Annotated in this window: 52 protein-coding genes, 1 rRNA gene, 2 pseudogenes and 1 riboswitch (1 of these 56 running past the window's edge); of the genes and pseudogenes, 4 read left to right on the top strand and 51 right to left on the bottom strand. The window is 49.0% G+C overall.

Translation table 11 applies throughout. The features are described 5' to 3' along the window. From AC58QT_RS30890 to AC58QT_RS30850, 9 genes and pseudogenes are all read right to left on the bottom strand, one after another. Window positions 1-209: the 5' portion of an ABC transporter substrate-binding protein gene (locus tag AC58QT_RS30890; RefSeq protein ID WP_497412339.1), read on the bottom strand. 1,186 nt of this gene lie to the left of the window's left edge; 209 of the gene's 1,395 nt are visible here — the first part of the coding sequence; it begins with the start codon at window positions 207-209; the stop codon falls past the left edge of the window. Window positions 210-291: 82 nt separating this feature from the next. Next, window positions 292-1,374: a DUF3048 domain-containing protein gene (locus AC58QT_RS30885; RefSeq protein WP_497412338.1), complete on the bottom strand. Its 1,083-nt coding sequence runs from the start codon at window positions 1,372-1,374 to the stop codon at window positions 292-294. Between the two features lie 162 nt (window positions 1,375-1,536). Beyond that, the gene (locus tag AC58QT_RS30880; protein ID WP_497412337.1) at window positions 1,537-6,936 is read right to left on the bottom strand and encodes a fibronectin type III domain-containing protein; all 5,400 of its coding nucleotides are present in this window, start codon (window positions 6,934-6,936) and stop codon (window positions 1,537-1,539) included. A 213-nt stretch (window positions 6,937-7,149) separates the two neighbouring features. After that, window positions 7,150-7,557 (bottom strand): rhodanese-like domain-containing protein, encoded by a 408-nt coding sequence (locus AC58QT_RS30875; RefSeq protein WP_497412336.1) that lies wholly within the window; start codon window positions 7,555-7,557, stop codon window positions 7,150-7,152. A gap of 27 nt (window positions 7,558-7,584) precedes the next feature. Beyond that, entirely contained in the window at window positions 7,585-7,845 is a 261-nt protein-coding gene (locus AC58QT_RS30870; RefSeq protein WP_310502062.1) for a metal-sensing transcriptional repressor, read from the bottom strand. Between the two features lie 82 nt (window positions 7,846-7,927). Then, window positions 7,928-8,407: a DsrE/DsrF/DrsH-like family protein gene (locus AC58QT_RS30865; protein WP_497412383.1), complete on the bottom strand. Its 480-nt coding sequence runs from the start codon at window positions 8,405-8,407 to the stop codon at window positions 7,928-7,930. A 13-nt stretch (window positions 8,408-8,420) separates the two neighbouring features. Then, entirely contained in the window at window positions 8,421-8,645 is a 225-nt protein-coding gene (locus AC58QT_RS30860) for a sulfurtransferase TusA family protein (protein ID WP_310502061.1), read from the bottom strand. A gap of 15 nt (window positions 8,646-8,660) precedes the next feature. Further along, window positions 8,661-8,939, bottom strand: a pseudogene (locus AC58QT_RS30855) (rhodanese-like domain-containing protein); the annotation flags it as partial. Between the two features lie 63 nt (window positions 8,940-9,002). Continuing rightward, window positions 9,003-10,115 (bottom strand): annotated as a pseudogene (locus tag AC58QT_RS30850) (MBL fold metallo-hydrolase); the annotation flags it as partial. Between the two features lie 517 nt (window positions 10,116-10,632). Here AC58QT_RS30850 and AC58QT_RS30845 point away from each other — a divergent pair. Then, a complete protein-coding gene (locus tag AC58QT_RS30845) occupies window positions 10,633-11,046 on the top strand; it encodes a thiol-disulfide oxidoreductase DCC family protein (protein ID WP_497412335.1) in 414 nt (137 codons plus the stop codon). A 334-nt stretch (window positions 11,047-11,380) separates the two neighbouring features. Here AC58QT_RS30845 and AC58QT_RS30840 read toward each other — a convergent pair whose 3' ends face one another. Next, a complete protein-coding gene (locus tag AC58QT_RS30840; protein ID WP_497412334.1) occupies window positions 11,381-12,178 on the bottom strand; it encodes a DODA-type extradiol aromatic ring-opening family dioxygenase in 798 nt (265 codons plus the stop codon). Window positions 12,179-12,269: 91 nt separating this feature from the next. Beyond that, complete coding sequence (locus AC58QT_RS30835) at window positions 12,270-13,202, bottom strand: N-acetylmuramoyl-L-alanine amidase family protein (RefSeq protein WP_497412333.1); 933 nt, start codon at window positions 13,200-13,202, stop codon at window positions 12,270-12,272. A 94-nt stretch (window positions 13,203-13,296) separates the two neighbouring features. Between AC58QT_RS30835 and AC58QT_RS30830 the strand changes: the two genes are divergently transcribed. Beyond that, window positions 13,297-13,425: a hypothetical protein gene (locus AC58QT_RS30830; protein ID WP_497412332.1), complete on the top strand. Its 129-nt coding sequence runs from the start codon at window positions 13,297-13,299 to the stop codon at window positions 13,423-13,425. Between the two features lie 93 nt (window positions 13,426-13,518). On the opposite strand, the gene AC58QT_RS30825 is transcribed toward AC58QT_RS30830, so the two are convergent. From AC58QT_RS30825 to purE, 15 genes are all read right to left on the bottom strand, one after another. Further along, window positions 13,519-14,106 carry a hypothetical protein gene (locus AC58QT_RS30825; RefSeq protein ID WP_497412331.1) on the bottom strand — a complete coding sequence of 196 codons (588 nt, stop codon included), beginning with the start codon at window positions 14,104-14,106 and terminating at the stop codon, window positions 13,519-13,521. Beyond that, the gene (locus AC58QT_RS30820) at window positions 14,096-14,917 is read right to left on the bottom strand and encodes an ImmA/IrrE family metallo-endopeptidase (protein WP_497412330.1); all 822 of its coding nucleotides are present in this window, start codon (window positions 14,915-14,917) and stop codon (window positions 14,096-14,098) included. Before AC58QT_RS30820 ends, AC58QT_RS30825 begins: the two co-directional genes overlap by 11 nt. Then, window positions 14,910-15,281 carry a helix-turn-helix domain-containing protein gene (locus tag AC58QT_RS30815; protein WP_497412329.1) on the bottom strand — a complete coding sequence of 124 codons (372 nt, stop codon included), beginning with the start codon at window positions 15,279-15,281 and terminating at the stop codon, window positions 14,910-14,912. Before AC58QT_RS30815 ends, AC58QT_RS30820 begins: the two co-directional genes overlap by 8 nt. Before the next feature lie 141 nt (window positions 15,282-15,422). Further along, window positions 15,423-16,688 carry a phosphoribosylamine--glycine ligase gene (gene purD / locus AC58QT_RS30810; protein ID WP_310502056.1) on the bottom strand — a complete coding sequence of 422 codons (1,266 nt, stop codon included), beginning with the start codon at window positions 16,686-16,688 and terminating at the stop codon, window positions 15,423-15,425. Between the two features lie 67 nt (window positions 16,689-16,755). After that, a complete protein-coding gene (gene purH, locus AC58QT_RS30805; RefSeq protein ID WP_497288809.1) occupies window positions 16,756-18,303 on the bottom strand; it encodes a bifunctional phosphoribosylaminoimidazolecarboxamide formyltransferase/IMP cyclohydrolase in 1,548 nt (515 codons plus the stop codon). A gap of 211 nt (window positions 18,304-18,514) precedes the next feature. Next, window positions 18,515-19,126: a phosphoribosylglycinamide formyltransferase gene (gene purN / locus AC58QT_RS30800; RefSeq protein ID WP_497412328.1), complete on the bottom strand. Its 612-nt coding sequence runs from the start codon at window positions 19,124-19,126 to the stop codon at window positions 18,515-18,517. Further along, window positions 19,126-20,166 carry a phosphoribosylformylglycinamidine cyclo-ligase gene (purM, locus tag AC58QT_RS30795; RefSeq protein WP_497412327.1) on the bottom strand — a complete coding sequence of 347 codons (1,041 nt, stop codon included), beginning with the start codon at window positions 20,164-20,166 and terminating at the stop codon, window positions 19,126-19,128. Before purM ends, purN begins: the two co-directional genes overlap by 1 nt. Window positions 20,167-20,235: 69 nt before the next feature. Beyond that, on the bottom strand, window positions 20,236-21,768 hold the full coding sequence (gene purF, locus AC58QT_RS30790; RefSeq protein ID WP_497412326.1) for an amidophosphoribosyltransferase: 1,533 nt from the start codon (window positions 21,766-21,768) through the stop codon (window positions 20,236-20,238). Further along, on the bottom strand, window positions 21,753-23,996 hold the full coding sequence (gene purL / locus AC58QT_RS30785) for a phosphoribosylformylglycinamidine synthase subunit PurL (RefSeq protein ID WP_310502051.1): 2,244 nt from the start codon (window positions 23,994-23,996) through the stop codon (window positions 21,753-21,755). Before purL ends, purF begins: the two co-directional genes overlap by 16 nt. After that, entirely contained in the window at window positions 23,974-24,669 is a 696-nt protein-coding gene (gene purQ / locus AC58QT_RS30780; RefSeq protein ID WP_028556673.1) for a phosphoribosylformylglycinamidine synthase subunit PurQ, read from the bottom strand. The genes purL and purQ overlap by 23 nt, the downstream gene beginning before the upstream one ends. 71 nt (window positions 24,670-24,740) lie before the next feature. Continuing rightward, complete coding sequence (gene purS / locus AC58QT_RS30775) at window positions 24,741-24,980, bottom strand: phosphoribosylformylglycinamidine synthase subunit PurS (RefSeq protein WP_028556672.1); 240 nt, start codon at window positions 24,978-24,980, stop codon at window positions 24,741-24,743. 26 nt (window positions 24,981-25,006) lie between these two features. Continuing rightward, entirely contained in the window at window positions 25,007-25,888 is an 882-nt protein-coding gene (locus AC58QT_RS30770) for a phosphoribosylaminoimidazolesuccinocarboxamide synthase (protein WP_497412382.1), read from the bottom strand. Window positions 25,889-25,937: 49 nt separating this feature from the next. Next, entirely contained in the window at window positions 25,938-27,233 is a 1,296-nt protein-coding gene (gene purB / locus AC58QT_RS30765) for an adenylosuccinate lyase (protein WP_497288807.1), read from the bottom strand. A gap of 24 nt (window positions 27,234-27,257) precedes the next feature. Further along, the gene (gene purK / locus AC58QT_RS30760) at window positions 27,258-28,430 is read right to left on the bottom strand and encodes a 5-(carboxyamino)imidazole ribonucleotide synthase (protein ID WP_497412325.1); all 1,173 of its coding nucleotides are present in this window, start codon (window positions 28,428-28,430) and stop codon (window positions 27,258-27,260) included. Then, window positions 28,427-28,915, bottom strand: a complete 489-nt coding sequence (gene purE / locus AC58QT_RS30755; protein ID WP_310502048.1) for a 5-(carboxyamino)imidazole ribonucleotide mutase — start codon at window positions 28,913-28,915, stop codon at window positions 28,427-28,429. The genes purK and purE overlap by 4 nt, the downstream gene beginning before the upstream one ends. Window positions 28,916-29,030: 115 nt before the next feature. Further along, a riboswitch (purine riboswitch) is annotated at window positions 29,031-29,132 on the bottom strand. Between the two features lie 464 nt (window positions 29,133-29,596). Here purE and AC58QT_RS30750 point away from each other — a divergent pair. Further along, window positions 29,597-30,157, top strand: coding sequence for a YdeI/OmpD-associated family protein (locus AC58QT_RS30750; RefSeq protein WP_497412324.1), 561 nt, complete (start codon window positions 29,597-29,599; stop codon window positions 30,155-30,157). A 23-nt stretch (window positions 30,158-30,180) separates the two neighbouring features. On the opposite strand, the gene AC58QT_RS30745 is transcribed toward AC58QT_RS30750, so the two are convergent. The 5 genes from AC58QT_RS30745 to AC58QT_RS30725 all read right to left on the bottom strand — a co-directional run bounded on the left by AC58QT_RS30745 (window position 30,181) and on the right by AC58QT_RS30725 (window position 35,921). Further along, a complete protein-coding gene (locus AC58QT_RS30745; protein WP_497412323.1) occupies window positions 30,181-30,453 on the bottom strand; it encodes a Fur family transcriptional regulator in 273 nt (90 codons plus the stop codon). Window positions 30,454-30,971: 518 nt separating this feature from the next. Further along, the gene (locus tag AC58QT_RS30740; protein ID WP_497412322.1) at window positions 30,972-31,994 is read right to left on the bottom strand and encodes a pectinesterase family protein; all 1,023 of its coding nucleotides are present in this window, start codon (window positions 31,992-31,994) and stop codon (window positions 30,972-30,974) included. A 37-nt stretch (window positions 31,995-32,031) separates the two neighbouring features. After that, window positions 32,032-32,970, bottom strand: a complete 939-nt coding sequence (locus AC58QT_RS30735) for a polyprenyl synthetase family protein (RefSeq protein ID WP_497412321.1) — start codon at window positions 32,968-32,970, stop codon at window positions 32,032-32,034. Window positions 32,971-32,985: 15 nt separating this feature from the next. Beyond that, entirely contained in the window at window positions 32,986-33,618 is a 633-nt protein-coding gene (locus tag AC58QT_RS30730) for a response regulator (RefSeq protein ID WP_310502043.1), read from the bottom strand. Then, window positions 33,615-35,921 carry an ATP-binding protein gene (locus tag AC58QT_RS30725; RefSeq protein WP_497412320.1) on the bottom strand — a complete coding sequence of 769 codons (2,307 nt, stop codon included), beginning with the start codon at window positions 35,919-35,921 and terminating at the stop codon, window positions 33,615-33,617. The genes AC58QT_RS30730 and AC58QT_RS30725 overlap by 4 nt, the downstream gene beginning before the upstream one ends. A 77-nt stretch (window positions 35,922-35,998) precedes the next feature. On the opposite strand from AC58QT_RS30725, the gene AC58QT_RS30720 reads away from it, so the two are divergent. Continuing rightward, window positions 35,999-36,199 (top strand): hypothetical protein, encoded by a 201-nt coding sequence (locus AC58QT_RS30720; RefSeq protein ID WP_310502041.1) that lies wholly within the window; start codon window positions 35,999-36,001, stop codon window positions 36,197-36,199. Between the two features lie 125 nt (window positions 36,200-36,324). Here the strand turns inward: AC58QT_RS30720 and AC58QT_RS30715 are convergent, their stop codons facing one another. From AC58QT_RS30715 to rrf, 20 genes are all read right to left on the bottom strand, one after another. Further along, window positions 36,325-37,302, bottom strand: coding sequence for an aromatic ring-hydroxylating dioxygenase subunit alpha (locus tag AC58QT_RS30715; protein WP_497412319.1), 978 nt, complete (start codon window positions 37,300-37,302; stop codon window positions 36,325-36,327). A gap of 22 nt (window positions 37,303-37,324) precedes the next feature. Next, a complete protein-coding gene (locus tag AC58QT_RS30710; RefSeq protein ID WP_497412318.1) occupies window positions 37,325-38,449 on the bottom strand; it encodes a BMP family ABC transporter substrate-binding protein in 1,125 nt (374 codons plus the stop codon). A 5-nt stretch (window positions 38,450-38,454) separates the two neighbouring features. Beyond that, on the bottom strand, window positions 38,455-38,940 hold the full coding sequence (locus tag AC58QT_RS30705) for a (2Fe-2S)-binding protein (protein ID WP_497412317.1): 486 nt from the start codon (window positions 38,938-38,940) through the stop codon (window positions 38,455-38,457). Further along, entirely contained in the window at window positions 38,933-41,221 is a 2,289-nt protein-coding gene (gene pucD / locus AC58QT_RS30700; RefSeq protein ID WP_497412316.1) for a xanthine dehydrogenase subunit D, read from the bottom strand. The genes AC58QT_RS30705 and pucD overlap by 8 nt, the downstream gene beginning before the upstream one ends. Next, window positions 41,205-42,119 carry an FAD binding domain-containing protein gene (locus AC58QT_RS30695; protein WP_497412315.1) on the bottom strand — a complete coding sequence of 305 codons (915 nt, stop codon included), beginning with the start codon at window positions 42,117-42,119 and terminating at the stop codon, window positions 41,205-41,207. The genes pucD and AC58QT_RS30695 overlap by 17 nt, the downstream gene beginning before the upstream one ends. A gap of 239 nt (window positions 42,120-42,358) precedes the next feature. Next, complete coding sequence (locus AC58QT_RS30690) at window positions 42,359-43,006, bottom strand: nucleotidyltransferase family protein (protein ID WP_497412381.1); 648 nt, start codon at window positions 43,004-43,006, stop codon at window positions 42,359-42,361. After that, complete coding sequence (locus AC58QT_RS30685) at window positions 43,000-44,001, bottom strand: XdhC family protein (RefSeq protein ID WP_497412314.1); 1,002 nt, start codon at window positions 43,999-44,001, stop codon at window positions 43,000-43,002. Before AC58QT_RS30685 ends, AC58QT_RS30690 begins: the two co-directional genes overlap by 7 nt. Before the next feature lie 40 nt (window positions 44,002-44,041). Next, the gene (gene ggt / locus AC58QT_RS30680) at window positions 44,042-45,637 is read right to left on the bottom strand and encodes a gamma-glutamyltransferase (RefSeq protein WP_497412313.1); all 1,596 of its coding nucleotides are present in this window, start codon (window positions 45,635-45,637) and stop codon (window positions 44,042-44,044) included. Window positions 45,638-45,639: 2 nt separating this feature from the next. Beyond that, window positions 45,640-46,875 carry a pyridoxal-phosphate-dependent aminotransferase family protein gene (locus AC58QT_RS30675; RefSeq protein WP_497412312.1) on the bottom strand — a complete coding sequence of 412 codons (1,236 nt, stop codon included), beginning with the start codon at window positions 46,873-46,875 and terminating at the stop codon, window positions 45,640-45,642. Continuing rightward, window positions 46,862-48,154 (bottom strand): Zn-dependent hydrolase, encoded by a 1,293-nt coding sequence (locus AC58QT_RS30670; RefSeq protein ID WP_497412311.1) that lies wholly within the window; start codon window positions 48,152-48,154, stop codon window positions 46,862-46,864. The genes AC58QT_RS30675 and AC58QT_RS30670 overlap by 14 nt, the downstream gene beginning before the upstream one ends. Further along, a complete protein-coding gene (locus AC58QT_RS30665) occupies window positions 48,147-49,538 on the bottom strand; it encodes an allantoinase (protein ID WP_497412310.1) in 1,392 nt (463 codons plus the stop codon). The genes AC58QT_RS30670 and AC58QT_RS30665 overlap by 8 nt, the downstream gene beginning before the upstream one ends. Window positions 49,539-49,596: 58 nt before the next feature. Next, window positions 49,597-49,953 carry a hydroxyisourate hydrolase gene (gene uraH, locus AC58QT_RS30660; RefSeq protein ID WP_497412309.1) on the bottom strand — a complete coding sequence of 119 codons (357 nt, stop codon included), beginning with the start codon at window positions 49,951-49,953 and terminating at the stop codon, window positions 49,597-49,599. Then, window positions 49,950-51,419 (bottom strand): factor-independent urate hydroxylase, encoded by a 1,470-nt coding sequence (gene pucL / locus AC58QT_RS30655; protein ID WP_497412308.1) that lies wholly within the window; start codon window positions 51,417-51,419, stop codon window positions 49,950-49,952. The genes uraH and pucL overlap by 4 nt, the downstream gene beginning before the upstream one ends. Window positions 51,420-51,666: 247 nt before the next feature. Further along, entirely contained in the window at window positions 51,667-52,152 is a 486-nt protein-coding gene (locus AC58QT_RS30650; RefSeq protein ID WP_497412307.1) for a nucleoside deaminase, read from the bottom strand. Between the two features lie 62 nt (window positions 52,153-52,214). Further along, complete coding sequence (locus AC58QT_RS30645; RefSeq protein ID WP_497412306.1) at window positions 52,215-53,144, bottom strand: ABC transporter permease; 930 nt, start codon at window positions 53,142-53,144, stop codon at window positions 52,215-52,217. 103 nt (window positions 53,145-53,247) lie between these two features. Beyond that, complete coding sequence (locus AC58QT_RS30640) at window positions 53,248-54,369, bottom strand: ABC transporter permease (protein ID WP_497412305.1); 1,122 nt, start codon at window positions 54,367-54,369, stop codon at window positions 53,248-53,250. Next, window positions 54,366-55,910, bottom strand: a complete 1,545-nt coding sequence (locus AC58QT_RS30635) for an ABC transporter ATP-binding protein (RefSeq protein ID WP_497412304.1) — start codon at window positions 55,908-55,910, stop codon at window positions 54,366-54,368. The genes AC58QT_RS30640 and AC58QT_RS30635 overlap by 4 nt, the downstream gene beginning before the upstream one ends. Before the next feature lie 222 nt (window positions 55,911-56,132). Beyond that, window positions 56,133-56,669 (bottom strand): chromate efflux transporter ChrA, encoded by a 537-nt coding sequence (gene chrA / locus AC58QT_RS30630; protein ID WP_497412303.1) that lies wholly within the window; start codon window positions 56,667-56,669, stop codon window positions 56,133-56,135. Next, window positions 56,666-57,256 carry a chromate efflux transporter ChrB gene (chrB, locus tag AC58QT_RS30625; RefSeq protein WP_497412302.1) on the bottom strand — a complete coding sequence of 197 codons (591 nt, stop codon included), beginning with the start codon at window positions 57,254-57,256 and terminating at the stop codon, window positions 56,666-56,668. The genes chrA and chrB overlap by 4 nt, the downstream gene beginning before the upstream one ends. 172 nt (window positions 57,257-57,428) lie before the next feature. Then, window positions 57,429-57,545 (bottom strand): 5S ribosomal RNA (gene rrf, locus AC58QT_RS30620). Between the last annotated feature and the right edge of the window lie 126 nt (window positions 57,546-57,671).

Genomic DNA, 57,671 nt, shown 5'->3' with positions numbered 1-57,671 from the left:
TTCTCGCCGCTCATGGAGTGCCACCAAACGACTTTCTTAACCTCATTAACCAATGATTCGGCTTCAGCGGCTGATACTGCATCCCCTACCTCAGTGCCTTTTGCTACTTCTCCCTGCCCCCACACCGAATACACGCCAAGAAGGCCGAATAGCAGCATTATGAAGATGAAATAAGCGGGTATTGAAATCTTACGTTGAAAAATCTTCATCATATCCCTCCTATGACTAGTAATCATAGGATCTCAATGTTTCCCTGCGATTAAGGGAATGTAAAGGGATTGTAAAACCTGACTATTCCACCTTCAACTTTGTCCCCTCGGGTACAATCTGCACCCATGTGTTGCCAGGCAGCAGCGGCACTTCCTTGCCATCGCTGGCATAGGCGCGAAGCATGCCGTTTTTACGTTCCCACGTGATCGCTTGGGACATGCCTTCTTGGAAGATCATGCCCTTGTTCGGTCCGAACACATCAACAATGCGGCGCCCCTCTTTGTCAATGATCTGATGCTTGCTCTCGAGGACAAGCAGATTCTTGGTCTGCAGTTGCTTGCCGGTTTCCTTGTCATTATGCGGCTTGCCTTCCATGGAACGCATGTAGACACCAGCCGCAGCATCATAATCATACGAAGCGAAATACCCCATGAGGTATGGAATCTGTATGTAATGAGCGGCTGCCCCCGCGAGTTTGACAGCTCCTTCCTTGGCAAAAGTGAGCAAAGGCCCGTTCCACTCCGTGCGGAACTTGCGCGCGTCGGCACCTTTTTTCATTTTATCCACAGAGGTATAGAGATTGTGCGGTGCCTTCCGATCCGTGGAACGCCAATAGTAGGCGCCGTCGCCATACACTTCATCGAGATGGGCCAGATTACGGCCTGCCATCATATCCATCGCATCCTGGCTCCAGCCAGCATGTACAATAATGGCATCCAGCGCGTCGCCGATCTCCACAAAATAAGGCCGAATGCTGCGCACAGGACCGATCGCGCCAGCCGCATGACTCTGAAACACCGAGACGAATCTAGTAATCTCGCCCTCGGCTAGGATCTCATAGACGATGTCGGCCTGATCGAGGCCGGTTTGCGGCCGCGCTTGCGGGGCATTTTCGACCATGACCATATAAGGACGTGTCTTCACCTCATGATCGGCGGGCAGACCGGTTAACGGAAACTTGAAAGGAAGCTGCGCTTCCACCGTGGTTGTCGTAGGCTGCGTCACAGGCGTCGGATTAACCGTAGCCGTAACAGGGACGGCTTCCGGCGTAGCCGTAGATATCACAGAAGTTGCATCACTGCAACCTGCAAGGGTCAGGACAGAACATCCAAGTACGAGCCATGTGCTAAGGGTTCTTTTATGAATTAACGGCAAAACTTTCAAAGGGGCTGCACCTCTTCTCTCGTGGACTATCGATCTTTGAGAAGTATATGCTAGATAGTTAGGGAATAGAAGTTAACAGAGTCACTCGAGTCCATCTATATGTAACATTACCCTTCCAAATAAAAACTGAACCTACGCCTCAGCGTGGTCCAGTTTCCCTTGTCACATTTGAAAATTTACCGCCAAGTTAGATGAGGTGTTCGCTACTGTTTCCTTGTACACGCCACCATAGGACATACCAAACGTATAGACGCCAGGCAGTAGTTCCTTGTGAATCTCACCGCCAACCGTACTGCCGAAGGTCCGCCAACTCCCTGCATAATAACTAGCGAAACCGCCATCCAGCGGATTGCCCAGACTATCTTTTAACTGTACGTTCACATTAACCGTCTGGAAGGCGACCACAGGGTCTGTTCCAATATGTTGTACTCTCTCCGTATACGTTCCTTCGTAAGTCATCGCAAACGTATACGAACCCGGCAGCAATTCCTTGCGAACTTCCCCGCCAGCGATATTCCCGAAGGTCCGCCAACTCCCTGCATAATAACTCGCCGCCCCACTCGTAAGCGGATTGCCGAGACTATCTTTCAACTGCAGCTTCACATCAACGGTCTGGAAGGGGACAACGGGATCTGTTCCTGTGTTTTGAACTTTCTCTGTATACGTGCCTTCATAGGTCATAGCAAACGTATACGCTTTATCCGGCAACGACTTGCTTACGATTCCAGCAGCATTCGTGACGCCGAACTCTTTCCATCCCCCATCATAGTAGGATACGACACCGCCACTGATAGCATTCCCGCTGCTGTCTTTAAATTGGACGCTTACCTCATCTGCCACTGGGGCTGGATCCTGCAACACGATTTTACCGTATTGACTTACGTTTTTCGTACCGCCAATCCCACTAGCCCACTCCAAATATCCGAGTCGACCGTTGCCATTGTTATTATTGACAAGCAGCGAGACAAAGATTGGTTTCGTCGTATCCAGATTGTAAGGATATAATTCTGACCACGCAATATGAACCTTGTAGGTTTTCTTGCCGCTCTGGGAACTGTCGACGAGCATGCTGCCGTTCTGAACGAACTGACCGGCAGGCGTCCAGTTAGATGGCAAATCCCCTCCAATATATGGCACAGTCCCCTTGTAGATGACAGGACCGTTAGCCGTCAATGCAGCTTGGAATTCCACTTGGGCCCCGACCATGCCAACTCCTGAGGTATCAAGACCAAATTGAATACTGTCACCGATATAATAATTACCTTTGGAATCGTTGGGTACGAAGCTGGCATCCGTTACCTCTATCACGAGATCGAGTCCATCATTGGCAGCCCCCACTGCAGCTCGAGCTGCAAACCCTGCGGGTTGTTCAGGAGTCAAACTTTTAAACTCCCAGTTTTCGGTAATCCAATGAATATCCGAGCTCAAAGCTCCTGTGGTTCGGTCGAACAAATTGCTCTTACTCCCAGCGGCGATGGGAATATTGGTGTTTTGTTCGGCTCTTTCATAGTCGGATAACAGGACGTCTTGCGTTGAAGTCAATCCAGCAAGATAAGCGGCATTCACGTTGCTGATGTAATACATTTTGTTCGGTTTCACTTGCAGTGTAGGAGCTGCTGCCTCTGTACCGCCGATCCAATCGCGAACTACGGTGTTGCTTGTAAAAGCACTTGCAAGTGCTGGAGCGACTGTACCCGTATCCCGATCCTCGGACCATACGACGAGAATTGGCGATCCTTCACTTTCGAAATAGACAGCTTTCTGGTTTCCACTTAGCGCATACTCGCCTTTGTAGACAATATCATTCCCCAGTGTCTCGATGAATCGATGCATGACCACAGAACCGAGCCTTGGTTCAAGCTTCGGTTTCTTACGGAACAATCCAGAAGATTCCATAGTCCAACCTTCGGCATTGGCGAATGGGATGTTTTCGATTTCAATATTATTCACCATGTCAAAATAGGCAATTTGTTCGACCCCATTCTTCATCTGGTACATATAGTCGTAAAGCATCTTTCTTGCAAGTACAGGCTCAGATTGGATAGTTGTTGTTTCCGAAGCATTAACGAGCCCTGCATGGCTCTCGGAAGACACCCAAGGCTTCGAAGGTACATTGTATCTTTGATCATAGGCCTGGTACTCTTTAGGATCGGGCAGCTTCCCATGAAGCGCCAACTTATCATAATAGTTCGCTCCGCCAAGACGCAGCAGCTCATTATAAAAAGGCAAGTATCGATGGCCGCCCAGACCTCCGATCCAAATTTCAGAATTCGGCTGAACACTTTTAATCGTCTCATATCCGGTACGCAGCAATTCCACGAACTTCTCCGGTGTATCCTGCCAGAAAATGCTTCTGTCCTTCAAATGAGGTTCATTCCATACTTCCCATTTGGTAATTCGATCGCCATATCGCGCGACAAGCGCCCTTAGAAAATTAGCAAAATCATTCATGTCGGTTGGGGCATAAGCAGCATACCCAGGAACGCCGATATAAATGTTTGTATCATTCGAGGAAGACGCCCACAACGGTGTAAACACAATGTTGCCGATGATGTCCATGCCAGTACTTTGCAATTTATTGACATGTGCATCAAGCATTTCCCATTTAAACACACCACGACTCGGTTCAATGGCCATTTCCGTATCGCCGAATTGTCCTCCCCATGGGATGGTATGAATTCTCGCAAAGTCAAAGCCAATTAAATCTGCGAGTTCTATCGCTCTTAGATCACTAAAACCATTGCTGAATCCAAACAGCGGATTACGATCCGCTTTGCTTATGGACTGACTCTCTACGACAGCCACGGACGTTCGATTACGTACAAATTCTGCTGCCGTTCGTTTCGGACTAGACAAAATACGGTACGATTGTTGTAGAGGAAGCGTTCCTGTAATCCCTTGTTTCGTATAGTCAAAAGCGATTTCGTAGTATCCTTCGTGACTAGGTGTCCAACTCCAACCCGTTGTTAGCAATGTTGCTCGATCTACCGTTGCTTGCCCAACAACTTGATTATCCGTATCATAAACCGTCCCCGTCAACGTTTGCACGGCAAGGGGCAACTGATCTGGGGTCGCTTTGAACACCACATTCTGGCCAATCTTCCACCAGTTTGCAAAGACGTCTGCCATCAGCGGGAAATATTCCACGGACTGCATGCTGGCGTCGTCGTAATACAGTGTTCCTGCATTCGTACCACTTGTTGATTTGGTTGTCGCTATATTTAACTGAATTTGATTCGTTCCTGCTGGAAATTGACTATTATCTAACGTAAAGGAAATATCTGTCCACTGCGTGCTGCTCAGAGTTGGCGTGTTCGCCTCTGCTGTATCGAGGAACGTACCATCCTTAAAATAGCTGATGAATACCCATGCGCCATTCCCTGCGTAATCAGCTGATTTCTTGGCTTTTACTGAAATTTTAATGGTTTGCATACCGCTGTCAATCGGGATGATTTTGGATGAAAATCCTGCGGCTCCGGTACTTGTCGCGTTGATATATACCGCGCTCGTGCCGCTATTGACCGTTGCTGACGTACTACCCATATCGACTCCGCTTGCCCCGCTCCAGAAGGAAGAGTTCCAACTCACAGGAACAAGTTTCGTTCCACTTGTTTTCGTTTCTTCAAAACCAGGATTCGCTACATCATAATAGCTCGAGGTAATGACAGTGGCCACATTGCTCGCAGGAGAAAGATTGCCCGAACCATCTTTCGCTTTAACCGTAAACGCATATCCACTATAGGCTTCGAGACCTGTAACCGTATAGGTCACCCCGGTGACGGTTGCTACTAGCTTCGTACCATCGTTAATCTCGTAGCCCGTTACACCCCCATTGTCGGTTGACGGGTCCCAGGTGAGCGTGACACTCTTCATCTTAATGTCGGATGCCGTTACGTTAGTTGGCGCTGACGGCGGCTGAGTATCGTTGGTCACATAAGCCTGGCTTGCTGGGGATATATTCCCCGCCGCATCGACGGCTTTCACCGTAAACGTATAACTATTAGCTGCGATCAGGCCACTTGCCGTAAAGGTTAAACCTGTCACAGTCCCCACCAATACCGTGTCTTTATAAATATGGTAACCCGTCACCCCGATATTATCGGTCGAGGCGTTCCAAGCCAAATCAACACTTCCTGCCGTCTGACCTACGGCGTGGAGATTCGTTGGTGCGCTTGGTGCTGCCGTATCTGGAATTAATTCGATTGCAGCGTCATCATAATACAGCGTGCCTTGCTGGCTAGCACTGCCGCCACGCAGCGTCGCTAGATTTAACTGCAAGTTATTCGTGCCTGCTGGCAGGGTAGCCGTATTCAGAGTGACCGTAATCTCCCTCCACTCACTGCTGCTCAGCGCCACACTTGGCGCAACCACGGTACCAAGAAAGGAACCATTTTTCGCATAACTGAAGAAAACCCACGCATCATTGCCGACATAATCGGCCGACTTCTTGACCTTCACCGTCGCTTTGATTTGCATGTTATTGTCAATTGTCATCGTCTTGGATACCCAACCAGCGGCTCCTGTATCCACTGCGCTAATATACATGGCGTTCGTTCCGCTATTGGCCTCCATCGTCGTTACCCCTGTATCCACCGGCGTCGTTCGCGACCATAAGTTCGAATTCCAATTGACAGGAACAAGCTTATTTCCACTTGGCATCGTGATCTCAAACCCAGGATTGGCGATGCTTAATTCAGTCGGCGTGGTCAAACTTACAGCATTACTGGCCACAGACAGATTGCCCGCCGTATCCTTCGCTTTTACAGTAAATGTATAACTAGTACCCGAATTGAGAGCGCTTACGGAATAGGATAACCCTGTCGTAGACCCAAGCAACGTTGTACCATTGTAGACATCGTACCCTTGGACGCCAACATTATCCGTTGAGGCATGCCATGCCAGATTAACACTCGTCGCTGTTTGGCTCGTAATAGCAAGATTCGTCGGAGCTGTTGGCGCCACCGTATCCAGCAGTTCCATCGTGACATCATCATAATAGAGTGTCCCGGCGTTGCTTACAGTGCCTGCTCTTGACGTTGCCAAGTTCAACCAGAGCATATTCGTTCCCGCTGGAAACTGACTGCTGTTAACCGTTAACGTGATCTCTGTCCATTCTGTGCTGCTTACAGTGGTCATATTGGATGAGGTTATTCCCAGGAAACTACCACTATTTCCATAGCTGATGAAAACCCAAGGATTATTGCCGGCGTAATCCCCCGATTTCTTCACTTTCACGGTGGTTTTGATGGTTTGCGGACTGCTGTCGACCGGAATCGCTTTGGATACCCAACCAGCCGCTCCCGCATCCGTTGCAGAGATAGAGAGTGACTTTGCCCCGTTGTTATAAACCGCTGTCGTTACACTCGTATCCACCGGCGTCGTTCTATTCCATAGCCCTGTCGTCCAATTCGTCGGTATCAGTTTCGATTGATTCATTGTTGTTTCTTCGAACCCTGGATTAACCACATGAATAAAGCTTGCTGCCTGAACACGCGCTGACATCGTTGGAAACAATGCAACCAACATGGTGCAAAGTAACAGCCATACGACGGTCTTCCTCATCAATAAATCTCCTCCTCAATTTCATTTGGACTCTCAAAAGCACTTACCAAGATTTCACTTCCCTTTATTGATGGATTACATGGATAATTATAAGTTGACGGAAGTGGTCAAAGATATGAGACGATTTATACTTGGTTATCCGATTTTATCTTTTTTGATAAAAAAAAGCCGCCAACGAGTTGATCGCTGACAGCTTTGCCCTACGCTATTCTTTTACGCTCCACCGCTGCTTTGCTGTGTCACACTACCCTTCCACGCCATCATACCGCCCTTCAAGTGGGACAGCTCACTAAACCCATTTCTCCGCAGTATTCTTGCCGCTTGCTTGCTCCGCATACCGCTTCGGCAGTAGAGATAGATAGGACGATCCTTCGGAATCTCGGCCAGTCTTCGGCTGAGTGAGGACATCGGCATATTCACCGCGCCTGGAATGTAACCCTGTTTCAATTCACCCGGCTCACGCACATCAATAAGAACATGCTTGTCCTTGTCCGCTGCCATAGCCTCCTGAAATTGCTCGGAAGACAGATTGCGCAGCCCTTTGACACCAGCAAACCTAGAATAGAAGAAAAACACGATAAACCCAAGTGCCACAATATTGAAAATCATCGTACTATCCATGTGAGGCCTCTTTTCCGGAACATGTCCTTATCTGCTTTTAACTAACAATTCCACAGCCTGCTTCACGATCTTGCTCGAGTCTCTGCCCGCTTCCTGCTCCTCTTTGATACAGTTCTCCAAGTTGACAGCGACAATCGTCGCGATCGCTTTATCGGCAGCGCTGCGAACCGCAGAGATTTGGCTCACAACATCTTTACAATCCTGCTCTTCCTCCATCATCCGCAAAATACCACGAATTTGGCCCTCCATGCGCTTTAGCCTTTTTTTCATATCATCATCGTATTGCATAGACAGCCACCCTTCCCTATACCTGTATAGGTATATTATTGCCCATGTTCTGGATGAAAACAACTTGCAATCCTGTCCTCCGTTAAATAAACAAGTTCACCTTCGCGTCCGTCGCATCTCCCAGATACGCCGCTACACCTGCATGCTCAACGCCATCCAGCAGCTCTTCCGCCTGCAACCCGAGCAAATCCATTGTCATCGTACACGCGACTAAGCGGATGCCTTGCTCCTGAGCCAGCTCAATCAATTGAGGGAGCGACAGTGCGTTATGCTTTTTCATTACATGCTTGATCATTTGGGGACCCATCCCACCGAAGTTCATTTTGGACAAGCCTAGCTTACTTGCGCCGCGCGGCATCATTTTACCGAACATTCGCTCAACGAAGCCTTTCTTTACGGCTATTTTCTGATCTTTACGAAGCGCATTCAGCCCCCAGAAGGTGAAAAATATCGTCACATCATGATCGTAAGCCGCCGCCCCATTGGCAATAATAAAAGCCGCAATCGCCTTATCGAGGTCCCCGCTAAACAGCACAATCGTCGTTTTTTCCTTCGTGTCCATCTCCGTCATGCCCTCACCCTTTCTTCACAAGAAATGTAAATACGCCCTGATCTTCTTTGGCTTCCAGCAGCTCATTTTTCGTTTTGCCGACCCATGCCTGAAAATCCTTCATCGACCCCTTATCCGTCGTAAGCAGCTCCATGATTTGCCCGGATTCTAGCGTATCCATGCCTTTTTTCGCTTTGACGAGTGGCATCGGACATGCCAAACCTTTCGCGTCTACAGTTAAATGAATCATAGGAATAACCTCCAATTAGTTTTTTTCGATATCAAAAGTCCATTGCGACATACCAGGTGTTACGTTATAAATGTTGGCAAACCCATGCTCCGCTAACGTATGGCAAGCTATATCGCTGCGACTTCCTGTTCGGCAGACCAGATAATAGGTGTGATTCGGGGGGAGTTGGGACAGGTTGTTAACCAACTCACCAAGCGGGATTGAAGTCGCTCCCGGGATATGCCCATTAGCAAATTCATCTGGCTCGCGGACATCCAGGATGTGCAGACTCTCCCCTGCTGCAAGCTTGGCACGCAACTCAGTATTAGTGATCGTATGAGGGAATCTTTGCGCTGGCTTCTTATCGGATGCCCCATCATGAACCGCACAACGGTTAGGACCGATCTCCATCTCCCGCTGCTCCTCGTGTGTCGGATGGATTTTGCCCATATTGGTCTGTCTGATCTCCTCGTATGCGTTCGGCTGAAGCGGCAAATTCTCGGTCACCAACCGTCGAAATGCCCATTCATCTTCGATCTGGAGCCCTGGATTTTGCCTGAACAAATCACCTAGCCGCGCGGCTACTCGCCCGCCTTCACTTAACTCTGTCATCTTGCCAAAATGGGCAGGAAGCACGATCAGCTCCTCGGGCAGCGCCTGATAACGCTCGTATAGCGTTGATCGCAAGTCTGAAACCCAGTCCGCTGCTTTACCAGCTAGGTCAGGACGGCCAATGGATTGGACGAACAAAATATCGCCCGACAACAAATACTTCTCATCGATTAGCAGTGATGTGCTTCCGATGGTGTGACCTGGCGAGTAGATCGGCTGGATGCTGATTTCCGTAGAGCCAACGATTAAATTGCGGCCTTCCTCGAGCTTTTCGTAAGGGAATTGGACCTCTGTCGCATCCTTCGCCGGGAGCCAGTAAGAGCCGTTGGTTGCCGCCGCCAGCTGTCGTCCACCAGAAATATGATCCGCATGGAGATGCGTGTCGATCGTATGGGTAATGACGACATTCTTGGCTTTGGCGAACTGTTCAAAAACCTCCGTCATCCGCACCGCATCAATCACCGCAGCTTCCCCTTGCGAAATGACCATGTAAGAAAGACAGCCTTTTCCTACACGAACGAACTGATAGATCTCGCCGCCATCGTTTAGATCTCCGATTTTGACTGGTGAAAGTTGCTCGCTCCAGGACTTCATGCCGCCGATTAGGTACGTGGGATTCGATACGCCGGCTTGTAGTAGCTGCTCTGCTACAAAAATGGACGAGCCCTCTTTGGCACAGACGACCAGCACCTCTTGATCGGTTGGGATCGCATCGATAATGGCCTCCACGCCATCGAGCAGTTCAAAATAAGGCACATTCAGCGACTTGATCTGACTGCCATCAATATGCCAGTCCGCGAAGTCGGATTCGTTTCGTACATCTAGAACAAAGATAGGCTGCTGATTGAGCACTATAAGGGCTAATTGAGCGGCTTGCATGCCGCGCACTTGGGTCTGTTCCAATGTAATCCCTCCGTTATTTAGGTTAAGATGGTCAACCATTTAAGCTAAAATAGACAACCAGATTTTGATGTAAAATCCCTTGCAACAGCTTGATGTTCAAGCGCTTGCTCAGCTTTGCTCCAAGGGGTGAGGCTACCGTACTTGGAGGATCCATGTTAAATCCATAAGGAGTCTGCCTTTCTTGATGGATGAGGGATTTTATATACCCCATAGGGTATATTTTAGGGTAAAAAAATGCCGATGGTTCAACAAGTACTCTCGCCTAGCATTGGCGTCAGTTTACCTCTTGATGCCTTCTATCTCCACCGACCCTACATACCCATACCCCTATAAGTATATTAAAACTATATAGCCTCACCCGTTTTTCGTCAACCCCGCTTGTCTCGCTTCTGTCATGCCAATTGTTCCCTCGAACACAATGCGAGTTGCTCAACCATCTGACTGGCGTATAATGAAAAGTAGCTTCATTACCGTGCGATTAAGGAGGGTGCTCATGTCGCATCAAAACAAACAACCATCCATTATCTTGTTCGACGGAGTATGCCTGCTTTGCAGCAGCAGCGTGCAGTTCATCCTGCGAAACGATCCGAAGGGCGTGTTTCACTTCGCTACGCTGCAGTCCGAGTCGGGGCAGCGGCTGCTCGCCCAATATAGGCTGCCGATCGATCAACTCAGCACCATCGTGCTGATCGAAGATGGCCGCGCCTATACGCGCAGTTCAGCTGCGCTGCGTATTGCCCGGCGGTTGCGCGGCGCCTGGCCGCTTGCCTACGCGGCCATCGTCATCCCCGCTCCGATCCGCAACCTCGGATACAGCTTCGTCGCACGCAATCGCTACCGCTGGTTCGGCAAGAGCGAGCAGTGCATGCTGCCAAAACCGGAGCATCGGGCACGGTTTTTGGAGTGAGCGGGGAACCCGCTGGAACCCTTTTCGATTACCTAACTCGATTTTTTCGACTTAGGGAACTCACTGGAGCTCTTTTCGATTACCTAACTCGATTTTTTCGACTTAGGGAACTCGCTGGAGCTCTTTTCGATCACCTAACTCGATTTTTTCGACTTAGGGAGCCCGCTGGAGCTCTTTTCGATCACCTAACTCGATTTTTTCGACTTAGGGAGCCCGCTGGAGCTCTTTTCGATTACCTAACTCGATTTTTTCGACTTAGGGAACTCGCAAGACCATTCCACCATAACGACAAAAAAACCTGCAGCACCTCGCAGGCCTTCGAACAACAACGAACCTAAGTCTCCTGTTTACGTATGCGTAGACTGCCAAACATCCAACAGCATAGGCTTAGGCTCCCCATTTGAAAGCTATGATGGAGCAACTTCGCATTCCGTGAAGCATCGCCTGCGCCCATTGCGATGAGTAATGGGGCAAAATGCTCCGGCGTCGGAACCGCCTCCCGCGCATGCGGCGCGCGTTCGTCGTAGCGAATCAACGCCTCGAAGTTCCACGTTTCTAGCTGCTCTGCTAGCCACTCATCAAACTCCACGGCCCATATCTGCGGCACCGGATTGTTATAATCCAGCTTGCGTAGATTGTGAACCGTTCCACCACTGCCAATAATCAGCACCTGCTCATCCCGCAAGGAGCCTAAAGCGGCACCGATTCTGTAATGCTCCTCAGGTGTTAATCGAGGGTTAACCGAAAGTGTCACGACCGGGATCTTCGCATGGGGGTACATAATCGAGAGTGGCGCCCACACGCCATGATCCAAGCCTCGTCTGTCATTTAGCTCACAGCGTATGCCTTCTTGCTGGAGCAACTGCTGGATATGGAGGCTTAGGGGAAGATCCCCTTTGGCTGGATAGTTAATGTCATAAAGTTCTTCGGCGAAGCCTGAGAAATCGTACATCATCTCCGGCTCGACCGCTGTGCTGATCTTCTGTACGGGGCTCTCCCAATGTGCACTGAACACAACAATGGCTTTCGGTTTTGGCAGCGACATCGCAAGTCTTTGCAAAAACTCCGTATACGCATGTTGCTCAACAGCCAAGTTCGGTGAGCCATGTGCAATAAAAAATGCCGGCAGCACAGCAACACCCCCTCCCACAACCAAATCAGTGCCAATTATCTACATTATTCACGAATCTGTAAAATTAAAACCATGCTACGGCTCGTCCGCCTCACTTACCGTTCACAAACTGCTCAATCCCATCCGCGATGCCAGCAGCTAGCTTCTGTTGATACGCAGCTTCCGACATCAGCTCGTCCTCTTCGGGATTCGTCATGAACCCGATCTCCACGAGAGCAACGGGTACCTTTGACCAGTTAAAGCCGCTCAAATCATCTCGCGCCGATAAGCCACGTCCCTTCGAGCCTGTCGCTTGCTGCATACCAGCTAGAAGAAAACCAGCAGCCTGCTTACTTTCCGCTGCGATCTGCTTAACAGCTGGTTGTGCAGCTGACGGGTACAAGACCGAGAATCCTTTCGTACTGGCCGAAGCATCGCCATCTGCATGAATCCTTACCACCAGCGCCGCTCCTGCCTCATTCGCCATATCCGCACGCTGCTTGTTGCTAATATCCACGTCATGCGTCTCGCGCGTCATCGTCACGTGAATGCCCCGTTTCGTTAACTCAGCTTTAAGCAGCAAGGATACCTCCAGATTGAGTACATATTCTGGCTTCTTTGTACGTACCCCAACCGTGCCGGAGCTGACCTTGGCCTTCGTTTCCCGCGTATCTGGCCCGACCTGCTCAGGTGCGTTATTGCCAACACGTTGATGCCCGGGATCGATCATTACAAGCTTATTGCTCATTGGGACGCTCGGGAGCGTGGTTGGAGCAGGCGTCTTCGTTGGTGTTGGTTTTGTTTCTGGCGTTGCGACAGGTGTCTGAACCACTGTCTGGGCCGGGGCTGGTGCAACCGTAGTTGCCGCCTGCACCTGTGAGAGCGCAGCCGTTGCCTGCGCTGCTGCTGTCGGCTGCGGCAAAGCGCTTTGCAGAGCCTCTGCCGTTGGCACCACCACGGGCAACCGCTGGTTATTTCCACAACCAGCCAACACACCAACCAGCGTTATGACTGCAGCGAGTATCAGCTTTCTTTTATCAAACATCGGCAATCCCCCCATTTCTATGCTCTGTATAAAAACAGCCTCTACTCGCGAAAACTAACACTACCACGCTTCTCCACATTTGGGAGGTTCCGCTATGCAAGCATTTTGGCAGTATATCACTGATCACTGGCTGTCCATTTCCTTAGTCGTTCTTGCCTTATTGGCGTGTTTCTTCGTCTATAAGAACAGAAGCAAGTATATTCGGGGTTGGGATAAGAAGTAACTGGATGATCTGCTCAACTTCATTATTTGGAAATCAAATAAGCATAGTGACGCTCCTATGCCTATTTCCATATCCTCATATGTATTATTCAAATTACTCACCCAAAATTTTCTGAACCCATGGATGTTTTAATGTAGAACGATCAAATATTTCAATTTGCTTCGAAAATGAGGTGAAACGCGTTAATTTATTTTTTTCGATTACTTGATCAAAATATAACCTTGCTTGCTCGAGATCAAACTTGTCCAATTTAACAGCAAGAATAAGCAGTTGCGCAAAATTTAAAACTATCTTTTCTTGATCAGAATCTAACACTATCTTTTCCCTCGCATCACCATCGTCACTTATTATTGCATCTATACCCATCCCTACGGAATAAGCATAGCAATCAAGTTCACCAGGATCTAGGACAGCGCGCATACGACTTTTTACTTTTTGAATTTCTTGTCTTGATTGCACGGAAAGAGAGGACCATACTTCCTTAGTTAGCTTAATCCTTTTTTCAGCATTTAATTGATTGTACAGAAGGTAATACAAACTATTGTTTTTCAGCTCTTTTTCAATTTGAGGTGTTATATAAATCTCTTCGATTACATCGGGTACGAGTACACTGAAAATTTGTCCATGAATCATGTGTTTCAATATATCCGTGTCAGAAATAACTACAGACTTACTCAACATCCTCACTACCCCTTTCTGGTAAGTAATCCATCAAGGGAATCTTAATTAGATTTTCTAGATATTTCACCTTCCTACTAGTCAACCTGCGATTAACAATATTGTCGATCAGACCATCCATAAAACTTAGGGGAATTCGGGAATGTTCTAGTTCGGTCACTAAAGCAATATCGTATCCTGATTCCGCAGTTGACCTGATAAGCAGTTGGGGATCTTCCTTTGTACTTATCTTTCGAAACTCTGTGTGTTGGACATCCGAAATCACAAGAGATTTGTTCAACATTCTAATCATCTGTGTGAAGCTCACTCTGAAATAATGCTGAATTTTAAAAATATCTTGGATGGAAATATTTCCGTAGTCATGAATATCTAACAATTTCAAAGCCTGATAAATGGCTGGTTCTGGCATTAGAAAGTAATCAGCAAATCTGAATGCGAAGTATTCCATACTATTCATTGAAAGTACTTGCTCTTCTTCAGACAACTCCTTAAGTTTCACGAAGTTCTGAAGATCTCGAAGGATGTGGCAATACTCATGAGCAATCGTGTAGTGTTGACGTCCTAATGACTCACTCGCATTAACAAAAATAGCTTTATGCTCATCAAATACACGCACAAAACCTGAACATCCAAGATCCTTTATTTGAAATACCAGTATCCCCTCTCTTTCTACGATATGATTAATATCAATTGGATCGTAAATTGAGACACCCAGTCGTTCTCTCATTTCTTGAGCAAAAGCAATGGCAGTTAGACGTAAAATGGACTTTTCTGGGTCAGTTAACGGAATCTTACCTTCAGGACGTTTAAACATTTTTATGGTGTCCCTCTTTTCTGATATTCTTCAGATACAGCTCCTTTTGACCCATCAACTCTCGAAAAATACTATCGGAAAAATCCAAAAGCTTCTCATCTTCACCATCTATTCCCTCACGAAACAAAATAAGACCTTCTAATGAACTATTGTCACTTTTCAGCAATTCCTGTATATCTAGTCCTAGATAATCGCATAGTGCTTTGGCATCGTTTAATGAACAAGCTGTGCGTCCTGATTCAATGTTTGCATACTTATCCCTAGATATCCCAACACCAACAGCTACCTCTTCTTGAGTAAAAGATAAATCCTGACGTGCTTGACGAATCCGCTTCCCAATGACGACATCATTTAACTTTGTCATTGGATTCACCTCCCTTAATCTTATCTTTATTATACACTACATTACACAACAATAGTCTACTTTGTGTATTTCAAACACAAAGTAGAAAATAAAAAAACACAGTCCTTTGTTCACACAAAAGACCGTGCCTCAATCTTTTCTCTATCTCAATGCCTTCATCGCAATATCCGTCCGGTAATGCTTACCTTCAAAATGAATCCGATCCGCATCCGCATAAGCCTTCTGACGAGCTTCTACGATATCCTTGCCAAGGCCAGTGATCCCGAGCACACGTCCACCGTTGGTGACGATTTGCCCGTTCTCATCAACGGCTGTACCAGCGTGGAACACCAACGCTTCTTGCACTTGATCAAGTCCCGTAATCGGCAATCCCTTCGGATACGGCCCAGGGTATCCTGGCGAAGCGACGATGACGCAGACTGCGGCTTGCTCGCTCCACTCGATTGGCTGCTCAGCCAACGTGCCGTTGTTGATCGCTAGGAAAATATCCAGCAGATCTGTTTTCAATCTTGGCAAAATCACCTGCGTCTCCGGGTCACCGAAGCGCGCGTTGAACTCAATCGTTTTCACACCGTTCGGAGTCAAAATCAGACCCGCATACAGCACGCCTTTGAACGGACGGCCTTCTGCTACCATCGCATCTGCCGTAGGCTGAACGATGTTCACAAGTGCTTCTTGCACGATGGACTCTGGAATATGTGGAAGAGGGGAGTATGTCCCCATTCCGCCAGTATTCGGTCCTTTATCGTTATCAAAAACCGGCTTATGATCCTGCGAAGGCACCATCAAACGCACAGTTGAACCATCCACGAAAGCAAGTAGTGACATTTCTTGCCCTGTCAGGAACTCCTCGATCACGACGCTTGCGCCTGCCGATGCCCCAAAAACCTGCCCAACCATGATGTCCTTCAGCGCAGCTTCGGCCTCTTCCATCGTTTGGGCAACCGTAACACCTTTACCAGCGGCTAAGCCGTCAGCTTTAATAACGATTGGCGCTGTTTGCGAGCGCAAGTAAGCCAGTGCCGGCTCATACGCGTCGAATGACTCGTAAGCCGCTGTAGGGATGCTGTATTTTTTGAGCAGCTGCTTCATAAATACCTTGCTGCCTTCGATAATCGCTGCGTTCGCGCGAGGGCCGAAAGCCGCGATCCCTTTGGACTCCAAATGATCGACCAAACCTGCCGCTAACGGATCATCAGGCGCGACCATGACCAAATCAATCGCCTGCTCCTTCGCAAACGTAGAGATTTCTTCGAACTGTAATTCCGTAATCGGCACGCACTCCGCTAAGCCGGCGATACCGCCGTTGCCTGGTGCGCAGAACAGTTTGCTGATTTTCGGGCTTTTGCTCAGTGCCCATACAATGGCATGCTCGCGTCCGCCACGTCCAATAACTAATACACGCATCTATGGAATCCCCTCTCATGGGGAATGCCCACGGTCCCCTTACGAAACGTGAGCATTCTCAATTGTTTTAGTGTTTAAAATGACGAACGCCAGTCATAACCATCGCAATGCCGTTTTCGTTAGCAACACGAATGGATTCTTCGTCTTTGATGGAGCCGCCTGGCTGAATCACTGCTGTGATGCCAGCTTTTGCTGCCATTTCGAGCGTATCGCCCATCGGGAAGAATGCATCGGACGAAAGAACGGAGCCTTTCGACTTGTCGCCAGCTTGCTCGATCGCGATTTTTGCTGCGCCAACACGGTTCATTTGACCCGCGCCTACGCCAACTGTCATATCGTCAGCCACGAGTACGATGGCATTGGATTTAACGTGCTTAACGACTTTCCATGCGAAAAGCAATTGCTTCATCTCTTCCGCTGTCGGTTGACGCTCGGAAACGACTTTTAGATCTGCTTCTGTCAATTGACGTGCATCGCTAGCTTGTACAAGCATGCCGCCTTCAACTGTTGTAATCACTGGTTGGGACTCACGACCAGCAATCGTATCCAAACCGGCTACTTTCAGTAGGCGGATGTTTTTCTTTTTAGCCAGAATCTCAAGAGCTTCTGGAGTAAAATCTGGCGCGATGACGATTTCCAAGAAAATCTCATGCAGCAATTGTGCAGTCGCTTCGTCAATCGCACGGTTCGCAGCAACGATTCCACCGAAGATGGAAGTCGGGTCAGCATTGTACGCTTTCGTGTAAGCTTCCAGCACGTTCGTACCGATACCCACGCCGCAAGGGTTCATGTGCTTCACGGCAACAACCGCAGGCTCGCTGAACTCTTTTACGATTTGAAGAGCTGTGTTCGCGTCATTAATATTGTTGTACGATAATTCCTTACCGTGTAATTGCTCAGCTGTTGTGATGTTGCCAGCAGCCGCATTCGGCGTGCGATAGAACGCTGCGCTTTGGTGCGGGTTTTCGCCGTAGCGAAGCTCTTGCATTTTTTCATACGTAACTGTGTAACGCTCTGGGTAAGGCTCGCCTTGGAGGCCAGTCAAATAGTCACCAATCAAAGCATCGTAAGCGCCAGTGTGACGGAACACTTTTGCTGCAAGCGTTTTACGTGTAGCAAGTGTAGTGTCGCCAGTTTCTTGCACTTCTTCCAACACTTTCGCATAGTCATTCGTGTCGACGATAACGGAAACGAAAGCATGGTTTTTCGCTGCGGAACGAAGCATGGTAGGTCCACCGATATCGATGTTCTCGATCGCATCTTCGTAAGTCACGTCAGGCTTCGCAATCGTCTCTGCAAAAGGATACAAATTCACGACAACTAGATCAATGTACTCTAGGCCAAGCTCTTTCATGCTTGCTTGGTGCTCTTCGTTGTCACGAACAGCCAAAAGTCCGCCATGCACGTTCGGGTGAAGTGTCTTCACACGGCCGTCCATGATTTCTGGGAACCCAGTAACTTCTGAAATACCGATAACCGGTACCCCTTTATCCTTTAACAAACTAAGCGTACCACCTGTGGAAATGATCTCAACGCCCAGCTTTGACAGCTCGCTCGCGAATTCAACGATGCCCGTTTTATCGAAAACGGAGATCAGTGCTCTTTTGATTGCCACTATGCTTCCTCCTTAGGGAATGGGATTGTATATGAATGAATAAGTTCAATAATGTGAAAATGTCTGTTCCTCTCAGCAGCAGCTGGACGGCTGTGCCTCCATGGTCATAGAGCTAGCTATCGGCACTATCCCCTATACTCAGAAGCAAGCAAAAAGCTGTTTGTTCTGAGCCCATGGGATAGTGGTTATAGAGCTAGCCATCTTACAAACCCTACGTCCGCACACTAACCCTGCGGCCGTCCAAGCTCACGCGGCCCTCGCGCAGCCACCGCACAACCTGCGGCAGCAGCACGTGCTCGGCCGCGTGGATTCGCTCCGTGAGCGAATCGGCTGTCTCGTGCTCGTGGATTTCCACGGCACGCTGCGCAATGATCGGGCCGGAGTCCAGCCCGCCATCGACAAAATGCACCGTGACGCCCGTCTGCTTCACGCCATACTCCACCGCCTGTTCCACAGCGCGCACGCCGGGGAACGAAGGCAACAAAGATGGATGAATGTTAATCATCCGCCCGAAGAACGGCTCCACCAGCACATTCGTAATAATCCGCATGTACCCGGCCATCACGACCAGATCCACCTGGCGGTCCTGCAGCTCTTTCAGAATCAACGCTTCATAAGCCTCGCGGCTCTCGTATTCCTTCGGGTTGAAGGCAAAAACAGGCACCTTCGCTTCCTTCGCACGTTCAACGACGAACGCTTTTGGGCGGTCACAGACAAGAAGCTCGATGCTAACATCAAGCTTCCCCTTCTGTACCTGATCCACAATCGCCTGAAAGTTCGAGCCGCTGCCCGAAGCCATCACTGCAATGCGATAAGGCTGCATTACACGTCAGCTCCTTGGAATGTAACGACACGCTCACCTTCGGTTACAACACCTAGACGGTACGCTTTCTCGCCTTGTGCTTCCGCAGCAGCGATCGCTTTCTCTGCATCGTCAGCAGCCACGATCACTACCATACCGATTCCCATGTTAAACGTGCGGAACATATCGTTATTACTAATTCCTCCAACACGCTGCATCAAGGAGAAAATCGGCAGGATCGGCCATGATCCGTATTGAATGTCTGCGTTCACGTTATCAGGCAGAACCCGTGGAATATTTTCGATGAAACCGCCGCCCGTGATATGTGCCATACCTTTAATCGCTACATCTTCCAACATAGCTAGAACTGGCTTCACATACAGCTTCGTTGGCTCAAGCAACACGTTACCCAACTTGTCGCCAAGCTCTTCAACATGCCCTTGAAGGGTATAACCGTTATCTTCAAGCAAAAGCTTACGCACAAGCGAGAACCCGTTGCTGTGCACACCACTTGAAGCAAGTCCTAGCACGACATCTCCAGGACGGATCGTTGTTCCGTCGATGATCTTTTTCTTGTCGACGATTCCAACCGTAAAGCCGGCAATGTCATACTCCCCTTCAGCATACATGCCCGGCATTTCCGCCGTTTCACCACCGATTAATGAGCAACCTGATTGCGCACAACCGTCGGCGATCCCTTTAATAATCGCTTCAATTTTCTCTGGAATGACTTTGTCACAAGCAAGATAATCGAGGAAGAACAATGGCTCCGCGCCTTGAACGATAATATCGTTCACACACATCGCAACCGCGTCGATCCCAATCGTATCATGCTTATCCATGGCAAAAGCAATCTTCAGCTTCGTGCCCACGCCGTCCGTACCCGATACGAGTACAGGCTCCTCATACTTGTCTTTGTTCAAGCTGAACAGCCCGCCGAAGCCACCGAGATCTGTTAACACTTCAGGACGGAATGTCCGTTTCACGTGCTTTTTCATCCGTTCTACTGCTTCGTTCCCCGCCGCGATATCGACGCCAGCCTTTTTATAAGCATCCGACACTGACCAACACTCCTTAGTTTGTCTATATATGGGGGAGGTCGCTAGACCCCCGTTTTCTCTCTCTTACTGTTAATCACAAGCACAGCCAACCTTCGTCACATCAACGATTTCCGTCGGATAGCTGTTATCGAAACAAGCTGTACAATATCCGCTCTCTTTGCCAGCGGAACCTTGACCGATTGAATCCAACAAGCCATCCTTCGTTAGAAAATGAAGCGAATCCGCGTTGATCGCCTTGCGAATTTCCTCGATGGAATTCATCGCTGCGATCAGCTCTTTGCGGTCCGGTGTATCAATTCCGTAGTAACAAGGGTTCATAAAAGGCGGCGAAGAAATCCGCACATGAACCTCCGTTGCGCCTGCTTCACGAAGCAGGTTAACGATACGTAAGGACGTTGTCCCACGAACGATGGAGTCATCGATCATCACGACACGCTTGCCTTCGACCACTTTGCGAACGGCGCTCAGCTTCATTTTAACCCCTTGCTCACGAAGCTCTTGGCTTGGAATGATGAACGTCCGGCCTGTGTAGCGGTTCTTGATCAGACCCAACTCATAAGGAATGCCCGTTTGTTCTGCAAAACCAATCGCTGCGGAAATACTGGAATCCGGTACGCCTGTTACGATATCCGCATCCACGAAAGCTTCCATCGCTAGTCGTTTACCCATACGCTTACGCGCAGAGTGAATATTGACCGTGTCGATGTCGCTGTCTGGACGAGCAAAGTAGATATACTCCATTGCACAGATCGCACGCTTGCCACCTTCTGCAAAACGCTCGGAACGGAAGCCGTCACGATCAATCACGATGATCTCGCCAGGCTGTACATCACGGAAATAGGTTGCCCCAACCGCATCAAAAGCACATGTCTCCGACGCGAACAAGTAAGCATCTCCGAGGCGACCAATCATGAATGGGCGTAAACCGTTCGGATCCAGCGCAGCAATCAATTTATCTTTCGTGATAATAAGGAAAGCGAAGCCGCCGATGACTTGATTCATCGCATCCTTAACGGCATCAACAATATCATCATGCTCCGAACGCGCGATTAGATGCGCCATAACTTCTGTATCACTCGTCGTTTGGAAAATAGAGCCCTTACGCTCCAACTCACGCTTGATAATATTTGCATTATCAAGGTTTCCATTCGTCGCGATAGCTAGGTCACCTTCACGGTATTTGAACACGAGCGGCTGCGCATTCGCCAGCTTGCTTTCGCCTGCTGTGGAATAACGTACGTGAGCGATAGCCGTTGAACCCGTAAGAGGGTGCAAATTGTCGTTCGTAAATACCTCTTTTGCCAATCCCATACCGCGATAATAGTTGAATTTACCGTCATCTACTGTACAAATACCGGCACTTTCCTGTCCACGATGCTGAAGGGCATGAAGTCCGTAATAACACAGTGACGAAGCGTCGGGATGACCATACACCCCGAACACGCCGCACTCCTCATTCAGCTTATCGAACAATCCACCTTGGCCGCCAATACCTTCGTTGTAATAGTCACCTGTCCAAAGCTCATGCTGACCATTCTCTAGTTGCTCCAATGGTGCCACAGGAAGCTTCAGGGCCTTGGATTGTTTCACGCCATTAGACATGGAATCGCATCCTTCCAGACTTTCGCCAGCTCGCTTACAGGAGACTGGAGACGCTGTTCGTCATTGATTTTCACAGTGAGGTAAGAACCTGTTACTTTACCGATTTCTTGATAAGGAACACCTTGGGAAGCGATCCAGTGCTTAAGTGCGTCTGCTTTGTCTGGTGTCGCGCTAAGCACGATACGAGATTGTGTTTCACTGAACAATGCAAAATCAGGACGTAGATCTGACGCGAAGTTCACTTCTGCGCCGATGTTTCCGCTGATACAGCTTTCTGCAAGTGCTACAGCCAAACCGCCTTCAGACAAGTCATGCGCAGAAGCAACTAGACCTTCTTGGATTGCTTTAAGTACTGCGTTTTGCAGGCGTTTCTCAGTAGCCAAGTCCAACTCAGGAGGACGGCCTTCGGTTACACCGTGAATCACATATTGGAACTCACTACCGCCAAGCTCAGCTTTCGTTTCGCCTAGCAAGATAATGATGTCGCCTTCGTTTTTAAAGTTTTGCGTTGTGATGTGATCTGTGTCATGCACAAGACCAACCATCCCGATAACCGGAGTCGGGTAAATCGCGCCTTTGGAGTTCTCGTTGTACAACGAAACGTTACCGCCGATAACCGGCGTGTCCAGGAAGCGGCAAGCTTCTGCCATACCGTCCGTGGATTTCTCCAACTGCCAGAAGATTTCAGGCTTGTCCGGGGAACCGAAGTTCAAGTTATCCGTTACAGCAAGCGGCTCAGCACCGGAACAAACGATGTTACGCGCAGCTTCGGATACCGCGATACGTCCGCCCACTTCTGGGTCTAGGTATACGTAGCGTCCGTTACAATCCGTTGTCATCGCAAGACCTTTGCGCGTGCCGCGGATTGTGACGACTGCTGCGTCAGAACCTGGACGCACAGCTGTTTCCGTACGAACCATGTAATCGTACTGGTTGTAAACCCACTCTTTGCTCGCTACCGTCGGGGAAGCGAGTACGGATTTCAGCGCATCTGTCAACTTCACGACTTCTTCGTAACGTGTAGTATCAATCGCTGCGCTTGCTTCGTAATAAGCCGGCACTTTGCTTGGCTTATTGTAAACGGGGCACTCATCAACGAGTGCGCCTACAGGCATGTTCGCCACGACTTCACCGTGGTGGATCAATTTAAGGAAACCGTCGTCAGTAACTTTACCGACTTTTGCACAGTGTAAGCCCCAACGTTCGAAGATGCCCTTAGCTTGCGCCTCATCCTTCGGCTCAACTACGAAAAGCATACGCTCTTGGGACTCGGACAACATCATTTCGTACGCTGTCATGCCTTCTTCGCGTTGTGGTACTTCATCCAGGTACAGCTCCATGCCGTTACCTGCTTTACTTGCCATCTCAGCGGAAGAACATGTAAGTCCCGCTGCACCCATATCTTGAATTCCAAGCACGATGCCGGAATCGATTAACTCTAAACAAGCTTCTAGCACTAGCTTTTCCATGAACGGATCGCCAACTTGTACCGCTGGACGCTTCGCTTCGGATTCAGCTGTCAATTCCTCGGATGCGAATGTCGCACCGTGGATACCATCGCGGCCTGTTGCTGGGCCAACGTAGAAGACTGGGTTGCCAACACCTTTGGCAACACCGCGTTGGATCATGTCGTGGTCGATAAGACCCACGCACATGGCATTAACGAGCGGGTTCCCCTCGTAGCTCTCGTCGAACATCACTTCGCCGCCAACTGTCGGAATTCCGATACAGTTACCGTATCCAGCGATACCTGAGACTACGTGCTCGAACAAGTACTTCACACGATCGTTTTCCAATTTACCGAAACGCAAGGAGTTCAATAGCGCCACTGGGCGCGCACCCATGGAGAAAATATCACGAATAATACCGCCCACACCTGTCGCCGCGCCTTGGTAAGGCTCGATTGCGGAAGGGTGGTTATGACTTTCAATTTTGAAAACAACCGCTTGGTTGTCCCCGATATCTACAATCCCTGCGCCTTCACCAGGTCCCATAAGAACGCGAGGTCCTGTAACTGGGAATTTGCGAAGAACAGGTTTGGAATTTTTGTAAGAGCAATGCTCGGACCACATTACGCTGAATACGCCGATTTCTACGTAGTTCGGAGTACGTCCAAGGAAACCACAAATCTTAGCAAACTCCTCGTCAGTTACACCCATTTGCTTGTAAATCTTCTGTTCCGCGATTTGTTCCGGAGATGGTTCCTTAGCGGATAGCTGCTGCGTCATGTTTTTCCCTCCAAGCACTTAGAATTGATGTGAACATTTTTTTGCCGTCTGCGGAGCCAAGAATCTCATGAATGGCGCGCTCTGGATGGGGCATCATACCCACTACGTTCCCTGCTTTATTGCTGATTCCAGCGATATCATCCAGTGATCCGTTCGGGTTGTTGCCCGCTTCATAACGGAACACGATTTGGTTGTTTTCTTGCAATTCTTTCAGTGTAGCTTCGTCACAGTAGTAGTTGCCTTCACCGTGTGCGATTGGAATGTTGATCAATTCACCTTCGGCATAATCACGCGTAAACGCCGTTGTGTTGTTCTCAACTTTCAGAACCGCTTGGTGACAGCGGAATTTCATGCCGTTATTGCGCAGCAATGCGCCTGGCAGCAACCGAGCTTCCGTCAACACTTGGAATCCGTTACAAATACCTAGAATGTATTTGCCTTCTTCCGCAGCCTTCACGACAGCTTTCATTACGTTTGTAAACTGAGCAATCGCTCCACAACGCAGGTAATCCCCGTAAGAGAATCCTCCTGGTACTAGGATGCAATCGTATTTGGACAAGTCGCCGTCCGTATGCCACACATAGTCAACTGGTTGACCAATTGTATCTTCAATCGCTTTGTACAAGTCGATATCGCAATTCGATCCCGGGAACACAAGAACCGCAAAATTCATGACGTTTTTCCTCCTAAAAGTTTGCTTTAGTAAACTATTTTTGTAAGCCTATGCTGGTTTTCTTATGTCTACTAAACCAACTCGTAGCGGTAGTCTTCGATCACTGTGTTTGCAAGCAATTTCTCGCACATTGCTTTTACGCGTGCTTCTGCTTCTGCTCTGTCTGTCGTACCAAGTTCAAGCTCCAAGTATTTACCGATGCGCACTTTGCCAACTTCTTCAAAGCCCATAGAGTGAAGTGCTCCTTGTACTGCCGTTCCTTGCACGTCCAATACGTTTTGTTTAATCGTTACATAGACTGTTGCTTTCATCGTATAATCGCTCCTCAGCGTTATTTTTAGTCAACCAAGCGGTGCAGAATCCCTTTATATCGGTTCGAAGTCTCTTCCACAACAGAAGCTGGAAGCTCATCCGGTTCACTATTTTTATCCCAACCTGATCCCGCCAAATATGTGCGAACAGGCTCTTTGTCCATGGAATCAATCTCGATGTCCAAAGCATATTTATCTTCTGACCAATAACGGGAAGAATCCGGTGTGAAAATCTCATCAATAATAATAAGTTCACCTGCATAGAAACCGAATTCAAACTTCGTATCAGCTAAAATAATACCTTTTTGCTCACAGATGCTATGCGCCAGCACGTATAGCATGATACTGCGCTCTTGCAGGGCTAAGGTTAGCTCTTCACCAACCAGCTCCTTCATCTGCTCAAGGGTGATGTCCTCATCGTGACCCACATCATTTTTTGCCGCAGGAGTGAAAATCGGATCGACCAAACGCTCGTTTTTGCGCAAGCCTTCTGGAAGTTTAATGCCGTTAATTTCTCCGGTTTTCTCGTACTGTCTCCAGCCGTTCCCCGTGATGTAGCCGCGAACCACGCACTCGATGGAGATACGCTCTGCTTTTTTCGCTACAATAATACGTTCCTTCAACAGTTCGCGATCTTCCGCACTTGGAATAATCGCATGAAGCTTCTCAACATCCGTGTGGATGATGTGATTGTTCATATAACCGCTTGTTACGCCGAACCAGTACTTGCTGAGTGCATTCAGTACGTACCCTTTGTCCGGAACACCAGGCTTCAGAATATAATCGAAAGCCGAAATCCGATCTGTTACGACGATCAAAAAGCTATCGCCAAGATCATACAGCTCACGGACTTTACCTTTGTGCACTAATGGTGCATTAATCATTTCTTCAGCTGTATCCACGATCACGTTTGCGTTTGCCACGAATTCCACTCCCTTTCCCCTTACATGCTTACTTCTAGTTCAAACCAAGACGGTCAAAAATCGTGCTTACATGTTTCAAATGCCAGCTAGGATCGAAGCAATCTGCAATTTCTTCTGGGCTTAATACTTCGGTAATAACCGATGTGTTCTCTACGATTTCACGGAAGGAACGTTGCTCTTCCCATGCTTGCATCGCTCTCGGTTGCACCGTATCGTACGCTTGCTCACGAGCAAAACCTTTGTCAATCAACTTCGTCATCACGCGGCCGGAGAAAGGAACATCGTACGTGCTGCGCATGTTGCGTTTCATATTTTCAGGGAACACCGTCAAATTCTTGATGATGTTGCCAAGACGGTTCAGCATGTAGTTCAACAATTGCGTCGAATCTGGCAAGATAATACGTTCAACGGAAGAGTGCGAAATGTCGCGCTCATGCCATAGCGGCACGTTCTCATACGCGGACACCATGTGTCCACGAATCACACGGGATAGACCGGAAATGCTTTCGCAACCGATTGGGTTACGTTTGTGCGGCATTGCGGAGGAACCTTTTTGACCTTTGGCAAACGGCTCTTCAACCTCACGGAACTCACTCTTTTGAAGCGCGCGAATTTCTGTCGCAAATTTATCCATGGACGTAGCAATCAATGCTAATGTAGCCATATAATCAGCGTGACGATCACGTTGCAGCGTTTGTGTAGAAATCGGTGCCGGCGTTGTGCCTAGTTTTTCACATACATACTGCTCAACAAACGGATCGATGTTCGCGTACGTGCCTACTGCTCCTGAGATTTTACCGAATTGCACGCCTTTAGCAGCCAAACGGAAACGCTCCAGGTTACGCTTCATTTCCTCGTACCATAGTGCCATTTTCAAACCAAACGTCGTTGGCTCTGCATGAACACCATGCGTTCTACCCATCATTGCTGTATCTCTATGTTCAATCGCTTTATTGCGTAGAATTTCAATGAAATTGATGATGTCTTTTTCCAAAATCTCGTTAGCTTGTCTTAATAAGTAACCCATTGCCGTATCAACAACGTCAGTTGAAGTCAAACCGTAGTGAACCCATTTGCGCTCAGGCCCTAATGTTTCGGATACAGCGCGTGTGAAAGCAATGACGTCATGACGTGTTTCTTGCTCAATTTCGTAGATGCGATCGATGTTGAAGCTTGCTTTTTCGCGCAATACTTTGACATCTTCCTTCGGAATAACACCAAGCTCTGCCCAAGCCTCGCAAGAAAGGATTTCTACTTCTAAATATGCTTGAAATTTATTCTGTTCTGTCCAAATACTTGCCATCTCTGGGCGTGTATAACGATCAATCATGTGCCGTTCCTCCAATGGTTTCTTTTACTTACTTTCCCAAATGCCTGTCTGTTCTATCCAAGTCAATGCTTTCTCAACATCGTTTGTTAAAAGGTTGATATGACCCATTTTGCGTTTTTCTTTCGCTTCTTTCTTGCCGTACAAATGAAGTTTGGCAGAAACGCCTAATGCTTCATTTTCTAAGAAGCCCGGCTCAGCAAGTTTATCGTGCAGCGGCGCAATGTGCTCACCTAGCAAGTTGACCATAACCACAGGTGTGATCAGTTCTGTTGAACCTAGCGGCAAATTGCAGATCGCTCGTACGTGCTGCTCGAACTGTGAGGTCCGACAAGCTTCCATCGTGTAATGCCCCGAATTATGGGGGCGTGGCGCAAGCTCATTCACATAAAGTTGACCATCCTTAGTTAGGAATAACTCAACTGCAATGAGCCCGATCACACCGAGCGACTCCGCGATGCGAATCGCGAGTTCTTCGGCTGCCTTCTGCACGGGCACAGGAATACGTGCCGGCACGATGGATTCGTGCAGAATATTATGTACATGTATATTTTCAGCAGCAGGAAATGCTTTGACCTCGCCGCGTGGACTTCTAGCTGCAATAACGGATAATTCCTTGTCAAAATGAATGAATTGTTCGAGAACCAGCTCGGTTTTGGCACGGCTTAGCGTATCAAAGGCTTCTGCGACTTCGTCTAGGGAGCGAAGCACCCACTGCCCTTTGCCGTCATACCCACCGGTTGCGGTTTTGAGCACGCATGGCGTACCGAAGCGCTCCGCTGCTTCTCTCAGGTCCGCTTCGCTTTTGATTTCTGCATATGGCGCTACTGGAACGCCGGCTGCTTCAATCGCTCTCTTTTCACGAAGACGGTGCTGTGTTGTGTATAAAAGATGACTTCCCTGTGGAACATAGGATTCTTCCATCAAAATGTTGGTCACATTCGCATCGACATTTTCGAATTCATACGTGATGACGTCCGAACGTGCGGCAAGCCTTCTAGCTGCTTCCACATCGTCGAAGTTCGCTTGAATCTGATCCGCGACTTGACCGCAAGGTGCATCTTCCGTCGGGTCGAGCGTCACAAAGCGATACCCCATGTTGCGTCCGGCTAGTGTAAGCATGCGTCCTAATTGCCCGCCGCCAAGGATACCGATGGTGCCGCCTGGCTGAATCACTTTACCGCTGGAAGTGTCACTCATAGGTTGTCACTGCTTTCTAGCACCGTTTGCGTGATACGCGCGCGGCGTGCTTTGACTCTCGCTTGGATCTCCGGATCAAAAGCGCCTAGAATTTGCGCAGCTAGCAAGCCTGCGTTTGTCGCACCAGCATGACCGATTGCAACTGTAGCAACTGGAATGCCGCCTGGCATTTGTACAATGGAGAGCAATGAGTCCATACCGTTCAATGTAGACGTTTTGACTGGAACACCAATAACCGGAAGCTCTGTTTTGGCTGCTACCATTCCTGGTAAATGCGCCGCACCGCCTGCTCCGGCAATAATGACTTGTAGCCCACGTTCGATCGCCGATGCTGCATAGTCAAACATCAGATCCGGCGTTCTGTGCGCGGAGACCACCTTCTTCTCATACGCTACACCTAGTTCGTCCAACATATCACAAGCATGCTTCATCGTTTCCCAATCCGACTGGCTTCCCATAATTACACCAACACGTACCGTCGTCATCTTAAACCCACTTTCGTCACCTTTATAATAAAAAAATGCCCAGAGCTAGAATTCACGATTCTATACGCTGGACAGCAAAAGAACCGAATGCAAAAAGACCATCATTTCCTATGGTTCCCCTCATTCGCTTCCTCGTAGTCCAAAAATTCATGGTTTTTGGGTAGATACTTTCAGGCCTTATTCCTGATTTTATACGAGTTGATTCGACATTTTCAATTAGTGCGGCTTCATTTCCCGCTTTCCTAGTTTACTACCAACTAACGTGCCATGTCAATTTCAAAAAACGAACAATTATTACTTTATACTTTTAAATAGTTCGCTTTTTCGGCACATTTTCTAGCTTTTACCTGTAAATGTGTGAAGATGCGTTTCTCAACCGTTTCTCAACATCTCAATATGGAATCATCCGTTGTCCATAGACATCAAATGGCCTATGTAACGAACTTTCATATTTTTCGACAATCACGTATGTGAAGATTTAGAAAAAAATAAACACACTGACATATAGGTGTCAGTGTGTTCCGTTTACAATACTCATATAGGAGCGATACTTCATATATGAGGAGGAATTATATAATGCGTACAAAACAAACACTAAGAGGATTTGCTACAATTAGTTATTGGGCCGAAAATGTAGGGGCTGCACAGGTACATACCACAACTCGGGGGTGATTAGCAGTTATGATCATAGATAACGTAGTACATGTACAGTCGCGACAAGAATGGCGAGAGTGGCTAGTTAACCATCACCGTACAGAGAGTTATTGTTGGTTAGTCCCTGCCCAGCGCACTTCCATGAGTTACATTGACTTTGTTGAAGAAGCCTTATGCTTTGGCTGGATTGACAGCACAACTAAGAAAGTTGATGACACCCACACAGCGCAACGCTTCTCCCCTCGAAAAAAGAAGAGTAAATGGACAGAACTCAACAAAGAACGAGTCCGGCGTTTAGATAAATTAGGCTTCATGACGGAAGCAGGACATCAAGTATTGCCCGATATGAACACCGCATCATTCGTCATAGATGAAGTTATCCTAACGCAACTACGTCAGGACGAAGTGCTCTATCGCCATTTTCAGTCCTTGCCAGAGCTATATGTGAGAGTGAAACTCGACAATATTCAGTCTGTACGGAACGATGCAACCTTATATCAAAATCGATTAACCAAGTTCATTGAACATACCCGTCTCAATCAAATATATGGACAATGGCATGATAACGGCCGATTACTCGCGTACTAATCCCGTCCCGTAGTAAAACTCACTTACGAGCAAATAGCTGCTTCATATCGTAAGGAAGTACCGCCTACTGCCAACTCATTCACTAATCCCAGCTGTTTAAAAACGTGCAGAGAGCTGTTAACTGTCATCGCATTCACATGCGGATACTCACCGACCATTGCCTCGCAAATGTCTTTCACCGTCGTGTAACTTTCCTGCGCATAAAGATATGTTAACAATGCTCGCCGCTGTGGAGTTAACGGGATATTTCGAGCTCGCATCCGCTGTAAGGCTTGATTCAGATCATGTTTGACCATTAGGGTAACCTCCTCTTTCATTTTTTCATTGTATGGTGTTCATGAACTTACGGTTCGCTTACTACACATAAATGTAAATGTAATATCTATGTTCATGCTCGCCGTGAGAGCTCCATACCTTATTTATAATTATTATTATATAGTATTTATTTTATTTTGTCGAGAATCATTATCAACACGAACAACTGCGCTGGCGAGGCTGCCTTTAAGGCCCTAAAAAGGCCTTATCCTTCGGACCTACGGCCGCAAGGGCAGAAATAGCGTCCTTTTCGGGCGCTATTTCTCGGTCTTCACCTCCGCTGCGCTGGCGAGGCTATCTTTAAGGCCCTAAAAAGGCCTTATCCTTCGGACCTACGGCCGCAAGGGCAGAAATAGCGCCCTTTTCGGGCGCTATTTCTCGGTTTTCACCTCCGCTGCGTTGGCGAGGCTGCCTTTAAGGCCCTAAAAGGGCCTTATCCTTCGGGCCCACGGCCGCAAGGGCAGAAATAGCGCCCTTTTCGGGCGCTATTTCTCGGCTTTCACCTCCGCTGCGCTGGCGAGGCTGCGCTGGAGGGCTTTTCTACAGCGACGTGTAAATCCCCACTGCTCGCCGTCGGATCCCAACCATCCGCACCTGCTAGAACGCGCTCAGCAGTCAGCTTCCTCGCTTCCTGCTCGTTCAATTCCGTTGCCCACGCAGCGCGCCCGCTAGTTACTGCTCCAGGACCCTCACTTCCAAACTCCATGTACCTAACCGCTTCTATCGGTTCCTGTTCATTCCATCGATCCCAGCCTGCAGACTTTACATGCGCTCCTACCCAGCAATCTACAAACGCAACGTTCGCATAGTTCCGCCACGGCCTCCCTAGACCTACTGACTGCTCAGGTATATCTCCTGTTAGCTTGCATCTCAAGAAGACATAACCAAATTGAACCTCCTCCGGCGTAGAGGCTGCTGTGATCCAGCCGCTTCCCAAGGAGACAATCTCACACTCCTGAAACACCGCTGTCGCCGAGCCAAAAATAAAATCAACATCGCCCTCCACATAGCAACGTTCGTAATACTGCCTCACCGGACGTCTCGGCGCACCTTCCCTTGGACCGCCAAAGCTGCCGCGATCTCGCGGTTTCGGTGGCAACGGTCCTGTGAACAACGTATCCTGATGCCCGAGGAATCGGCAATCGCGAAAAACAATGCAGTCCCCATCAACATAAGCAGCCAAGGCTTGCCCCACGATATCCCCGCTCCCCGCTGTATTTTCGAAGGTGATCCCCTTCACCTCAATATGATCCCCGCCTATGTAAGCTGTATAAGAATGAAACGTGTGATAAGGCTCTCCGCTGGGAAATAACTTTTTCGCGTAATCATCATAAGAAATGATGGTCGTGTCCGCCCCTTCGCCAACCAACGATATCCATGGCTTATCGATATATAATTTTTCTTTATATACACCACTTTTAATGTGAATAGTCGTAAGCTTCGTATGTCCCTCTGGGATATGATCAACAGCCTCTTGTATGCTAAGGAAGTCACCGCTCCCATCCGTTGCAACGATAATCATTGTTTTCCACCCTTTCTATACATAGAAAGAGCAGGCATTACGCCTGCTCCACTTCAATACCCATCTTGATGAAATCGCCGTACATGAGCGTTCGGAACTCTTCCTTCCAAGGCGACAAGGCCTGCAGTTCTCCCCATAGCTCCTCAGCCTTCTGAATACAGACTGTTTGAACAATCCTAGCGTATTCCAAACAGCCCGAATCCTCAATCAACGCTTTGACCTCATCTTCCTTTTCTGCAAAACGTTCAGCCGTGATCTCCCCCTTATAGTACGCCTTCACGGGAGAGAAACTCTCCTCTTCCATGGAGAGGAGATACAAGATTGGCAGTGTTCGCTTCTGCGCCATTAAATCACTTTTTTCATCATAGCGAACGAGATCCCGGACATCATTTTGAATCTGGTGGAGGAGCCCCACACAATCTGCCAACTGATGCAGCTGCTCTACTGTCTGTTCCGCACACCCTGTATGGGTATAACCCATAAAGCAAGCAAGTCGGAAGAGGGAACCCGATTTTTCTTGGGTCATCCAAAGGTAATCATCGACTGTGGAGATCACATTCGTCACATCTTTATGTTGGCCGTTGATGGATCTCGCAACGATTTTGCTGATTTCGACAAGCATGGCTCCACTGGCATTCAACCTGCCCAACTCACCTACAACCCCCATAATTAACGCTAATACAGCATTCAACGCACTTGCCGTGTCAACGCGCATCCAAGGCTTACTGTCGCTATCCTGATCCTGCAGATCATCGATGATGTCTAGGATGAGCACAACTAATTCTGTTAAAGCCGCGCGACGATGAATGTCAGCCGAATTCCCGCCGAGCATGGCGTGTGTACACAACGTGACTTTGGACCACGATAGACTTGAGGTCTCCGAATCTGACAGACATGATTTCAGCAGAATTTTCAAATCCTCATCAAACATATAATCATCTATCATCCGTGCCATGTGCTGTTGAATGTCCTGCATGTAAAGCGCCTACTTTCAGGTGTAATATTTACTTTTGATAAATTTCTCCAAAGCTTCTGTCCGCGATTTGGCGCCCCACTTGTCATATATTTTACGGAGATAATTATCGACCGTTCGCTTACTCATGAAGATGCGCTCCGCGATCTGCTCGTGCGTTGCTCCTTTAACCAGCATGTTCATCATAAGTACTTCTTCCTCTTGCAGCTCACATTCTTCTCCGGCATCGGCCTCATGTAGCTGCATCTGGTTGAAAAATGACAGCGGAATCATTGTATAGCCATCTAAAATACAATAGACCATATTCTTTATCGTCCGCTCCGTCGACTCTTTTGAGAGTACACCGCTTACTTTCATTTCAATCAGTTTATTGTAAATGCCTGCGAGTTCGATACCTGTGAAAATGACAATATGAATGTGCGGATACAGCTGTTTAAGCTGCGCGGCTACCTCCGTGCCTGTCTGATCAGGCAACTGATAATCCAGAAATACAAGCCCAGGCTGATGAAGCTTCACATACTCCAAACATTCGCTGGCATTACTAACAACCCCAACAACCTCAATACGATCTATTTCATCTAGCAACGTCTTCGTTGCCCGCGCGAATAAGGGATGGTCATCGACCACTAATGTTTTGACAATTTCACTCATGCTGACATCACTTCCTCAGTTGGTATTGTGATTAAGATATGGGTCCCTTCCCCCACCGCGGTCTCCAGTTCGAAACTGCCGCCAACATGCAGCACACGGCTTCTCATATAGGCTAGTCCCATCCCTGATGCAGCGATTTCAACAGCGACCTCTTCCTTCACAAGAAAACCTACGCCGTCATCCCGGTAGCTTAAGTAGAAGAAGTGCTCTTCTTCCCATAAATGGAAGCTCACATTGGCTGCCTGTGAATGTTTCTTAGCGTTATTAAGTAATTCTTGTACGATTCGGAAGATATGCCGTTTCGCTGATAAATCCTTGCCTTCAATGTCGGAAATTTGCTCGGCTCGGAAGGAAATATCGAACGGCGTCGTATAGGATTCCTTTTCAACGAACGTCTTCAAGGTTTGCTTCAAGCCTACCTCTTTCAACAGATGCGGATTCAACTCAAAGCAACTCTGGCGCAAGCTGGCATTAATCATTTCAACAAAATTGTTCATACTGTTCAGCTGTTCACGATCTTCTTGACGCATCGATGGCTTCTCGGCTAATGAGGTTAATCTTCGCTTGAGGAAAAATAAATCCTGCATCGTTGTATCATGAAGATCTGTTGCAATGCGAACCCGTTCCTCTTCCTGCAGTTCGAACATCACTTTCCGTAACCAGAGATGTTCTTCCTGTGGAAGATGGGAAACCATTTGCTGAAGGCGGCCGGTTAACTTACGAATCAGATACACATTTTCCATACTTACCTCCAAATACGAGGTGATTAGCTGCAGCCACTGCCATTCTTCTTTTGCGATTCGCGTGTTCGTCTTCTTCCGTGTCACGATGAGGTAGCTCGTGTATTCTTCATGGCAGTTCATTTCTAAAAATGTATAGTAGGGATGATCCAGAATCGCAGATGAATTCACTAAATGCTGAATTTCTGCTGTATCGACTTCTCCTTCGCAGATGATTTCGATATCGTTTTTATGCCGAAAAACAATCGCACCACCCGTCACTTGCAACGTGCCAACGATATCGACTAGGATAATATCCTTTAGATCGCGAAAACTGGAGATTGTTCCTAGATTTTTGGAAATCTTTTTGAGCGCTGACTGCAATATGTATTTTCTAGGGAATAAATAGGGCTCCAATCTCGTCGTCCAATACTCCGCTGCATACAACACGGCTGAAAGAAGGGCTATCGAGCCTAGGAATACGAATAAAATTTGTTTCCCATTGGTTTGCCCATGAAAAATAATAGCAAAAGCCCCTGTAAACAAGCTGACGGGTACGACCGCCATTAGACTGGCAAATACAATACGCCGCACGACAAGACCAATATCGTATAGCTGATCCGAAGCTATTAAATAGGAGAACGTAATAGGGAATATTAATAATAGCCAACTCGTATAAATAGGATCGAATATCCATTCTCCGATAATGAGCTGTGGGATGAAAGAGAGACAGATAATGGGTAGAAATGAAATGAGCAAGGAGTAAAACACACTTTTGATAATACCAGCAAGCGGCGTCTGTGCCTTCCTAACTTTCACAAACAACGTTGCTAACAGGGAAATATTTAAGGAAATAACAATGATAAAGAATCCCATCGTAACAGATCCGTCATGCCGATATATGAAAGCCATCGAAGGAAAGAAGTAGAGACCTCGCATGACAAATGCGACTAAGGCTATCCCGTACAAATATTTAAAATGTCCCTTGGGCAGCTCCATGTCTCCCTTTTCTTTGAAAAACACCACGAGAAAATGTAGAAAAACAATAGGCAACACCATCATCGAACTAGCAATCATTAACTTGCCTATTAAATCTCCTCGCATGGATGCGCCTAAACTCATCAAGATGACAGCGGCGCTAAGAAACGAGAACGCGAGTAATCGTGCGGAAGGTGAACGATTTTCCCTTACCAATAATAGTACGCACATGAATAGACAGATGAGTTCCTCCGCGAGCGAAATGATATCGAATAGGGCTGGCCGGCTGGTCCTTAAATCGATAGATTCTACAACCCCATCTCTCCCAATCACAACGGTATTCGCTTTCTCAACCACATTCCAACGTTTAACGGTTGACCATTCACCTGGTGGATTCCCATCAATTGCAATGACGCGATCACCGATATGAATCTTATCATTCGTGCTATTTGCTTCAAGTTTACTAACAATCCACTGGTCTGTGCGAGCCGTGTCCAAATAGATACCATTATAGGGAAAATGGAAGGTTACAAACGAACACCAGATTTGCAATGCAATGAAGAGTACCAGATACATACTAACAAATATTTTCGCTACTATTTTCAATTAACTCTCCCCTAAATTCCAATATTTTGCTATAATCACTCTTGTAAACTATTATTAAAAAAGAGGGAGCTAAACCAATGGCAATTATTCAATTGAACCCAGAATTGCAACGTTCCGTACAAGCAGTTAAACGCGCAGAACTGCGCAAGCAAGCAGATTCCTTTATGGTGGCTCAACCTCTATCTGCTGAAGAAACAGCTGCACTTATCAAAACTTTCACAACTCCTTCAGACACAAGAAAACAACATGCAAATGAGCCTTCTAACTACTGGTGGTAGTCTAGTAGTCTTATTTTACCAAAATAAAAAAAGGATTGCATAATAGCTTAAGCTAATTATACAATCCTTTTTTTATTTCGTATGCATGTCATTCGCACTACTCATCCCAGATCTGACAAATCTCGCTAAGCTGTCCCGAAGGTGACACCTAACTCGCGCAACCGATTACGGTAAGCAATGCTCAAACGATCGCATTTCAAATGCAGCTCAGCCTGTAAATCTAGCGGCAGCAACTCCGGCTTCTGGTTCTCCACCATGATCCGATCCTGCTCGATGAGCCTGTCTTGGAATTGGATGAACACCTCATCAGGCTCGTCATACGCGTAATTTCTTTGCTTCAACATATAAGCAATACTCGTCTGCTCCGTGACCGGCAACACCATCAGAAACAACCGAAAAATATGATCAGATACGTCATCTCTCTTCGTTAAAGCTACACATAATGGACCAAACACCTCATACACATAACGACTATTCACCCCGCGCCCTGTCCCATCCGCATCCGGCTGATACACGATGATTTCTTCGGAACGCAATACGCCATTCTTTTCTAACACACGATAATCATTGATTTCAGCGAATTCACTATCGCCAAGCAGCCCCTCATGCACGAACATCAGGTGGGACACATCGAGGAAATTCTCAATAATGCGAGGACCTGCGGCTTGCAGGGTGTAAGGCCCCATGAATACTTCCTTGAAGCCCTCTGGTACGTAAGCACTCACTTTCGGCAGCGGACCCTCAGGTTTCCCTAAGCACACCCAGATCAGTCCGTGCGCTTCTACGCAGGCATAAACGAAAGCTTTGGCCTTCGAGGGTATCGCTTGTCCCTTCGGCAAAGAAGGAATTTTGGTACAGGTACCGCAGCCGTTGTAAGACCAGCCATGGTACGCGCATACCAGCTCATCGCCGCTTACTTTCCCAAGTGAAAGCGGCACACCCCGATGAATGCATAAGTCTTTAAACGCGTGGACGCCTTGCGAGGTGCGGAATACCGCAACTTTTTCGCCAAGTACAACAACAGCTTCCGGCTTATCCGTGAGTGCTGACGACAACAACACCGGGTGCCACTCGTGAATTAATGCGATATCTTGTATTGTCATCGCCACTCACATCCTTCATTCTTTATTTAGGGATAACACCTTTAATGCCCTTAACAAACCAAGTTGTGCCCAGGATTTCATCGTCCGTCATCTTCTTCCCGGATTCGAAACGTGTTTTGCCATCTTGATCCACGATAGGTCCTTGGAATACCTCAAACGTACCATTCAAAATTTCTGCTTTTTTCTTTTCTACTAAAGCTTTAACATCCGCTGGCACATTTTTGCCTAGTGGGGCAATATCCGTGATGCCTTCTTTCATACTGCCGAAATATGCCTCAGATTTCCAAGTGCCGTCCATAACACTTTTCACCGTTTTTACATAGTAAGGTCCCCAGTTCCATTTCGGGTTAGATATGTACGTATCGGGTGCGAATCTGCCCATATCGGAATCATTCCCGATGCCCCATACTTTTCGCTCAGCAGCTGCCTGGATACTTGCTGGTGAATCTTGATAAGCCGCCAAGACGTCTACGCCTTTATCCAATAACGAGATTGCCGCTTGCTTCTCAGTAGCAGGATCAAACCAAGTGTTACTCCACACTACGGAGACATCGATGTTCGGATTCACACTTTGCGCGCCTAACGTGAACGCATTAATCGTATAAATGACCTCTGGAATCGGGAAGGCTCCGACATACCCCATATGGTTGTTTTTCGTCATTTTCCCTGCGGCCATACCAACAAGGTAAGCACTTTGATATTCACGTCCCATGTACGTGCCTAGGTTTGGTGCTGTTTTGTAGCCAGTGGCGTGCAGGAATTTCACATTCGGATGCTTCGCTGCTACCGCAACCATGGGGTCCATGTACCCGAAGGATGTTCCGAAAATAATGTCATTTTTCTGAGCCAACTCTTCGAATACACGTTCGGCATCAGGTCCTTCCGGGATATTTTCAACGGTCGTCGCTTTAATGCCAAGTTCCTTCTCCATCATCAAGCGACCTTGATCATGCTCAAACGTCCAACCGCCATCCCCTGGAACACCGATATAGACAAAGGCAACTCTTGGCAGCTTCTTCTCCGTTGTTGTTGCAGTGGAAGTCGTCGTGGTGGAAGCCGGTGTTGAAGAACTTGTTGTTGTGCTCGTTGAGCATGCGCTCAAAATAACTAACATAATAGCAGTTATGGACAGTATGGTTTTTCTCATGGCTTCTACCCCTCTCTTTTTATGGACAATCCGCATTTCTCTACCGCTCTGAAAATCCCCTCATACCCTGTGCATCGGCATATATTCCCACACAATGCTTTCTCGGCCTCAGCCCTCGTTGGAGATGGATTTGATTCCCACAACGCGGTTAAGGTGACTACCATGCCTGCGGTACAGTAACCGCACTGCAATCCCCCCTCCTCTAACATCGCTTGTTGAATCGGATGCAGCTCTTCACCTGCTGATATCCCCTCAATGGTCGTAAGCTCCTTGCCTGAAGCCTGATACGCCATCAGTAAACAGGAGTTCACAGGTTGACCATCAAGCAGAATCATACAAGCGCCGCAGCGCCCAATTTCGCAAGAAACTTTGGTTCCGGTCATCCCCAAGTCCTCTCGCAGTATCGCTGACATCCGCTTGGATGCAGGGACTGGCATGGAGACCGCCTTCCCGTTAATGGAGCAATCTAGCACAAAAGATGTATTAATCACTGGCCTCCACCCCTTCTAACCAATCGATGGATTGCACGATGTCTTCTGGTGATATGGGCAACTTATTTACCCAAATGCCTGTCGCTTGCCGCACTGCTGCCGTAATGGCTGGCGCCAAACCGACAGAGCCGATTTCTCCAACGCCGCGAGGGCCAAACGTATCTCCCTCCGGCAGTTCTTCAATGGCTTCAACTTGAATGCTGAGTGGGCTATCGCTGAAAGTGGGAACGAGGTAAGTGTCCAAGTTATGCCTTAGGTAGCGGCTATCTTGCATCACCGCATCCTCGGTCAGGGTATAGCCCAAAGCCATCCCACTACCGCCCTCAATTTGTCCAAGAAAGCCCATCGGATTAATCACAGGACCTGCGGCGATGACGTGATCGGTCTGCAGCACCTTGACTCGACCGGTCAGCATGTTAACTTCAACCTCTACGATTGCAGCTGCGTACGAGTACAGATAGTGCGCCCCGACCCGCCCTTCGGGCGTCGTCGGGTAGTCGAACTCCGTATGCGCCAAGATCGGCTTCCCTGCTGCCGCAGCGGCCTCCGCATACGTGACAACCGGCTCCCCGGATTCATCACCCTTGTGATGAATTCCGCCTGCGCCGGTTGCGAGCTCTGCGGCCGGAACGCCGCAGAGCTGCGAAGCCTGCTCCAGCAGCGCCAGCAGGAAGGCTGGCTTCAGCCGCTGGAGCGCGCGCCACATCATCGTGGTGGCGCGGGAAGCTGTGCTCGACCCGCTGCTCGGCACGCGGTCGGTATCGCCGATGACGATGCTTATGTCATCAGCGGCGCAGCCGAAGCCCTCCTGCAGCATCAACGTGAGTGCTGCATAGAGCCCTTGGCCGAACTCCTCGAAGCCGAAGGAGGCCTGGATCTTGCCCTCCGGCGTGAGCTCGATGCGGCCGCCGGAATGGTCGGGGATGCCGAGGCCGAGCCCGGCACCGTGCATCACCAGCGCAGCGCCGACGCCTCGGCGCAGCCATGGCTCTTGCGCAGCGGGCGGCTGCTTGGCGTAGCGCTTCGCCAAGAGCGGCGACTCCTGCGCCTTGGCCCACACCTGGGCCGCGCCCTCGGTGGCTACGATGGGCTGGCCCATCGGGCCAGGATCGGCTGGCTCGCGCAAGTTAAGCTTGCGCAGCTCCCACGCGTCCATGCCGAGTTTCTCGGCTAGACGTTCGATTTGGCTCTCCACCGCGAAAATCACCTGATTGCCGCCGAACCCCCGAAACTCGCCAGACACACCGTTATTCGTGTAAACGCTCTTGCCTTCTACATCCACATGCAGGATTCGATAAGGACCTATCGCATGCTCGGTTGCGAAATTCAAAACCTCACAGCCTAATGTCGCGTAGGCGCCTGTGTCCGCTAGGATGCGAACTTGGTGCGCAATCAGCTTGCCTTGCTCATCTGTGCCTGTTTTCATCGTGATCCGCATCGGATGACGCTTAATGCCTGCGATGACGGATTCACGACGGGAATTGTGCATTTTGATCGGCATACCAGTCTTCAACGCCATCAGTGCGCCGAATGGCTGCACATTCAGCTCATCCTTGCCGCCAAATGATCCGCCTATCGGGCTGGAGACGACTCTGATCTGCTCCTCTGGCACGCCTAGGATTCTCGCTAGCTGAAAGCGATCCTTATAGCCATGTTGGGTCGGCGAGTAGACAGTCAATCTTCCATTAACCTCAGGGATAAAAAGTCCGCCTTCAGTTTCCATATACGTATGCATTTGCCGAGGTGTCAGATAAGTCTCTTCAACGACGTGTGCGCAAGTTTGAAAAGCGGCCTCTATATTCAAATCCCCATGTTGCAAGGTTGTTTGATGCAGCAGATTCCCTTCGGGATGCAGCAGGATCGTCCCCGCTTCTAACGCGGTCTCTGGATTATCTACCAGAGGAAGCGGTTCATACACGACCTCAATGAGGCTTAGTGCGTATTCTGCAATTTCCTCCGTATCTGCAGCGACGGATGCCAATGCATCCCCAATATAACGAACCCGATCCTGACAAAACACAGGCTGATGCGGAAAAGCAATACCGAATAAGTTCAACCCAGGCACATCAGCCGCCGTTAGAACCGCGCGTACGCCAGGTAATTGTTTGGCTTTTGTAGTTTCAATAGAAAGAATCCAAGCATGCGGGTATTGACTTCGAAGTACCTTACCGTGAAGCATGCCTGGTGCTGTTAAATCCGTCAGGTAACGAAGCTCCCCCGTCACTTTCTCTTTCCCGTCAGGTCTAATGATCCATTTCTTCGCATTACGATTGAGGAGCATAGGCTCCGCCCCCTTTGCGCCAAGCTTTATAACACTCCGATATGATCAGATTCGCTGCCGTCTGCTTGCGATAAGCAACCCCTGCATAATCATCCGCCACAGCGTTAAACTCCGCCATTACGCCTTTATGCAGATGCTGTAAGACGGCCTTCGATAATGGTTTTCCGCATATTTCTGCTTCTAGTGACGGAAATCTCGCAGGAATCGCATTGCCTCCCCCCGCTGCTAAAGCGATGTCGGCAATCGTCCCATCTGCTAATAGTGAAATCCTTCCTGCAACCGTAACGACCGATGGCGTAAAGGCCTCTCTCCGTCCCACTTTGTGGTAGAACTCATGTAGGAATCCCGCTTCTTTCGCAGTCTCTGTCTGCACGATTATACTTGTCATGATCTCATCCTCAGCCCCGAGTGGAGCAGCTAGCCAATCCTGCAACGCCATCATTCGTTCGTTCTGTCCATCTGTGCATCGTATTTGCGCATTCATCACCAGCAGAGCAGGAATCAGATCGCCTGTACGTGTCATCACATTGCCTCCGACCGAGGCTAAGTTCCGAATCGACGGAGCCGCAATCTCTGAGCACGCCTGCACGAGGAGACTACATTTCTGTTGCACTAGCTCGTTTTTCATCAAATCTGCAATGCATAAGGCAGGACCTATATGAACTTTCCCTTGGGCAGTAACGGTTAATCCCGAGAGTGTAAGAATTCGTCCAAGACTAATGAAATGCTGCGGCATCGGGGCAAGCCGATTCTCCCACCGTGTGCGAAGCCAAGTACCTCCGGCAACAATGACCGCATCCTTGCCCCATTTATGCTTCAATTGAATCGCTTCCTCCACACTCGTTGGCTGCCATACGGAAGGCTGCTGTTCAGGTAGTTGATGCATCGGAACTGACATATTCAACCCTCCTCAGAGTTTCTGAATGACCACGTGCTCGTTATGCGTTCTGAGTTTACCGAATGAAGCCGGCATGCTGCGTGGTGACGCTGGGTGTTCGCACGAAACTTTTAATAAATTAGATTTACTATAAACAATATTCCAATTTTGCGTCAACTAACATAACATCATTTTGTTTTTTATATACAAAAATAGTGCATCATTCGTATCAATGCACTATTTCGCTTTTTATATGTTATTTAATTTAACATTGATTGGTGTTTGAAGATGTCTTTTGCTTCTTCATATCGCTCCACCGTGTCGACATCCATAAATGTTAAAGAGGCTGCCTCGATGATTTGACCGCGAAAGGCAGGCAAGTGAAACAGCACTCGCGCACCAGTATCTCCTTTTAATGCTGAAGCAGCTGGCCACATGCCTCGCCCTAGAATGACAGGCGGCTTAGGCACTCCACCATCACCGCTAGCAACGAAATCGCAGCCAATCTCCGCGTTATAGGCAGCAATCAGCTCCTCTAGAGTTGAACCATCAATAAATGGCTGGTCCGCCAGCATAACCATAACTCCGTCAGCCTCCGACTCTTCCGCCGCTTGTATACCCGCGCGAAGTGAATGTGCCATGCCCAATCCCGCATCTGGACTCACGACCAGTCGGCATCTGCCACTGGCAAGCTGACTACGAGCCACTTCCGGCAGCCATTTCAGCCCATCTCCTTCGCGTACAACGACAATCACCTGCGCTAACTCCGCACAGGCGAGCGCCTTCAACAGCGCTAGACCTCCAAGGCAGATGCCAGCTGCCAGTTCTAGAGATTGCTTCGCAGTCCCCATGCGCCGACTACTCCCCGCCGCCAAATAAACACCCACGATTTGTTTCGGTCTTACCATGAGCAGAAGCTTTGGACATCCCGTCCATGAGCTAAGGGGGATCGCCACGATCCAGCTCCATGTTTCCCGCGTTTGATCGCAATCAGCTCAGCTGCAATACTGATCGCATTCTCGAACGCGCCCTCGGAGCCGATGTTGAGCCCAATTGGCGCGTGCAGCCAGTCAGGGCGCTCGAAGCCCTCCAACATTTTGGCCGTACGCTCCTTGGAGCCCATAATGCCGAGATATTGCAATGGATAGGCTATGACTCCTTGGAAGAAAGCGGTATCCTTTTCGAACTGGTGACTCATGATAACAACGTAGTCTCGCTCATTTAGCGCAAGCTTTTTGACTAGCGTCTCTGGAAAAGCCACCATCGTTTCGACCCCAGGAAACCGTTCTGCCTTACATACAGCCTCTCTCCAGTCCGCAACAACCACACGAAAGCCGCTGTTCGCAGCCATTTGCACGAGCGGGATTGCATCTAGATTCGCACCGAATATGATGACTCTTGGTTTTGGCACAAAAACCGTACTCGTCACGAAATGTAAGGACTCCCTCACAGCCGTTTGCTCATCTATACCAGATCCCCGCAACGCATACCTAATCTCCGAATACCCATCGGTATAGGTGCGAATGAGTTCTACGGTTTCACCCTGATCTAACTTTTTTTTCACCACCAGCAAGTTAACCAGCAGCTCTCCGGCAAGCGGCTCTAGCAAAATACGAATTAACCCACCGCACCCAATTGTCTCCCCCCAACCAAAGTCATCGGCTGGCCTCATATCGTATTCAACCATTTGCGGCTTTTGTGATTCCCACACACTGGGCACGTAAGCAGCGAGATCCCCTTCCAAACACCCGGGAGAAATGCTTCCCACCATACTTCCATCTGCCATTAATAGCATAACAGCGCCTTGCTTGCGATAAGCGTGGCCTTCCACATGAATCACTGTTGCTAATACACGAGCTCCTGTATTACTTTCCACAGCTTGCAGAATGTCATAAGCCTCCATCGCTCATCGCCCCTTCTTTTTCTCAGTAGATGCTTACCCGTTACCAGCCAATCGCTAACCCATCGCCACGGGGATCCGCCGCCCCGCTTTTGAAACCTTGCTCGTCAATGACAATGCCCTGCGCCTGACCCATGATGCCATCCCATGCATGGACGGGCTCTACACGATGTCCCCATTGCTTCAATTTTGTATAAACCTCAGGTTCAAGCCGATGCTCCAGTTTTAGCGCATCCCCCTCTTCTCCCCAAGTACGTCCATATACCCAACGTGGAAGCGAAATAGCTTCTTGAATCGATAAACCATAATCCAATACCCCCGTGAGTATCGAAAGCTGCGTCTGAGGCTGACCTTCTCCCCCTTGCGTGCCGAACAGCATATAAGGCTTTCCGGCCTTACTTACCATGGCAGGCATCAACGTATGGAACGATCTTTTGCCAGGCTCCAACACATTCGCACAAGCAGGATCAAGTGAGAAGAACGAGCCGCGATTTTGCATAATAATACCTGTATCTCCTGGAACGTAAGCTGCCCCGAAATCAAAATAGAGACTTTGAATAAAAGAGACGGAATTCCCCTCCTCATCCACAACTGCCGCATAAGCTGTATCTTGACCGATAGCTGGCGAGAGGTGCTCACTCACCTTCATTGGATTGGTCTTAATGTCATCCCAAAGCTCTTGCGCGTATGATTTGGACAACAATCTTTCGAGTGGAATGTCCCTGAAATGAGGGTCCGTTAAATAACGGTCGCGATCTTTGAACGCCTTCTTAATCACTTCCGACATGAGATGATAAAAATTAGCCGATGCCCTTGGTACAGCTGCCATATCAATATGTTCTAACATATTCATCATCATGAGTGCTGTGAACCCTTGCGAGTTCGGCGGCATCTGATAAATTTCATAATCACGATATGTCGATGACAGCAGTTCCACCCATTCTCCGGAAAAACCGCGGAAATCTTCTTCCTCCAGCAAACCGCCGTCTTGTTTAACACAATGAATAATCGACTGCATGAGCGAGCCAGTGTAGAACGCATCTCTGCCTTCTTGCTGAACCAGTCTCAACGTTCTTGCCAAATCAGGCTGAATTAGCCGATCGCCTTCCTTCAAAAGCTTGCCATCACACATATACAACGCACTAAGCTGTGCAGAAGCCCGAATGTAAGGCTCATCCTTACGCATCCAGAATAGTAAGTTCCGGGAGATCGGAAACCCTTTTTCCGCATAGCCAATCGCTGCGTCTAATAACTTCGCCCAAGGCAGCCTGCCGTGCTTTTTCCACACCTGCCACCAAGCATCCACCATCCCCGGCACTGTAATTGCACTCAAAATGCCACGCTGGGGAATCTTATCCATCCCACTCTCGCGATAAAAATCAGGCGTCGCCTTCGCAGCTGACTTCCCGCTTCCATTAAATCCGGTATAAGCGCCAGTAGCTGCATCATACATAAGGAAAAAAGCATCCCCGCCCAGCCCCGTCATATGCGGGTAAACAACGCCGAGGGTCGCACTAATCGCAATGGCCGCATCAAAAGCATTGCCTCCTTGCTGCAAAATCGCACTCCCCACAGCACTAGCTAAATAATGCGGTGTAGCAATCATGGCTTGCTCTGCTCGTGGCATGATGTTTAACATGATTATTCCTCCCGTTTTAGAGCGTATACGGCTAGCGCAGCTTGTAGCGCCTTCCCTACAGAAATATCCACACCATGCCAATGTAGTGTTGCTTCCAGTGCCCCAAGCACGTGAAGCACGTTTTTCTGATTACAGCTAAACCCCATCGTGCCAATGCGCCAAATCTGTCCCTTCAATGGACCGAAAGATGAGGCGATTTCAATGCCGAAGCTATTCAGCAACATCGCGCGTACCTCTTCCCCAGCGACCCCACTGGGAATACGAATGCAGGTTACTACTGGCAGCTTACACATTGGATCACCGTATAGCGTCAACCCCATCGCCTGCAAGCCTGCAATCAATGCCGTCTCGTGACGTTTGTGCCTATCAAAGCGCGTCTTCAGCCCCTCCTGCAGCACAATGCGCAAGCCTTCGCGCAGTGCATACAGCATCGTTGTAGCCTCTGTATGGTGATTCAGCCTCTTCGGACTCCAGTAGTCCTGCAGCTGTCCAAGATCGAAATAGTTGCTCGCTACAGCGTTCCCCATCGCAACAGGAGAGCCCTTTTCCCTCAGTCCACGCTCAATCGTTTTACGGCGCAGCACCTTCGCCTCCACACGGTCATTGTACGTAATCGGTGACATGCCCGATGGGATGGATAAACATTTTTGCGTTCCGCCAATCACTGCATCCAGCAGCCATTCATCCGTTTTCACAGGAACTCCGCCAATTGTTGCAACAGCATCCACTACAAGAAGAGCATTCATTTGACGACAAGCTGCACCAATTCCATCGAATGGTTGTATACAACCTGTAGAAGTTTCCCCATGGACCATTGCCACAATGGCAGGCTTCTCCCGCTCAATGGCTGTAATGATATCCACTGGGTCAAACACAGCACCCCATTCCTGCTCAATGGTCATCACTTCGGCCCCACAGCGCTCAGCGATTTCTACTAACAAATGCCCAAATCGTCCGTATATCGGCACGAGTACCTTATCTCCTGGCTCAATGATACTCACAAGCACAGCTTCTATACCTGAACGGGAAGTCCCATCGATCGGAAAAGCCCATTGGTTGTTCGTCTGGAAAACTTCACGAAGCATCTCCATCGTTTCATTCATCAGCTCTGTGAACTCAGGATCAAACTGACCAAGAATCGGATACGACATCGCCCGCAGCACCCTAGGGTCAACCTCTACAGGACCTGGGGTCATAATTGTTCGAAGGGAGGGTGATAGATCTTTATAGGTTTTCATCTGCTTTTCCCCCGTAGCCATATTGATATAACACATGAACGAGTGTCTGAAAGCCGACAATCAGATCTTCCGGCTTTGTGAACTCTTTGGGACTATGGCTGATACCAGCTCGGCTTGGCACGAAAATCATCGCTGACGGACAGATAGGCCCGAATAGCTGCGCGTCATGTCCAGCCCCGCTTGGCATCCGCATATGTTCGTAGCCATAGAAGTCGCAGGCAGCCTCAATTTCCGCTGATATCCCGTTATCCATGGCCACTGGTAAGGCATTTAGATGTTCCACTGCATCTATATGAAGTTCTCTTCGCAAAGCGATTTCCATAAATCTTACTAACAGTTCTGCGCGAAAAGCCTCTATCTTTCGTTCATCCGTATGCCGAATATCTAATGTAAATTCCACTTCACCTGGCACTACGTTCGATGTTCCATGCTTCACTTCTAAGCGTCCTACGGTGGCTACCAAAGGTTCACCCTCCGCAAGTGCCATCTTCTCTGTCAGCGCAACCATTTCGGCGGCGGCAGCCAACGCATCTTTGCGCATCGTCATCGGGGTCGTTCCAGCATGATTTGGCGTACCCGTAACCACGATCGTCATTCGAATTTGGCCCACAATGGCCGTTACTACACCAATTTGCTTCTCTTTAAACTCTAGGACCGCGCCTTGCTCAATATGAATTTCGATATATACGCCTATATCCTCACGCTTGGCTGGGTAGAGCTCGCCTTGTGACGTTTCAAATCCCGCCTGCTCCATCGCCTCTAGCAATGTAACTCCCTCTGGATCGGCAAGTCCGATACCATCTGTTAGTGAGAGTACGCCTGTCACATGACCGGAGCCCCAATACGCCAAAGGAAATCGACTTCCTTCTTCCTCGCAAAAGGAGACCATCTCCAAGGTCCGTTTCGGTGTCCCGTACACGGCCTTCAAATAGCCAAGCGCCATCATCGATGCGATAATGCCGTAGGCTCCATCGTATTTCCCGCCGTTTTTGACGGTGTCCATATGGGATCCTGTGAGCATCGGTTTCAACGATGGATCCGATCCCTGCAATTTGCCGTACACATTGCCGATTTCATCAAAATCTGCCTTGAGCCCCATGCTCTGCATATTGTCGATCAGTGCTAGTTGCGCTTTGAGCCAAGGCTCCGCATACAAGAGCCGGGTCACGCCGCCTTCTGGATCAGCGCCGAAGGTCGCTAGCCAATCCAAAGCTAGCAGCATGCGCTCCCCATATTGAACTAGCATTTCCTCCTGTGGGTGGTGTTGCATTTTAGCCATCTAGCCCGCCTCCGATCGATGCACTGTGACGCAACCAAGCTCCATCCAACGTTGTTCCAACACCCACATCTCGTTCATAGACCTGAACACCTCGCAGGAAGGTTGTTTTCACGCTGCAGTCGAACATTTTGCCCACATAGGGACTCTGCTTATGGCGGTAAAATAAGTCATTCTCTTGCAAGGTATAGCGGGCTGCCAAATCCACCAAAGCTAGATCCGCGTCAGCTCCAATGGCGATTTTCCCCTTGCGAGGGTAGAGCCCGAATCGTTTGGCTGGGGTGAGCGCTAGCATACGAGCGATCTCCGTTAGCGGAATCCCTCTACGGAGATGACCTTCGTGCAGCATAAGCTCCAGTGAGCTTTGCGCGCCTGAAATGCCGCCCCAAGCTGCGAAGAAATCCCCCTGCTTCATGTGCTTGGGAGATGGCGAGTGGTCCGATGCAATGATGTCGAACCGACCTGCCCTCAGCTCCTCCCACAACTGAGCCTGATCTTCCGCCGTTCGTATCGGAGGCGCGCATTTTGCAAGGGGCCCAAGGTTTTCAACCTCCGTATCTGTTAGCGCCAAATAGTGCGGGCACGTCTCTACGGTAACGTCAAGTCCGCCCGCCTTCGCTTCCGTAATCACCTGCACCGCCTCTGCGGAGGAGATATGAACGAAGTGCAGCTTACAGCCTGTCTGCTTCGCATAGCCCAATGCTCGGTTAACAGCTTCCACTTCTGCGGCTATCGGCCTTGTCGCAATGAAATCCAAAGCGCTGTGCTTGCCTGCTTGGGCAGCCTCAGCAGCGAGCCTCGAGACGATCTCTTCGCTCTCCGCATGAAGAGCTAGCACCAGACCTAAGCGCGCGATCTCCACCATACCTTCCAATAGCGTCTCATCGTCCACTTCGGTGAATATATCTTCTCCTTCTCCGCCAGGGCATGACATGAACGCTTTAAAACCAATCACACCCGCTTGAGCCAGCCCCTCCAGTTCGCTGATGTTGCCGGGGACAAGTCCGCCCCACAGGGCGTAATCAACATGGGATTGCCCTTCGGCTGCTTCCAATTTCTTCTCCAAGGCACTGAGCCGAACCGTAGGCGGAACGCCATTGAGTGGCATATCGATGTAAGTTGTGCATCCACCTGCAGCTAGTGAGGCAGAGCCTGTAAGGAAGCCTTCCCAATGACCAAGAGCCGGTTCATTCAAATGAACATGTGCATCAATCATACCTGGAAGAACGATTAAGCCTTCAGCATCATAAACAGGAGTCTGCTCCGAGTACACGAGGTTGTTGCTTAGTGCTGCAATTTTACCGTCTCGAATCCCGATGTCTAGCTGCTGACACTCATCTTGCAGGACTACAGTTCCTTTGTGAATGATAAGATCGAATCGATTCATCCTACGAAACCCTCCCTCGAAGCTCTCTGTCTATTTCATTAAGGCTGACTAGTTTGGCTTAACTTCCGCGATAGGTGTTATACCCCCAAGGTGCTATTAATAAGGGAACGTGATAATGGGAAGTGTTATTAGCGACACCAAAACGAATCGGCACCTGATCTAAAAAAGCTGGTTCTGGCAGGTCCACACCCTTCTCCCTGAAGTAATCGCCAACATGGAAGAGAAGTTCATACGTCCCTATTGTAAAATCATCCCCACTTAACATTGGCCCAGGCAGCCTGCCGTCTGTATTCGTCACTTCGGAGCGAACCAGGTCTGCTGTGTTTCCTCCCAATCGGTACAAGTCAATCCTCACGCCAACCGCCGGTCGTCCGCTGCTTACATCCAGAACGTGCGATGTGATCCCAACACTCATAGGCCCTCCAGATCACGCTTTGTTATCGAAAAGCCTTGGAAACCATACGGCGGTCTAGGCTCTGTAAATACCTTGCCTTCCCCAACAGAAACTTCCTCCAGTATCGTTTCCCATGTCCGATTGTTGGATTCGAAGCGGATTTCCTTCAACTGTGGGAAGCGCAGTAATGAGCGTTGCCCAATGCGATAAATGAGGTTCTGGATCGACGGCGAATGCTGTTCATGGAATACCGTATGCGCAATATCACGAATCTGCTCAGCGGCTACATAGCGCCCTAGATCAGCATCGAAGGCATCCTCTTCCGATTCATAGCTCCATGCGATGTCTAGAAATATAAACAAAGGGCGATCCGACGATTCCGGCAGTGTCGTGTACTCATCACGAACGAAACCTGCGAAGGAGCTGCCTTTGACTTTAATCAGCTTGAGGTCTGCAATACCAGCAGCGTGGTCGATGACGACGATTTCAGCCGCTTTGCGAACGAGCTCTACCGAAGCGATTGGGTGTTCATTTTGTGAATAGCGATATACTAGATTTCCTGCTTCCAAGCCATTTGAACCTGGTACCTGCAACGTTTCGAAGGCCACCTGATCCGCACTCATTTTGATCCCCGTCATCCAAGGGTACTTCTCAAGGAAGAGACGACTTGCGAAAGCTAAAAAACCCTCAGCCGTAGCCCCTTCATACTCGCCCGCTTTGCGCAGGATGAAGTTCTTCATGGAATCTGTCGCCACAACGTTCGTGTTATCTCCCTCGCTAAATGATGTAAACAACTTCTCACCACTCACCGCTACTTTAATATTCATCCCAAAAAGTACATTATCCCGCCCTGTGAAACCCGATTCCGGAATCAGCGTGATATTTGTGAGCGGTTTAGCGTAGGAACGATAGACCCATACATCACCCTTCCCGTAGTACATGATTCGATCTGCACCCTTTGCTTGATCCATCACTTTCTCCTCCGTTTCATTCATTACGATGTCCGCCAGACGGAAACGCCCAATCTTACAAACCTCTTTCAACGCTGTTTGCAGCTCCACTTCTGGAGCCCCTTGTATGCGTTCACGCAACGCTTTGCGTATCGTATCTTTGGTCTGTCCCTTGACCGCCATGATAAATGGAAACTGGAAACGGTCCGTGTACTGCTTATTTAAAATAAGAAACTGTTCGTGTTCTTCAGGGGTTAACTGGTTTAGGCCGGCACCGGACTGCTCCTGGACGGAGTGATCGGTCATTCGTACGCGTGTACCTAAATCGGGATGAGCCCTAAGCAGCGCCAGCTGTTCTTTACGACTTGCTTGTTCTACCTTTTGTTCAAGAGAACTAATCATCTCTTTGACGTCGGCAAACGGCAGAGAACCAGCAGCCCTCTCAGCTACCCAAGGCGAATGCTCAAATAGAGGACCAAACGTTAGCACGAATGCTTCATGACTCATTTCGTTGACTTGCTTCTGCGTGATTTTCATAGCCTCTTCACCTCGATTTAATCCTAAAATCCCCTGCATGCTTTACCAAGATTTGTTTCATTGTAAATGCGACATCCCTATGGGTCAATTTATATGAAAGAAGTTTGTAATCTTTCATAACATCGTTAAGTTTTTTTGTGTTTTTGCTAAAAAGGCAGCCCCGGCACGCTTTCCGATCTCACTAGTCAAGCCCTCCACAAACACAAAAAGCCACCAAAACAACAAACATCCCGGTGGCTTCCCAATATCAATCCCAGTACCCGCTATGCGCCGCGACTGCCGCTTCCACAACCTCAGGAACAGGACCGATCACCTGGATCGGCTTGTTCCCTCTGGCAAAAACCTCACGACAAGGCAGCAGCAACGTCGGATTCTGCTCATGATCTCCCGTCAGCCCTGCAAGCATCACTTCCGACATCGCAAAGACAACGCGTCCCACGTTGCCCCAATACATCGCTCCCGCGCACATCGCGCATGGCTCCGTCGAGGTGTACAACGTACACGCCCACAACTCTTCCTTGCTATATCGCTTGGAAGCTGCCTCCATAAGCATCGTTTCGGCATGACCCGTGCAGTTCGATTCGGTAATCTCGACATTGCCATGTTCCAGCAAAATCTCGCCCGTTGGCCCAACGAGCAACGAACCGAATGGCGTATTTCCTGCCTCCCTCGCCAGCAAGGAAAGCTCTACACATCTTTTTAAATACGGAATATGAACCTCAAATTCACTCATCTTTTCTCCTCCAAGTTAGGCTCACTATGCCTCCGATTTTTCCTTCTCTCTTCCCCACTAAACTAAAATCTCTGCTCCCGTATATAAGGCACTCCCAGCGCCTCAGGCGCACCAGATGGCTTATTCTTATTCCGCCAACCGAGGAACATCAGCACCAGGATGGTGACGACGTACGGAATCATTTTCAAAAAGTAAGAAGGAATATGACTGCCGATCAGCTGCACGCGGAACCCCAGACTATCCAACACGCCGAAGAAATAAGCGCACACGAGCGCACGAATCGGATTCCACCTCGCAAAAATAATGAGCGCCACCGCAATCCATCCCCGACCCGAGGTCATCCCCTCGTTCCACGTCGGTGTGTACACAAGCAGCAAATCTGCCCCGCCTATCCCAATCAGCATCGAACCCACGACTATGCATCCGTAACGAATCGCGATTACAGGAACCCCCATCACATCCGCCGTAGCCGGATTATCCCCAACTGCGCGCAGATGAAGTCCCCATGATGTGCGATGGATGAACAAGTGCATCGCCAGCACGAGCACGAAACTTAACCATGTAAACAAATCCATATGGGCAAAAATCCCTCCAATGACCGGCACAGGCTCCAACCACGGCATATCGAGTTTCGGCACCGCACCCACAAGCGGCTGACCACTCACAGGCTTCCCCAGATATGCGCTAAGGCCAGCACCAAATATCGTCATCGCCAACCCGCAAACAACCTGATTCGCATGCAGCGTCACGCATAGGAATCCATGGAGCAACCCAAGTACCCCGCTCACCGCGAGTACACACAGAATGGCCAGCGCTAAACTTCCTGTATGTATGAAAACGAGGCAAGAAGTCACCGCCCCCATTAACATCAAGCCCTCAGCGCCAAGCTGCATAATGCCAGATCTTTCGATCAAGATGCCACCCAGCACGGCCAAAAGCAACGGTGTACCCGAAGAGATCGCCGAAACAATAATTTGTGTGATCGCATCCATCTCCTGCACCCCCTCTATCCCCTCGATCATTAACACCATTAACTAAAATAACTTTCCCCACCTCACCAGCCCACGCCTCGCTCCTCCGTACCATCCAGCCCCCTCAGCTGTTCCGACGAATACGAAATTTCCCCGCCATGCCGCCAGCAATGAGGAAGAACAGTATCGCCCCTTGAATCATGGAGGAAATGGATGACGGAAGCCCGATCGTTTGCACACTATATCCGCCTACAATCAGCCCGCCAAAAAGCACCGAAGCAACCACCAGCCCAATCGGATTCAACCTCGCGAGCCAAGCCACAATAATCGCCGTGTACCCATAGCCAGGAGATATCCCATACATGAGACGGTGAGCTACCCCAGAGACTTCCCCCATACCAGCGAGTCCTGCCAATCCGCCACTAATTATCATCACCAGCAGGACATGTCTGGAAATCCGAATACCCGCATTTTTAGCCGCCTCACTATTGGCACCAATCAACCTCAGTTCATAACCCCAACGTGTATAACGGATAACAAAGGCATAGATTAAGACAGCGATACTGGCAAAAATCAGTCCCATATGCAGCCGCGAAGTACCAAAGGTAGGCAAGGACTGCGCCACAGAGAACATCGGCGATCCCGGGAAGTTAAACCCTTTAGGATCTTTCCACGGTCCGAAAACCACATAGTTCAGCGCCAGCAACGCCACGTAATTCAGCATCAACGAGGTAATCAGTTCATTTACCTGAAAATAGTTCCGTGGTATCGCCGTCAGCAATCCCCAGAATCCGCCGGCCACGATGCCCGCGACCATCATAGCTGGCATCGAGAGGTACATCGGCAGATGTGGAAAATAAACCGTAATTGCCGTCGCCGCCATCGCCCCAGCCACAAACTGACCTTCCGCCCCGATGTTCCACACGGAGATGCGGTAAGCAATCGACACGCCCAGCCCGCAAAGAAGCAGAGGAATTGCCTTCACTAACGTTTCCGTCATTCCAAAGGTGGAGCCGAAGGCTCCCTTCACCATTTTGCCGTAGACCATGAATGGATTCATGCCATTCAGCGCGATAAAAATGCCACAAGCCACCAACGCCAATACGATGGCGATAATCGTCACCCACCAAGGGCTGTTCGCCCCTGCGGGATCGATTTCCAATCGAAACGGCAAACGAAACCCTGTTCCACGCTTTGGCACTTTATTTTCGATCGGAATACTGCCTGCTGTTTGTTGATCACTCATCCTGCATCCTCCTCCGATCCAGCCGTCATCAGTATACCGATGTACTCGCGGCTCGCCGCTTCCCTAGGCATATTCCCAACTATGCGCCCTTCGAATATCACCAGAATACGGTCAGCTAGCCCCAGCACCTCATCCAAATCCTCCGAAATGAGCAGCACAGAGCGACCCTTGCTTCGCAAATCCTCCAACAGCTGATACACGCCCTCCGACGCACCTACATCGAGTCCCTGTGTCGGATGCACGGCAATCATAAGCTTAGGACCTTGATCAATCTCCCTAGCAAAAAGCAGCTTCTGCTGATTCCCACCCGACATGAACTGGACTGGGGAATCGATCCCCGACATTTTCACATCGAACTTGTCGACCAATTGCTGAGACCAACTCCGGTTACCTCCCTTTCGCAGCAAGCCGAATCGCGACCGCTCTGACGAACGGTACGTTTTAAACAAGAGATTATCGACCGCTCCTAGACTCCCAGCAAGACCGCTCCGCATCCGATTCTCCGGCACATGCCCGATCCCAAGTTCAATCGCTCCCCGAACCGAACCATTCTGCATCATCTTTCCGTCAAAATGGACCTCCCCCTGCTTCCACATACGAAGCCCGGTCAGCACTTCCGCCAGCTCCTTCTGCCCGTTCCCGGAGACGCCTGCAACACCGACAATCTCCCCTTCATTGACCTCAAAATGAAGCCCATCCAGCGCCTTGCGTCCATGGTCCGCATAGACATCAAGCCCCTTGACCCTGAGCATCGGCTTACCAATCGCCTTCGTTTTCAACGGTGCTCGGCTCGCTACACTCATCTCGCCCACCATGAACTGCGCCAGCTCACGCTCGCTCGTTTCTGATTTCGCCATCGTCGCAATCATCTTGCCTTTGCGCATGACCGAGATATGATCCGCCGCGAACATCACCTCTTTGAGCTTATGCGTCGTCATAATGACCGTTTTGCCTTCCTTCTTCATGTGGTCCAGCGTCTCAAACAGCTGATCAACCTCTCCCGGTGTCAACACCGACGTTGGCTCATCCAAAATAATAAAATCCGCTCCCCGATAGAGCGTCTTGACAATTTCCACTCGCTGCTGCTCGCCAACCGATAGCTGCCAGATGGGCCGATCTACGGGAAACAGCAGCCCAAAATGCTTCGAAATCGCCTCGATCTCCTCCGATTTCTTGGACAACCAACCAGGTCCGCGCCAGAAAGAAGCAGCTTCCCCAAGCACAATATTCTCGGCAGCCGTCAGGGTCTGCACGAGCCGGAAGTTCTGAAACACCATGCCGATCCCCAGCTTCATCGCGTCCTTCGGCGAACGAATGCGCACCTTCTCGCCATGTATGTAAATCTCACCGCTCGTCGGCCGGTATACGCCGGACAGCATGCACATCATCGTGCTTTTGCCCGCACCATTTTCGCCAAGGAGCGCATGAATCTCGCCAGATCTCGCCCGGAAATCTACCTCATCGTTCGCCAGCACAGAACCGAACTGTTTAACGATTTGGATCATCTCGACGGCATTCTTCACTTGTGTTTGTGTACGCATTGGCCCCCGACCTCCCATCTTTATAAAGCAAAAAAACAGCATCTCCCCCACTAGGGATTTGCTGTTTCAGGAAAAACGATATGGCCGATCTGTAGTTTATCCCTCTTTCCTCACTATACGGTCCGCCTATCTTTAACGTCAATAAACATGACATAAAGTTTGGTCCCGTAACGAAAAGAGGCGCAAGCTTTGTGCTTAGCGCCAAATTTAAGTGAGGTTAGATTACGTGGATAGAAAAATCCCACCATATACGAACCCGGCAAGAATGACAAAAGCCGGATGAATCTTACGTATTTGAATCAAATAAAAGGCAATCGCAGCGATCCCAAAAAACTGCAAATACCCGATCGCTTTCGTCGACTCTACCAAGCTGCTCCAGGTAACCAGCACCATCATAATCGCAATAACCGGCTGAACCAGCAATGTCATCCCTTTAATCACAGGGGATTGCTTGTATTTCTGCAGCATATTCAGCAAAATAATGAGTGCAATAATCGACGGAACGACCGTTGCCGCCACCGCAATCAGCACGCCGATCCAGCCGCCGATTTGGTAGCCGACGTACGCTGCGATTTTCGTCGCAATTGGACCCGGCAGCGCGTTGCCCAGTGCCAGCATATTGGAGAACTCACTGCTGTTCATCCAGTTATGATTCGTCACGATCTCTTGGAACATCAGCGGGATCGATGAGGGACCACCGCCATAGCCAAACACATTGGCCAGAAAAAAACTAACGAGCAACTGCCACCAATCCATCATACGCCATCACCTTTGCTAAGCGTTTTCTTGCTTTTCGCCCACTTGTCCTTCAGCTTATGATGAAAAGCTCCATATAAAAGAAACATAAATATCACAATAGCGGGATGCACTGATAATGGTTGTAGCAGCAGGAACGCTATAATGAAAAAAGTAACCCCCGCCGGCCATCCTAAACCTTTGATCGCCTTCTCGCCAAACTCATACGCCATCACGCCTAACATGACCGCAACAATCGGCACCACTGCCGCAATCATACCCTTGATCACCTGCGACGTGCTAAAAAACGTAATAAACGAATACAACCCCACCATCGCCACACATGTCGGCAAGATATGTGCCAAAACGCCGAGCAGCGCCCCCCAGCTCCCTTTGAGCCGATAGCCTAGATAACCTGCCAGCTTCGTCGCAATCGGCCCCGGCAGCGTATTCGCGATCGCGAGCACCTCCATGAACTCCTCATCCTTCATCCACTTAAAACGCGTCACCGCTTCATACCGAATTAACGGCACAATCGACGGCCCGCCGCCATATCCCAAAATCCCTGTTCGGAACATCGCCATCCCTATCTGAACATAGGCGTTCTCCACTATGTATCACTCCCCAAAAAGTCAACTAAGCTTTATTGTATTATAAAATGCAGCCATTATTAGGATTCACGTTATTTTTTTGTGAAAATGACGAAATATCTTTGCATTCTTGGAATTTAGTATGCAAAAAAAGAGCCTTACTTGGATTCATCCAGGTAAGGCTCTTTCAATTGCTTGGCAACGTTCTACTCTCCCAGAACCCTGCGGTTCAAGTACCATCGACGCTGGAAGGCTTAACGGTCGTGTTCGAGATGGGAACGCGTGGGTCCCTTCCGCCATCATCACCAAACAGTCAAAGCGTTTATTTGCGCCTTGAAAACTAGATACGAAATTTCAACGTAAGTCTTACTTAGGATTTTTTGGGCCCCAATCAAGTATTCGGAATTCGCTACAAAGCTTTTCTTCACTTGGTTGG

Source organism: Paenibacillus sp. J31R109, from assembly GCF_059692055.1.
The sequence above is the reverse complement of the archived record's forward strand: the minus strand, read 5'-3'. Positions and strand labels throughout refer to the sequence as shown.

Excerpts from the sequence above, each read along its gene's own strand:
- AC58QT_RS30880 (WP_497412337.1), bottom strand. The coding sequence starts at position 6,936 with ATGAGGAAGACCGTCGTATGGCTGTTACTTTGCACCATGTTGGTTGCA.
- AC58QT_RS30875 (WP_497412336.1), bottom strand. The coding sequence starts at position 7,557 with ATGGATAGTACGATGATTTTCAATATTGTGGCACTTGGGTTTATCGTG.
- AC58QT_RS30870 (WP_310502062.1), bottom strand. The coding sequence starts at position 7,845 with ATGCAATACGATGATGATATGAAAAAAAGGCTAAAGCGCATGGAGGGC.
- AC58QT_RS30865 (WP_497412383.1), bottom strand. The coding sequence starts at position 8,407 with ATGGACACGAAGGAAAAAACGACGATTGTGCTGTTTAGCGGGGACCTC.
- AC58QT_RS30860 (WP_310502061.1), bottom strand. The coding sequence starts at position 8,645 with ATGATTCATTTAACTGTAGACGCGAAAGGTTTGGCATGTCCGATGCCA.
- AC58QT_RS30845 (WP_497412335.1), top strand. The coding sequence starts at position 10,633 with ATGTCGCATCAAAACAAACAACCATCCATTATCTTGTTCGACGGAGTA.
- AC58QT_RS30835 (WP_497412333.1), bottom strand. The coding sequence starts at position 13,202 with ATGTTTGATAAAAGAAAGCTGATACTCGCTGCAGTCATAACGCTGGTT.
- AC58QT_RS30830 (WP_497412332.1), top strand. The coding sequence starts at position 13,297 with ATGCAAGCATTTTGGCAGTATATCACTGATCACTGGCTGTCCATTTCC.
- AC58QT_RS30825 (WP_497412331.1), bottom strand. The coding sequence starts at position 14,106 with ATGTTGAGTAAGTCTGTAGTTATTTCTGACACGGATATATTGAAACAC.
- AC58QT_RS30820 (WP_497412330.1), bottom strand. The coding sequence starts at position 14,917 with ATGTTTAAACGTCCTGAAGGTAAGATTCCGTTAACTGACCCAGAAAAG.
- AC58QT_RS30815 (WP_497412329.1), bottom strand. The coding sequence starts at position 15,281 with ATGACAAAGTTAAATGATGTCGTCATTGGGAAGCGGATTCGTCAAGCA.
- purD (WP_310502056.1), bottom strand. The coding sequence starts at position 16,688 with ATGCGTGTATTAGTTATTGGACGTGGCGGACGCGAGCATGCCATTGTA.
- purN (WP_497412328.1), bottom strand. The coding sequence starts at position 19,126 with ATGCAGCCTTATCGCATTGCAGTGATGGCTTCGGGCAGCGGCTCGAAC.
- purF (WP_497412326.1), bottom strand. The coding sequence starts at position 21,768 with ATGTCTAATGGCGTGAAACAATCCAAGGCCCTGAAGCTTCCTGTGGCA.
- purL (WP_310502051.1), bottom strand. The coding sequence starts at position 23,996 with ATGACGCAGCAGCTATCCGCTAAGGAACCATCTCCGGAACAAATCGCG.
- purQ (WP_028556673.1), bottom strand. The coding sequence starts at position 24,669 with ATGAATTTTGCGGTTCTTGTGTTCCCGGGATCGAATTGCGATATCGAC.
- purS (WP_028556672.1), bottom strand. The coding sequence starts at position 24,980 with ATGAAAGCAACAGTCTATGTAACGATTAAACAAAACGTATTGGACGTG.
- purB (WP_497288807.1), bottom strand. The coding sequence starts at position 27,233 with ATGATTGATCGTTATACACGCCCAGAGATGGCAAGTATTTGGACAGAA.
- purK (WP_497412325.1), bottom strand. The coding sequence starts at position 28,430 with ATGAGTGACACTTCCAGCGGTAAAGTGATTCAGCCAGGCGGCACCATC.
- purE (WP_310502048.1), bottom strand. The coding sequence starts at position 28,915 with ATGACGACGGTACGTGTTGGTGTAATTATGGGAAGCCAGTCGGATTGG.
- AC58QT_RS30750 (WP_497412324.1), top strand. The coding sequence starts at position 29,597 with ATGATCATAGATAACGTAGTACATGTACAGTCGCGACAAGAATGGCGA.
- AC58QT_RS30745 (WP_497412323.1), bottom strand. The coding sequence starts at position 30,453 with ATGGTCAAACATGATCTGAATCAAGCCTTACAGCGGATGCGAGCTCGA.
- AC58QT_RS30740 (WP_497412322.1), bottom strand. The coding sequence starts at position 31,994 with ATGATTATCGTTGCAACGGATGGGAGCGGTGACTTCCTTAGCATACAA.
- AC58QT_RS30735 (WP_497412321.1), bottom strand. The coding sequence starts at position 32,970 with ATGCAGGACATTCAACAGCACATGGCACGGATGATAGATGATTATATG.
- AC58QT_RS30730 (WP_310502043.1), bottom strand. The coding sequence starts at position 33,618 with ATGAGTGAAATTGTCAAAACATTAGTGGTCGATGACCATCCCTTATTC.
- AC58QT_RS30720 (WP_310502041.1), top strand. The coding sequence starts at position 35,999 with ATGGCAATTATTCAATTGAACCCAGAATTGCAACGTTCCGTACAAGCA.
- AC58QT_RS30715 (WP_497412319.1), bottom strand. The coding sequence starts at position 37,302 with ATGACAATACAAGATATCGCATTAATTCACGAGTGGCACCCGGTGTTG.
- AC58QT_RS30710 (WP_497412318.1), bottom strand. The coding sequence starts at position 38,449 with ATGAGAAAAACCATACTGTCCATAACTGCTATTATGTTAGTTATTTTG.
- pucD (WP_497412316.1), bottom strand. The coding sequence starts at position 41,221 with ATGCTCCTCAATCGTAATGCGAAGAAATGGATCATTAGACCTGACGGG.
- AC58QT_RS30695 (WP_497412315.1), bottom strand. The coding sequence starts at position 42,119 with ATGTCAGTTCCGATGCATCAACTACCTGAACAGCAGCCTTCCGTATGG.
- AC58QT_RS30690 (WP_497412381.1), bottom strand. The coding sequence starts at position 43,006 with ATGGTAAGACCGAAACAAATCGTGGGTGTTTATTTGGCGGCGGGGAGT.
- AC58QT_RS30685 (WP_497412314.1), bottom strand. The coding sequence starts at position 44,001 with ATGGAGGCTTATGACATTCTGCAAGCTGTGGAAAGTAATACAGGAGCT.
- ggt (WP_497412313.1), bottom strand. The coding sequence starts at position 45,637 with ATGTTAAACATCATGCCACGAGCAGAGCAAGCCATGATTGCTACACCG.
- AC58QT_RS30675 (WP_497412312.1), bottom strand. The coding sequence starts at position 46,875 with ATGAAAACCTATAAAGATCTATCACCCTCCCTTCGAACAATTATGACC.
- AC58QT_RS30670 (WP_497412311.1), bottom strand. The coding sequence starts at position 48,154 with ATGGCTAAAATGCAACACCACCCACAGGAGGAAATGCTAGTTCAATAT.
- AC58QT_RS30665 (WP_497412310.1), bottom strand. The coding sequence starts at position 49,538 with ATGAATCGATTCGATCTTATCATTCACAAAGGAACTGTAGTCCTGCAA.
- uraH (WP_497412309.1), bottom strand. The coding sequence starts at position 49,953 with ATGAGTGTTGGGATCACATCGCACGTTCTGGATGTAAGCAGCGGACGA.
- pucL (WP_497412308.1), bottom strand. The coding sequence starts at position 51,419 with ATGAAAATCACGCAGAAGCAAGTCAACGAAATGAGTCATGAAGCATTC.
- AC58QT_RS30650 (WP_497412307.1), bottom strand. The coding sequence starts at position 52,152 with ATGAGTGAATTTGAGGTTCATATTCCGTATTTAAAAAGATGTGTAGAG.
- AC58QT_RS30645 (WP_497412306.1), bottom strand. The coding sequence starts at position 53,144 with ATGGATGCGATCACACAAATTATTGTTTCGGCGATCTCTTCGGGTACA.
- AC58QT_RS30640 (WP_497412305.1), bottom strand. The coding sequence starts at position 54,369 with ATGAGTGATCAACAAACAGCAGGCAGTATTCCGATCGAAAATAAAGTG.
- AC58QT_RS30635 (WP_497412304.1), bottom strand. The coding sequence starts at position 55,910 with ATGCGTACACAAACACAAGTGAAGAATGCCGTCGAGATGATCCAAATC.
- chrA (WP_497412303.1), bottom strand. The coding sequence starts at position 56,669 with ATGATGGATTGGTGGCAGTTGCTCGTTAGTTTTTTTCTGGCCAATGTG.